Annotated in this window: 63 protein-coding genes, 2 tRNA genes and 1 riboswitch (1 of these 66 cut by a window edge); of the genes, 47 read left to right on the forward strand and 18 right to left on the reverse strand. The window is 38.7% G+C overall.

Features of this window, described 5'->3' with window-relative positions; genetic code table 11:
• Positions 1-52: 52 nt before the first annotated feature.
• Positions 53-126, forward strand: a tRNA-Asn gene (locus tag FRX52_RS05065).
• 83 nt (positions 127-209) lie between these two features.
• On the opposite strand, the gene FRX52_RS05070 is transcribed toward FRX52_RS05065, so the two are convergent.
• Positions 210-1,172, reverse strand: a complete 963-nt coding sequence (locus FRX52_RS05070) for a LacI family DNA-binding transcriptional regulator (RefSeq protein ID WP_146538733.1) — start codon at positions 1,170-1,172, stop codon at positions 210-212.
• A 4-nt stretch (positions 1,173-1,176) separates the two neighbouring features.
• Positions 1,177-2,619 carry a sucrose-6-phosphate hydrolase gene (locus tag FRX52_RS05075; protein ID WP_146538734.1) on the reverse strand — a complete coding sequence of 481 codons (1,443 nt, stop codon included), beginning with the start codon at positions 2,617-2,619 and terminating at the stop codon, positions 1,177-1,179.
• Between the two features lie 207 nt (positions 2,620-2,826).
• Between FRX52_RS05075 and FRX52_RS05080 the strand changes: the two genes are divergently transcribed.
• The 3 genes from FRX52_RS05080 (at position 2,827) to FRX52_RS05090 (ending at position 7,297) form a co-directional block, all read left to right on the forward strand.
• Positions 2,827-4,698 (forward strand): sucrose-specific PTS transporter subunit IIBC, encoded by a 1,872-nt coding sequence (locus tag FRX52_RS05080; RefSeq protein ID WP_146538735.1) that lies wholly within the window; start codon positions 2,827-2,829, stop codon positions 4,696-4,698.
• Positions 4,699-4,769: 71 nt separating this feature from the next.
• The gene (scrK, locus tag FRX52_RS05085) at positions 4,770-5,639 is read left to right on the forward strand and encodes a fructokinase ScrK (protein ID WP_146538736.1); all 870 of its coding nucleotides are present in this window, start codon (positions 4,770-4,772) and stop codon (positions 5,637-5,639) included.
• Between the two features lie 206 nt (positions 5,640-5,845).
• Positions 5,846-7,297, forward strand: a complete 1,452-nt coding sequence (locus FRX52_RS05090; protein ID WP_146538737.1) for a LysM domain-containing protein — start codon at positions 5,846-5,848, stop codon at positions 7,295-7,297.
• Positions 7,298-7,386: 89 nt separating this feature from the next.
• On the opposite strand, the gene serS is transcribed toward FRX52_RS05090, so the two are convergent.
• From serS to FRX52_RS05120, 6 genes are all read right to left on the reverse strand, one after another.
• Complete coding sequence (serS, locus tag FRX52_RS05095; RefSeq protein WP_146538738.1) at positions 7,387-8,661, reverse strand: serine--tRNA ligase; 1,275 nt, start codon at positions 8,659-8,661, stop codon at positions 7,387-7,389.
• Between the two features lie 233 nt (positions 8,662-8,894).
• A complete protein-coding gene (locus FRX52_RS05100; RefSeq protein ID WP_146461845.1) occupies positions 8,895-9,260 on the reverse strand; it encodes a DUF956 family protein in 366 nt (121 codons plus the stop codon).
• A 60-nt stretch (positions 9,261-9,320) separates the two neighbouring features.
• Positions 9,321-10,232 carry a PTS system mannose/fructose/sorbose family transporter subunit IID gene (locus FRX52_RS05105; protein WP_146496539.1) on the reverse strand — a complete coding sequence of 304 codons (912 nt, stop codon included), beginning with the start codon at positions 10,230-10,232 and terminating at the stop codon, positions 9,321-9,323.
• A gap of 14 nt (positions 10,233-10,246) precedes the next feature.
• Complete coding sequence (locus FRX52_RS05110; protein ID WP_146538787.1) at positions 10,247-11,047, reverse strand: PTS mannose/fructose/sorbose transporter subunit IIC; 801 nt, start codon at positions 11,045-11,047, stop codon at positions 10,247-10,249.
• Positions 11,048-11,077: 30 nt separating this feature from the next.
• Positions 11,078-12,070 carry a PTS sugar transporter subunit IIB gene (locus tag FRX52_RS05115; protein ID WP_146461849.1) on the reverse strand — a complete coding sequence of 331 codons (993 nt, stop codon included), beginning with the start codon at positions 12,068-12,070 and terminating at the stop codon, positions 11,078-11,080.
• A 224-nt stretch (positions 12,071-12,294) separates the two neighbouring features.
• Positions 12,295-13,110 (reverse strand): Cof-type HAD-IIB family hydrolase, encoded by an 816-nt coding sequence (locus FRX52_RS05120; protein WP_146538739.1) that lies wholly within the window; start codon positions 13,108-13,110, stop codon positions 12,295-12,297.
• 161 nt (positions 13,111-13,271) lie between these two features.
• On the opposite strand from FRX52_RS05120, the gene FRX52_RS05125 reads away from it, so the two are divergent.
• From FRX52_RS05125 to brpA, 5 genes are all read left to right on the forward strand, one after another.
• Positions 13,272-13,862 carry a DUF1361 domain-containing protein gene (locus FRX52_RS05125; protein ID WP_146496530.1) on the forward strand — a complete coding sequence of 197 codons (591 nt, stop codon included), beginning with the start codon at positions 13,272-13,274 and terminating at the stop codon, positions 13,860-13,862.
• A gap of 123 nt (positions 13,863-13,985) precedes the next feature.
• Positions 13,986-15,398, forward strand: a complete 1,413-nt coding sequence (locus FRX52_RS05130; protein WP_146538740.1) for an NCS2 family permease — start codon at positions 13,986-13,988, stop codon at positions 15,396-15,398.
• Between the two features lie 83 nt (positions 15,399-15,481).
• Entirely contained in the window at positions 15,482-15,925 is a 444-nt protein-coding gene (gene tsaE / locus FRX52_RS05135) for a tRNA (adenosine(37)-N6)-threonylcarbamoyltransferase complex ATPase subunit type 1 TsaE (protein WP_146538741.1), read from the forward strand.
• Positions 15,918-16,439, forward strand: a complete 522-nt coding sequence (locus tag FRX52_RS05140) for a GNAT family N-acetyltransferase (RefSeq protein ID WP_146496524.1) — start codon at positions 15,918-15,920, stop codon at positions 16,437-16,439. The genes tsaE and FRX52_RS05140 overlap by 8 nt, the downstream gene beginning before the upstream one ends.
• Positions 16,440-16,448: 9 nt before the next feature.
• Entirely contained in the window at positions 16,449-17,801 is a 1,353-nt protein-coding gene (gene brpA, locus FRX52_RS05145) for a biofilm formation/cell division transcriptional regulator BrpA (RefSeq protein WP_146538742.1), read from the forward strand.
• Positions 17,802-17,851: 50 nt separating this feature from the next.
• Here the strand turns inward: brpA and FRX52_RS05150 are convergent, their stop codons facing one another.
• Both FRX52_RS05150 and FRX52_RS05155 read right to left on the reverse strand, forming a co-directional pair.
• Complete coding sequence (locus FRX52_RS05150) at positions 17,852-18,157, reverse strand: hypothetical protein (RefSeq protein WP_146538743.1); 306 nt, start codon at positions 18,155-18,157, stop codon at positions 17,852-17,854.
• Positions 18,154-18,573, reverse strand: coding sequence for an HIT family protein (locus FRX52_RS05155; protein ID WP_146538744.1), 420 nt, complete (start codon positions 18,571-18,573; stop codon positions 18,154-18,156). The genes FRX52_RS05150 and FRX52_RS05155 overlap by 4 nt, the downstream gene beginning before the upstream one ends.
• 196 nt (positions 18,574-18,769) lie before the next feature.
• Between FRX52_RS05155 and FRX52_RS05160 the strand changes: the two genes are divergently transcribed.
• The 14 genes from FRX52_RS05160 to FRX52_RS05225 all read left to right on the forward strand — a co-directional run bounded on the left by FRX52_RS05160 (position 18,770) and on the right by FRX52_RS05225 (position 30,055).
• Entirely contained in the window at positions 18,770-19,507 is a 738-nt protein-coding gene (locus FRX52_RS05160) for an ABC transporter ATP-binding protein (protein ID WP_146538745.1), read from the forward strand.
• Positions 19,504-20,538, forward strand: coding sequence for an ABC transporter permease (locus FRX52_RS05165; protein ID WP_146538746.1), 1,035 nt, complete (start codon positions 19,504-19,506; stop codon positions 20,536-20,538). The genes FRX52_RS05160 and FRX52_RS05165 overlap by 4 nt, the downstream gene beginning before the upstream one ends.
• A 58-nt stretch (positions 20,539-20,596) precedes the next feature.
• A complete protein-coding gene (gene ccrZ, locus FRX52_RS05170) occupies positions 20,597-21,385 on the forward strand; it encodes a cell cycle regulator CcrZ (RefSeq protein WP_146496511.1) in 789 nt (262 codons plus the stop codon).
• Positions 21,386-21,387: 2 nt separating this feature from the next.
• Positions 21,388-22,032, forward strand: coding sequence for a tRNA (guanosine(46)-N7)-methyltransferase TrmB (gene trmB / locus FRX52_RS05175; protein WP_146538747.1), 645 nt, complete (start codon positions 21,388-21,390; stop codon positions 22,030-22,032).
• Between the two features lie 32 nt (positions 22,033-22,064).
• Positions 22,065-22,151: transfer RNA gene (locus tag FRX52_RS05180), tRNA-Ser, on the forward strand.
• Positions 22,152-22,445: 294 nt separating this feature from the next.
• Positions 22,446-22,652 carry a hypothetical protein gene (locus FRX52_RS05185; RefSeq protein ID WP_146538748.1) on the forward strand — a complete coding sequence of 69 codons (207 nt, stop codon included), beginning with the start codon at positions 22,446-22,448 and terminating at the stop codon, positions 22,650-22,652.
• A 168-nt stretch (positions 22,653-22,820) separates the two neighbouring features.
• Positions 22,821-23,291 (forward strand): ribosome maturation factor RimP, encoded by a 471-nt coding sequence (gene rimP / locus FRX52_RS05190; RefSeq protein WP_146538749.1) that lies wholly within the window; start codon positions 22,821-22,823, stop codon positions 23,289-23,291.
• Between the two features lie 26 nt (positions 23,292-23,317).
• Positions 23,318-24,466: a transcription termination factor NusA gene (gene nusA / locus FRX52_RS05195; protein ID WP_146538750.1), complete on the forward strand. Its 1,149-nt coding sequence runs from the start codon at positions 23,318-23,320 to the stop codon at positions 24,464-24,466.
• Between the two features lie 19 nt (positions 24,467-24,485).
• A complete protein-coding gene (rnpM, locus tag FRX52_RS05200; protein ID WP_146496503.1) occupies positions 24,486-24,782 on the forward strand; it encodes an RNase P modulator RnpM in 297 nt (98 codons plus the stop codon).
• Entirely contained in the window at positions 24,775-25,077 is a 303-nt protein-coding gene (locus tag FRX52_RS05205) for a YlxQ-related RNA-binding protein (RefSeq protein ID WP_146538751.1), read from the forward strand. Before rnpM ends, FRX52_RS05205 begins: the two co-directional genes overlap by 8 nt.
• A gap of 18 nt (positions 25,078-25,095) precedes the next feature.
• Positions 25,096-27,816, forward strand: coding sequence for a translation initiation factor IF-2 (gene infB, locus FRX52_RS05210; protein ID WP_146538752.1), 2,721 nt, complete (start codon positions 25,096-25,098; stop codon positions 27,814-27,816).
• 29 nt (positions 27,817-27,845) lie between these two features.
• On the forward strand, positions 27,846-28,199 hold the full coding sequence (rbfA, locus tag FRX52_RS05215) for a 30S ribosome-binding factor RbfA (protein ID WP_146461898.1): 354 nt from the start codon (positions 27,846-27,848) through the stop codon (positions 28,197-28,199).
• A 92-nt stretch (positions 28,200-28,291) separates the two neighbouring features.
• The gene (locus FRX52_RS05220; protein WP_146538753.1) at positions 28,292-29,110 is read left to right on the forward strand and encodes a Cof-type HAD-IIB family hydrolase; all 819 of its coding nucleotides are present in this window, start codon (positions 28,292-28,294) and stop codon (positions 29,108-29,110) included.
• Between the two features lie 102 nt (positions 29,111-29,212).
• Entirely contained in the window at positions 29,213-30,055 is an 843-nt protein-coding gene (locus FRX52_RS05225) for a DegV family protein (protein ID WP_146538754.1), read from the forward strand.
• An 87-nt stretch (positions 30,056-30,142) separates the two neighbouring features.
• Here FRX52_RS05225 and FRX52_RS05230 read toward each other — a convergent pair whose 3' ends face one another.
• From FRX52_RS05230 to trkA, 4 genes are all read right to left on the reverse strand, one after another.
• Complete coding sequence (locus FRX52_RS05230) at positions 30,143-30,970, reverse strand: hypothetical protein (protein ID WP_146538755.1); 828 nt, start codon at positions 30,968-30,970, stop codon at positions 30,143-30,145.
• Between the two features lie 20 nt (positions 30,971-30,990).
• On the reverse strand, positions 30,991-31,458 hold the full coding sequence (locus FRX52_RS05235; RefSeq protein WP_146496489.1) for a hypothetical protein: 468 nt from the start codon (positions 31,456-31,458) through the stop codon (positions 30,991-30,993).
• 118 nt (positions 31,459-31,576) lie between these two features.
• Positions 31,577-33,016: a TrkH family potassium uptake protein gene (locus FRX52_RS05240; protein ID WP_146538756.1), complete on the reverse strand. Its 1,440-nt coding sequence runs from the start codon at positions 33,014-33,016 to the stop codon at positions 31,577-31,579.
• 4 nt (positions 33,017-33,020) lie between these two features.
• The gene (trkA, locus tag FRX52_RS05245) at positions 33,021-34,370 is read right to left on the reverse strand and encodes a Trk system potassium transporter TrkA (protein WP_146538757.1); all 1,350 of its coding nucleotides are present in this window, start codon (positions 34,368-34,370) and stop codon (positions 33,021-33,023) included.
• 268 nt (positions 34,371-34,638) lie between these two features.
• Here trkA and FRX52_RS05250 point away from each other — a divergent pair, with 268 nt between their 5' ends.
• The 8 genes from FRX52_RS05250 (at position 34,639) to FRX52_RS05285 (ending at position 41,941) form a co-directional block, all read left to right on the forward strand.
• Positions 34,639-35,187 carry a tRNA (cytidine(34)-2'-O)-methyltransferase gene (locus FRX52_RS05250; protein WP_146538758.1) on the forward strand — a complete coding sequence of 183 codons (549 nt, stop codon included), beginning with the start codon at positions 34,639-34,641 and terminating at the stop codon, positions 35,185-35,187.
• A gap of 31 nt (positions 35,188-35,218) precedes the next feature.
• A riboswitch (FMN riboswitch) is annotated at positions 35,219-35,351 on the forward strand.
• 59 nt (positions 35,352-35,410) lie between these two features.
• Complete coding sequence (locus FRX52_RS05255; RefSeq protein WP_146461915.1) at positions 35,411-35,980, forward strand: ECF transporter S component; 570 nt, start codon at positions 35,411-35,413, stop codon at positions 35,978-35,980.
• Positions 35,970-36,623, forward strand: a complete 654-nt coding sequence (locus tag FRX52_RS05260) for a phosphatase PAP2 family protein (protein ID WP_146538759.1) — start codon at positions 35,970-35,972, stop codon at positions 36,621-36,623. Before FRX52_RS05255 ends, FRX52_RS05260 begins: the two co-directional genes overlap by 11 nt.
• Before the next feature lie 52 nt (positions 36,624-36,675).
• A complete protein-coding gene (locus FRX52_RS05265) occupies positions 36,676-37,227 on the forward strand; it encodes a class I SAM-dependent methyltransferase (RefSeq protein ID WP_146538760.1) in 552 nt (183 codons plus the stop codon).
• Positions 37,228-37,306: 79 nt separating this feature from the next.
• Positions 37,307-38,641 (forward strand): hemolysin family protein, encoded by a 1,335-nt coding sequence (locus FRX52_RS05270; RefSeq protein WP_146461920.1) that lies wholly within the window; start codon positions 37,307-37,309, stop codon positions 38,639-38,641.
• A gap of 164 nt (positions 38,642-38,805) precedes the next feature.
• On the forward strand, positions 38,806-40,044 hold the full coding sequence (locus FRX52_RS05275; RefSeq protein WP_146538761.1) for an MFS transporter: 1,239 nt from the start codon (positions 38,806-38,808) through the stop codon (positions 40,042-40,044).
• A gap of 106 nt (positions 40,045-40,150) precedes the next feature.
• The gene (gene pflA / locus FRX52_RS05280) at positions 40,151-40,939 is read left to right on the forward strand and encodes a pyruvate formate-lyase-activating protein (RefSeq protein ID WP_146538762.1); all 789 of its coding nucleotides are present in this window, start codon (positions 40,151-40,153) and stop codon (positions 40,937-40,939) included.
• 69 nt (positions 40,940-41,008) lie between these two features.
• Positions 41,009-41,941, forward strand: coding sequence for a manganese-dependent inorganic pyrophosphatase (locus FRX52_RS05285; RefSeq protein ID WP_146538763.1), 933 nt, complete (start codon positions 41,009-41,011; stop codon positions 41,939-41,941).
• Positions 41,942-41,979: 38 nt separating this feature from the next.
• Here the strand turns inward: FRX52_RS05285 and FRX52_RS05290 are convergent, their stop codons facing one another.
• From FRX52_RS05290 to FRX52_RS05305, 4 genes are read right to left on the reverse strand one after another with little or no spacing between them, the layout of a single operon-like run.
• Positions 41,980-42,966, reverse strand: coding sequence for an iron ABC transporter permease (locus tag FRX52_RS05290; protein ID WP_146496467.1), 987 nt, complete (start codon positions 42,964-42,966; stop codon positions 41,980-41,982).
• Positions 42,963-43,982 (reverse strand): iron ABC transporter permease, encoded by a 1,020-nt coding sequence (locus FRX52_RS05295; protein WP_146538764.1) that lies wholly within the window; start codon positions 43,980-43,982, stop codon positions 42,963-42,965. The genes FRX52_RS05290 and FRX52_RS05295 overlap by 4 nt, the downstream gene beginning before the upstream one ends.
• Before the next feature lie 9 nt (positions 43,983-43,991).
• A complete protein-coding gene (locus FRX52_RS05300) occupies positions 43,992-44,918 on the reverse strand; it encodes an iron-hydroxamate ABC transporter substrate-binding protein (protein WP_146538765.1) in 927 nt (308 codons plus the stop codon).
• Positions 44,919-44,920: 2 nt separating this feature from the next.
• Complete coding sequence (locus tag FRX52_RS05305) at positions 44,921-45,712, reverse strand: ABC transporter ATP-binding protein (protein ID WP_146496461.1); 792 nt, start codon at positions 45,710-45,712, stop codon at positions 44,921-44,923.
• 198 nt (positions 45,713-45,910) lie between these two features.
• Here FRX52_RS05305 and upp point away from each other — a divergent pair, with 198 nt between their 5' ends.
• The 16 genes from upp to FRX52_RS05385 form a co-directional block, all read left to right on the forward strand.
• Entirely contained in the window at positions 45,911-46,540 is a 630-nt protein-coding gene (gene upp, locus FRX52_RS05310; protein ID WP_146496459.1) for a uracil phosphoribosyltransferase, read from the forward strand.
• 140 nt (positions 46,541-46,680) lie between these two features.
• Positions 46,681-47,283, forward strand: a complete 603-nt coding sequence (locus FRX52_RS05315; RefSeq protein WP_146461934.1) for an ATP-dependent Clp protease proteolytic subunit — start codon at positions 46,681-46,683, stop codon at positions 47,281-47,283.
• A gap of 79 nt (positions 47,284-47,362) precedes the next feature.
• Entirely contained in the window at positions 47,363-47,611 is a 249-nt protein-coding gene (locus tag FRX52_RS05320; RefSeq protein WP_146538766.1) for a DUF2129 domain-containing protein, read from the forward strand.
• 113 nt (positions 47,612-47,724) lie between these two features.
• Entirely contained in the window at positions 47,725-48,900 is a 1,176-nt protein-coding gene (locus FRX52_RS05325; RefSeq protein WP_146538767.1) for an ABC transporter substrate-binding protein, read from the forward strand.
• Between the two features lie 98 nt (positions 48,901-48,998).
• Positions 48,999-49,868 (forward strand): branched-chain amino acid ABC transporter permease, encoded by an 870-nt coding sequence (locus tag FRX52_RS05330; RefSeq protein ID WP_146496452.1) that lies wholly within the window; start codon positions 48,999-49,001, stop codon positions 49,866-49,868.
• Position 49,869: 1 nt separating this feature from the next.
• Entirely contained in the window at positions 49,870-50,820 is a 951-nt protein-coding gene (locus FRX52_RS05335; RefSeq protein WP_146538768.1) for a branched-chain amino acid ABC transporter permease, read from the forward strand.
• On the forward strand, positions 50,820-51,584 hold the full coding sequence (locus FRX52_RS05340) for an ABC transporter ATP-binding protein (protein ID WP_146538769.1): 765 nt from the start codon (positions 50,820-50,822) through the stop codon (positions 51,582-51,584). Before FRX52_RS05335 ends, FRX52_RS05340 begins: the two co-directional genes overlap by 1 nt.
• Positions 51,584-52,294, forward strand: a complete 711-nt coding sequence (locus FRX52_RS05345; RefSeq protein WP_146496446.1) for an ABC transporter ATP-binding protein — start codon at positions 51,584-51,586, stop codon at positions 52,292-52,294. Before FRX52_RS05340 ends, FRX52_RS05345 begins: the two co-directional genes overlap by 1 nt.
• Positions 52,295-52,393: 99 nt before the next feature.
• Complete coding sequence (locus FRX52_RS05350; RefSeq protein WP_146538770.1) at positions 52,394-53,050, forward strand: CBS and ACT domain-containing protein; 657 nt, start codon at positions 52,394-52,396, stop codon at positions 53,048-53,050.
• A 112-nt stretch (positions 53,051-53,162) separates the two neighbouring features.
• Positions 53,163-53,801 carry a dTMP kinase gene (tmk, locus tag FRX52_RS05355; protein ID WP_146538771.1) on the forward strand — a complete coding sequence of 213 codons (639 nt, stop codon included), beginning with the start codon at positions 53,163-53,165 and terminating at the stop codon, positions 53,799-53,801.
• A 1-nt stretch (position 53,802) separates the two neighbouring features.
• Positions 53,803-54,678: a DNA polymerase III subunit delta' gene (locus FRX52_RS05360; protein WP_146538772.1), complete on the forward strand. Its 876-nt coding sequence runs from the start codon at positions 53,803-53,805 to the stop codon at positions 54,676-54,678.
• Between the two features lie 8 nt (positions 54,679-54,686).
• A complete protein-coding gene (gene yabA, locus FRX52_RS05365; RefSeq protein WP_146461957.1) occupies positions 54,687-55,004 on the forward strand; it encodes a DNA replication initiation control protein YabA in 318 nt (105 codons plus the stop codon).
• Positions 55,005-55,006: 2 nt separating this feature from the next.
• The gene (gene rsmI / locus FRX52_RS05370) at positions 55,007-55,879 is read left to right on the forward strand and encodes a 16S rRNA (cytidine(1402)-2'-O)-methyltransferase (protein WP_146538773.1); all 873 of its coding nucleotides are present in this window, start codon (positions 55,007-55,009) and stop codon (positions 55,877-55,879) included.
• The gene (locus FRX52_RS05375) at positions 55,876-56,235 is read left to right on the forward strand and encodes a hypothetical protein (protein WP_146496436.1); all 360 of its coding nucleotides are present in this window, start codon (positions 55,876-55,878) and stop codon (positions 56,233-56,235) included. Before rsmI ends, FRX52_RS05375 begins: the two co-directional genes overlap by 4 nt.
• Positions 56,235-56,597, forward strand: a complete 363-nt coding sequence (locus FRX52_RS05380) for an arsenate reductase family protein (RefSeq protein WP_146538788.1) — start codon at positions 56,235-56,237, stop codon at positions 56,595-56,597. Before FRX52_RS05375 ends, FRX52_RS05380 begins: the two co-directional genes overlap by 1 nt.
• Positions 56,598-56,697: 100 nt before the next feature.
• On the forward strand, positions 56,698-56,734 hold the 5' portion of the coding sequence (locus FRX52_RS05385) for a D-alanyl-D-alanine carboxypeptidase family protein (protein ID WP_146538774.1). It continues 692 nt past the right edge of the window; 37 of the gene's 729 nt are visible here — the first part of the coding sequence; its start codon is at positions 56,698-56,700; its stop codon lies off the right edge, out of view.

A 56,734-nucleotide genomic window follows, 5' to 3' on the forward strand; every position in this document is an offset into this window, starting at 1 on the left:
GTAGTTGGGGGTTGCCCCCTGTGAGATAAGGTAGTCGCTTAGCTATTGATATTCCGCCATAGCTCAGTTGGTAGTAGCGCATGACTGTTAATCATGATGTCGTAGGTTCGAGTCCTACTGGCGGAGTAGATGAAGCATTGAGAATAGTCTCAATGCTTTTTATTTTCAGATTATAATAAAAAACTCAAGTTAGAATAAGCTAACTTGAGTTAAATACTAGAACCAGGTAATAAACTAATAGGTAGAATGTAATCTTTATTAACATTTTCTTTGGCGATTTGTTTTAATAAAATTTCAACACAGAGAACAGCAATTTCTTGAATAGGTTGTTTAATTGTTGTCAGTTGAGGAAAATAATTTTCAATAAAATTAGTACCATCATAACCGATGATTTTTAATTGTTCTGGGATTGTAATCTTTAAATCTTGAGCAATTTTCATCACTAAAATAGCTGTTAAGTCATCTGAAACAAAAATACCATCTGGTTTTTCTTTTAGAAGAATATTTTTAATTTCCATTTCTTTACGAATAGCTGAGAAGTGACTAGGAATATTGAAAATCGATGCTTCTGGTAAAATGCTATAAAAACCAGCATGACGCAAACCTGTAGGAGAGTTAGAATTATCATTTCCAGTAATCATAATAATCTTTTGACACCCCACTTTTATTAGATTTTGAGCGGCTAATTTGCCTCCTTCAAAATTATCTGATGCAACGACTGGAATATTTGGTGCGAGATTGCGGTCAAAGGCAACAATGGCTGCTTCGACTTTTTCATAATCATCAATACCAAGATTATGGCTGCTGGAGATGATTCCATCTACTTGATTAGCAGCCAACATTTCTAGGTATTCTTTTTCTTTTTTAGGATCATTTTGACTATTACAAATGATGACCTTATAACCTTGACGAAACAGTTCAATTTCCAGGTATTCAATGAGTTCAGAATAAAAGATGTTGCTGATATTAGGAAAAATGAGTCCAATTAGTTTGGCTGACTTTCCTTGTAGGCTACGAGCGAGATTATTGGGCTTGTAGCCTAGAGTTTTCATGGCATCTTTAACTTTGTTAATTGTTTTTTCAGAAAGGTAGCCTTTGTTGTTAATGACACGAGAAACGGTTGTTGGACTGACTCCAGCTAGTTCAGCAACGTCTGTTAGTTTAGCAACCATGGTGTTATCCTTTCAATTGATAGAAATTTCCTGATATGTTATTAGAATTTAAGTAAATACCAGTCTGTTCTTGATTTGGAAAGACACGACCAGTTAAGACATATTCTCCATCATTGATAAAAATTTCAAAGATTGATTTGTCAACAAACAGGCGTATCTTTGTCTGTTGTTTAGGAATTGAGCAGCTACGGCTTGTACCAAATTCAAGAGCATATTGTTCACCAACTTGAGAGCGATCAATTTGGAATGTTCCCTTTTCAGTATCAAGAGTGATTTTTAGACCATTGCTATTGGTATCAGCAAATAGAAGTAATTTAGCTTGGCTATTTTCAGCGACTTCAAATTCTAGTTCGTAGCAGTTATTGGTGCTTGTTTTATTGGCTAGAATTTCTTGGCTTTGACGTAAGTTTGTCATAGCAGCGACAGGCTGTTGATAGAGTTTACCATTTTTGATGTGTAATTCTTTAACCAGACTCATAGCCCCTTGATAGTCATAAGTATCTGTTGGGTAATCAACGTCTGGTAAGCCAATCCAACTGATAGCATAAGCGGTGCCATCAGGCATGTTAAAGGCTTGAGTGGCATAAGCTTCAAAGCCATAATCAAGATTGTAGATTGGTGAAGGTTTGATGAGCTTAGCTGTTTTTGTGTCTAACGCTTGACATACTTTATAAGTATTTGGATAAATATTGTCATAGTTTAGTTCAGATTTGTCTAGACCTTGGGGACTGTAGAGTAAAACTGGTTGATTGTCAACAAAGACTAAATTTGGACATTCAATCATGTATTCACTGCCAGTGCCAGCAAAGTCTAAATTGCCGACTTCTTGCCACTTGGTAACGTCATTATCAATAGCTTGATATAATTTGATAAAGCCTTGTTTGTCATGATTTTGTGCACCAACGATAGCGTAAAACTGATCTTGATATTTGAAAATTTGTGGATCACGAAAATGTTCAGTAGCATCTGTAGCAGGTGGGATAAGGATGTCTTTAATTTTCTCGATTTGTCCGTCTTTATCCATGAAAGCACCAATTTGTAAAGGGGTACGAACCCAGTTTTCATCGCGAACATTGCCTGTATAGAAGATGAAGAGTTTGTCGTCAACTTCATAGGCTGAGCCAGAATAAGCCCCATGGCTATCTAGTGGTGTATCTGGTTGAATGGTAACACCTGTTTCTGTGAAATGAACAAGGTCAGTACTGGTAGTGTGTACCCATTGTTTCAAACCGTGACTGGCAGCAAAAGGAAAATTTTGATAAAAAAGGTGAAATTTACCGTCAAAATAAGAGAATCCATTGGGGTCATTAAGAAGTCCCATTTTTGCCTCTAGGTGATAATTGGCTCTCCAAGGTGATTTAGCAATATTGTTTTTAATGTCTTGAATTTCTTTTTCAGTCCATTGATGATAAGGCTTGTAACGAATTTCTGTTGGTAAGGTTACCATGAGTTATCCTCTTTCTAATCTAAAATACTTCTTCTAACTCTATAGTAAACGTTTTCTGCTAAAAAATCAATCTTTTTGCTAAATTAAAAAATAATTTCTGCAAAACGCTTGACATATTTTTTAATCATGATAAAATAATAGTTGTAATAACGAGTGAAACGCTTACACTCGGTAAGAAAAATTTATATAGAGGGAGTTTTTTGCAAAATGGATAACAAGCAAATTGCAAAAGAAGTCATCGAGGCTGTCGGTGGTCGTGAGAATGTTAAAAGTGTTGCTCATTGTGCGACACGTTTGAGAATCATGGTTGTTGATGAGTCGAAGATTGACAAAGAAAAAGCAGAAAATATTGAGAAAGTTCAAGGTGCTTTCTTCAATTCAGGTCAATACCAAATGATTTTTGGTACTGGAACTGTTAATAAAATTTATGATGAAGTAGTTGCTTTAGGTTTGCCAACAGCAACGACAGGTGAGCAAAAAGCAGAAGCAGCTCAACAAGGTAACTGGTTCCAACGTGCCGTTCGTACGTTTGGTGATGTTTTCGTTCCAATTATTCCAGCAATTGTAGCGACTGGTTTGTTTATGGGGCTTCGTGGTTTGTTGGGAGCTTTGGGTTATACCTTGCCGGAAGATTTGAATGTTTACTCTCAAATCTTGACAGATACAGCCTTTATTGTTTTACCAGCCTTGGTTGTATGGTCAACTTTCCGTGTATTTGGTGGTAACCAAACAATTGGTCTTGTTTTGGGGATGATGCTAATTGCAGGGCAATTACCAAATGCTTGGGCAGTTGCTTCAGGTGGTGATGTTAAACCCTTGACGTTCTTTGGTTTCATTCCAGTTGTTGGTTTACAAGGATCAGTTTTACCAGCCTTCATCATCGGTATTATTGGTGCTAAGTTTGAAAAAGCGGTACGCAAGGTTGTACCAGAAGTACTTGACTTGCTATTGACACCATTTATCACACTTCTTGTGATGTCATTACTTGGTCTATTTGTGATTGGTCCAGTATTCCATGTGGTTGAAAAAGGTATTCTAGTTGCCACACAAGGCCTACTTGCTTTGCCATTTGGACTTGGTGGTTTGCTAATTGGTGGAGTTCATCAGATTATCGTTGTATCAGGTGTTCATCATATCTTCAATTTACTAGAATCACAATTGGTTGCCAATACAGGTGCTAATCCATTTAACGCTATTATCACAGCAGCAATGACAGCTCAAGGAGCTGCAACAGTAGCGGTTGGTGTGAAAACTAAAAATCCTAAATTAAAAGCTCTTGCTTTCCCAGCAGCTCTTTCAGCCTTTTTGGGAATTACTGAACCAGCTATCTTCGGGGTTAACTTACGTTTCCGTAAGCCATTCTTCTTATCATTGGTTGCAGGTGCTATCGGTGGTGCAGTAGCTTCTATCTTAGGTCTTGCAGGTACAGGATTTGGTATTACAATTATTCCTGGAACGCTTCTTTACCTAAATGGTCAATTGTTCCAATACTTACTAATGGTTGCTGTGTCATTTGCAGCAGGATTTGGTTTGACCTACTTCTTTGGTTATGAAGATGAGGTAAAAGACGTAAAAAAGTCTGAGACACCTCAAGTTGCTCCAGTAGCAGCTACAGAGGTTGTAGTCAAAGAAGAAACGCTTTTAGCTCCACTTGCAGGTCAAGTTGTTGACTTAAAAGACGTTAATGACCCAGTTTTTGCTTCAGAAGCTATGGGTAAAGGAATTGCGATTAAACCAACTGGTAATCAAGTTGTGTCGCCAGTGGATGGAACAGTTGAAATTGCTTTTGAAACAGGTCATGCATATGGGATTAAATCAACTAATGGTACAGAAATTCTTATTCATGTTGGTATTGATACCGTATCAATGAATGGCAAAGGTTTTGTTCAAAACGTGAAAGCCAATCAAACTGTTAAAGCAGGTGATGTGCTTGGAACATTTGATTCTAAAGCGATTGCGGATGCAGGTCTTGATGATACGACAATGGTAATCGTAACCAATACAGCAGATTTTGTAGCAGTTGAAACATTGGCAAGTGGCAATGTTCAAGAAGGTAGTAAGTTATTACAAGTCAAATAAGGGAGTTTTCCCTTCAAATAAAAGGGGTTGATTAACATCAACCTCTTTCTGTATTAAGAATGAGGTAAAATATGACAAAATTATATGGTAGTGTTGAGGCAGGTGGTACAAAGTTTATTTGTGCTGTTGGTAATGAAGACTTTGAAGTCGTTGCGCAAACACAATTTCCAACAACTAAGCCAGAGGAAACCATTGCTAAAACGATTGCTTTTTTTCAACAATTTGATAATTTAGCAGCCGTAGCTGTGGGTTCTTTTGGTCCAATTGATATTGATGAAGCATCAGAAACGTATGGTTATGTGACAAAAACGCCAAAACCAGATTGGTCAAATGTTGATATGATTGGCCCAATGAAAGAAGCCTTACAAGTGCCATTTTACTTTACAACAGATGTTAATAGTTCAGCTTATGGTGAAGTCATTGCTCGCCAGAATGTTGACAATCTGGTTTATTATACCATTGGTACAGGGATTGGAGCAGGTGCTTATCAAAATGGTGAATTCATCGGAGGCGTTGGTCATACAGAGATGGGGCACACTTATATGATGAAACATGATAAGGATCACGATTTTGAGGGAGTTTGTCCTTTCCATAAAGGCTGTTTAGAAGGTTTGGCAGCCGGTCCAAGTCTAGAGGCTCGTACGGGCGTTCGTGGTGAAAATATTCCTGTTGAGCATGATGTTTGGGATAAACAAGCTTATTATATTGCCCAAGCAGCAATTCAAGCAACCATGATGTTTAGACCAGAAGTGATCGTATTTGGTGGTGGGGTTATGGCTCAGGACCATATGATTAAATTAGTTCATCAGCACTTCCTAGACTTGCTCAATGACTATCTACCAATTCCACCAGTAAAAGAGTATATTGTAACGCCTGCAGTGGCTAATAATGGCTCTGCGACCTTGGGTAACTTTGCCCTAGCAAAAAAAGTGGCTAACTAGTCAACTATCTCAGTCCTCACTTAACATTGATTAAGTGGGGATTTAGTTTATGCTAGATTAAGAAATAAGGAAATGTATCATTTAGGTTACAAAAATGAAGAACAGATAACAGAAACTACAATTCCTTTAATAAAGAAAAAATGCCTTTAATTCGTCTGATTTTTATGTTATCATTGTAATCACAATTAGACAAAGAGGAAAAAATTATGTCAAAAAACTTTATTAAAAAATCTCTTTTATTATCAACAATGGCCTTATCGATCTTTGGAGTTAATCAAGTTCAAGCAGAAGAAGGATTGGTTTGGGCACCACGTTCTGTGGAAGAGATTAGAGCAGGTTTAGTTAAAGAAAACAATAAAATTACTTATACGGTTCAATATGGTGATACATTAGGTAGTATTGCAGAAGCAGTTGGGTTAGAAGTCAATGTTTTGGCTAATCTAAATAATATTGCAGATGTTAACTTTATTCTTCCTAATACAGTATTGACAATTACTTATGATAACAATCAAGATGTTAAGACTGTTCAAGTAGATGTTCCTCAAACATCATCAACAGAAGAAATGACTGTCAAAGCTGATTTAATGACTAATGAGGTTATTTTCAAAGATCAAACGGTTAAGGTAAGTGATTTAAAAGCAGATCCAGCTAATCAGGTTGTTCAAACGGTAGCAGTGGCTCAGGATGAAGTGGCTAGCCAAGTTGTTACAACGAATTCTGAAACGCCTGTGGTAGAACAATCACCAGAAGTATCAGTGCCAACTAGCGAAACAATTGTGAGTGAAACGGTATCAGAAACTTCGTCATCAACTGAAGTGACAGAGAATACATCTGCTGAAACAGAGACAACAGTAGCGCCTGTAGAGTCAGCAACATCAGAAACAGTTTCTGAATCTGAAGAACAAGTATTTAGTAGTGAAGTTGTAACAAGTGAAACGGTATCAGAGGGTTCTGATTCCAGTGAGGCTACAGAGAATCTACCTGTTGAAACAGAGATGTCTGTAGAAACCCCATCTTCTGAAGTAGTAGCGAGTGATGTGGTAGAGACACCAAATGTTGAAGAAGTGACTCAATCAATTGTTGAATCTAGTGAAACGAATCAAAGTTACGCTCAAACAGAAAATCCTGTTGAAGAAGCAGTGACACAAGTCGTTGAAGCGAGTACAGAGCAAACTCCTGCTCAAGAAGAAGTGGTCACATCAGCAGAATCAACAGTGACAGAAGAGCAACCAGTAACAGAAATTCCTACTGAACAAGTAGAAACTCCCGTTGAGGAAGTAGCTCAAGATACCACAACCAATCAAACATTGACTTACAACAGTGCTGGTATGCAAGCTAAGACAGCAGCTTTCCAATCACAAGTAGGTAATGAATTTGGTATCAGTGACATTGGTGGTTATCGTAATTCAAATGATGATCATGGTCAAGGTTTAGCAGTAGATATTATGGTTGACAGTGCTGCTCAAGGTGACCAAGTAGCTCAATACGCTGTTGATAATATTGCTAATAATGATATTTCTTATGTTATTTGGCAACAACGTTTCTATTCGCCAGTAAATAATATTTATGGCCCAGCTAATACTTGGAACTTAATGCCAGACCGTGGTAGTGCAACACAAAACCACATGGATCATGTTCACGTTTCTATGAATGAATAAAAAAATCACGCTTAGCGTGATTTTTCTTTTGTCAAATGTCAAAATAAAACTCAGTTAGGCTAGTTAACTGAGTTTATATCTATTTAATATTAAGGTTTAATCACCTCAAGTCCTCCCATATATGGACGGAGTACTTCAGGAATGGTTACAGAACCATCTTCATTTTGATAGTTTTCCAAAATGGCTGCAACAGTACGGCCAACAGCTAAACCAGAACCGTTCAAGGTATGAAGTAGTTTCACCTTGCCGTCAGCTTCATCACGGTAACGAATTTGGGCACGGCGAGCTTGGAAATCTTCTGTGTTTGAACAACTAGAAATTTCACGGTAGGTGTTTTGAGCTGGAATCCATACTTCTAGGTCATAAGTTTTGGCAGCTGAGAAGCCCATATCTCCAGTACAAAGTGCTAAAACACGATATGGTAAGCCAAGTTTTTGTAGGATATTTTCAGCATTAGCTGTCATTTTTTCTAATTCTTCATAAGATTCTTCAGGTTTGGCAAATTTGACCATTTCTACCTTATGGAATTGGTGCAAACGAATTAAACCACGCGTGTCACGACCGGCAGAACCTGCTTCAGAACGGAAAGATGGGCTCATGGCTGTAAAGTAGATTGGCAAATCTTTACCGTTGATAATCTCGTTACGATAGAAATTGGTCAAAGGAACTTCAGCAGTTGGAATAAGAACAAAATTGCTATCAGCTAATTCAAAAGTATCTTCCTTGAATTTTGGGTATTGACCCGTACCAAACATAGAGTCATGATTGACCATGTAAGGTGGGATAATTTCGGTATAGCCTTCTGCCGCATGCTCATCAAGCATGAAATTGTAAAGGGCACGCTCTAAGCGAGCACCGAGATTTTTATAGAAAAGGAAACGAGCACCGGTTACCTTAGCCCCACGTTCCCAATCCAAAATATTGAGATCCTCACCTAAATCCCAGTGAGCTTTTGGCTCAAAATCAAATTCACGAGGCGTTCCCCAACGACGAACTTCTACATTGTCTTCTTCATCAGCCCCAACTGGCACACTGTCATGCGGTGTATTTGGCAAGACAACTAGGATACCTTCTACTTGTTGATCAAGTTCCAGTAGTTCATTGTCGATTTTCTTGATCTTGGCAGATAGTTTTTGCATGGCAGCAATTTGCTCATCAGCATTTTCTTTGTTGCGTTTAGCTTGGGCAATGTTAGCAGAAGCAAGATTGCGTTCAGCCTTAAGTTCTTCTGTTTCAACCAACAGGCGACGACGTTTTTGGTCAAGTTCTGCTAATTCTGTTAAAGTTTCTTGACTGACGCCACGCAAAGCTAGTTTTTCAGCAACATGATCAAAGTCATTACGAATGCGTTTTAAATCTAACATAAAATTCCTCCTATAAAAAAGCACAAGATGAGCTATGTTGGAACGCCAAGGGCGTGGTTCCATCCAACTTCACAAATCTTGTGCACTTAATCATCTATGTAATAATAAACAACGGTAGAATTTCAACATTAGCCCTTACCTACTCGCAGCGACCGTAGGCTTTCTGAAAAGTAACTAATCTTTACTTATCCGTTGTCTTCATTATACCCAACTTTCTTATAAAAGTAAAGGCTTTATCGAGTTTTCGGGAGTAGTTTTTGCCCAATCATTTGTAAAAGAGTGGGAAGTTTGACAACCTTATCATTTCCTAAAATGTCACGAGCGATTTTCAAAATCTTGCCAGAATCCTTGGAGGCAAAAAGAAATTTACCTTGCTGTGTCATCACTTCAAAATGGCGACTGATTTTTTTACCAGATACATTTGCTCCGATATAATCTACGGACGACCATGGGATTTGGATATATTGCTCAACATTGACATCAGGGTAAAATTCTATAGCTTCTGGGCCAATGAGAAACTTGCCGACCTTGCTACCAATACCGAGATAAGACACTCCTGTGGTTTGAAGAAGGACGGTTTTATTGAGGGATTGTGCCATGTATTTTCCTTTCCATGAGTAAAGTAAGAAGGTTAGGAGAAGCTCCCAACCTTTCTTATTTTACATGATACCTGCCAAACGAGCAAGGATACCAACGATGAACAACCCAACGATGATAGTGATTGGAGATACTTTTTTCTTCAATAACCACATGCAGAGGAATACAAGAAGAACGTTCATAAATCCAGGAATCAAACCATCCAAGTTTTGTTGGAAAGTTGTTACTTTTTCAGGAGTTTGTGAAAGACCTGCTCCAACTTGAGCAAAGGCTTCTTTGATACCTTCGCTACCTGCTGGGAGTTTATCCCACTCAATGTAAGCTCCTTTTGAAAGTGGAACACTTGAAACATTGAAAGCAAACTTAATTGATACCCAACGCTCAGCTAGAACAGCTAAGATGAACATACCAAGGATTGAAGCTCCTTTGGTGATGTCTTGTAGGATACCACCTGACATGTCTTTAGTGATTTCTTTACCTGATTTGTAACCAAATTCTTGTGTGTACCATAGGAAAGCCATACGAATAGCATTCCAAGCGACAAAGAAGATGATTGGTCCAAGAACGTTACCAGCGATAGCAAGTGAAGCTCCTAGGGCACCAATGATTGGACGAACAGTAAACCAGAACACTGGGTCACCGATACCTGCAAGAGGTCCCATCATACCGATTTTAACCCCTTGGATTGCAGCGTCATCAATATCTGCACCATTGGCACGATCTTCTTCAAGAGCAAGTGTTACCCCAAAGATAGGTGCAGCCACATAAGGATGCGTGTTAAAGAATTCCATGTGGCGTTTAAGTGCAGCTGCTTGATCTTCTTTTTTTGTGTAAAGTTTTTTAATAGCTGGAACTAAAGCATAAGCCCAACCTAAGTTTTGCATACGTTCGTAGTTCCAAGATGCTTGAAGGAGTTGTGAACGGAACCAAACTTTTTTACGATCACTTAGTGAAAGTTGAATTTTTTCTGCCATGTTATTGCCTCCTTTTAGTAGTCTTCTAGGATGTCACCGATTGGATCGTGTGACCCTGCACTAGCACCACCGTTACCCCCTTTTTTAGAAAGGTTAAGGTAGATGAAGGCAAGAGCAACACCGATAGCACCAAGGGCGATTAGTGTTAAATCATTAACGGCTGCAAGAGCAAAACCAAGGGCAAAGAATGGCCAAACTTCACGAGAAGCCATCATGTTGATAACCATAGCGAAACCTACGGCAACAACCATACCACCACCAACTTGCATACCACCACTTAGCCACTCTGGCATCAACTCAAGTGCAGCTTTTACGCTTTCAGAAGGAATGGCAAGCAAGAATGCAGCAGGAATAGCAATACGAAGACCTTGAAGAGAAAGAGCTACTAAATGGTAGCGTTCAAGTGCAGCAAAGTCACCACGTTCAGCAGCAGCATCAGCTCCGTGAACCAAACCGACAGAAGCGGTACGCACGAGCATGGTCAAGAACAAACCAGCAACAGCAAGAGGGATAGCTAGACCTTGAGCGACACTAATGGCTTGATCTGAGAAGTCACCACCTTTAATCAAGATAATGGCAGCAGCAACGGAAGCAAGTGCCGCATCAGGTGCTACGGCAGCTCCGATATTTGCCCAACCAAGAGCGACAAATTGCAGTGTTCCACCTAGGATAACTCCAGGAATAAGGTTACCTGTTACCAAACCGATAAGGGTACAAGCAACGATTGGTTGATGGAATTGGAATTGGTCAAGAATTCCTTCCATACCAGCAAGGAAGGCAACCACGACCACCAAGATCGCAGAAATAATTGAAATATCCATGATAAATCCTTTCTTTTATATAGCTTATTTAACGTTTGCTTTGTTGATTAGGTCAAACAAGTCTTTTTTAGAATCATTTGGTACTTTACGGACGTCAAATTTGACACCAAGGTCACGTAATTTTTCAAAGACAGCAACATCGTCTTTGTCCATTGATAGCACATTGTTGACCATTGTTTTACCAGTTGAGTGAGCCATTGAACCAACGTTCAATTCTTCAATCTCAACTCCGCCTTCGATAGCACGAAGAGCATCCTGAGGTGTTTCAAATAAAATCAACGCATGAGTATTACCAAAGCGAGGGTCTTTTGAAACGTCAATCAATTTCTGGATTGGTACAACATTTGCTTTAACATTACCAGGAGCGGCTTGTTTAATCAATTGTTTACGTAATTCATCTTGAGAAACTGTATCAGATGCAACGATGATACGATCAGCTTTTGAAGCGGGTGTCCAACCTGTTGCGACTTGACCATGCAAGAGACGTGTGTCAATGCGAGCAAGGTTGATTTTCAACTTACCATCACCAATAACTGTTCCTTCAGGAATAGCCCCTTGTGGTGCGTCGCTAGTTTTAGCAACAACAGGAGCGGCTTCAGCAGGGTTCAATTCTTCTGGCAAGGCTTTAATCCCTTCTTTAGCCTCTTTGATAATGTTAGCTGCAACTTGCTCAACTCCAGCAGATGCATCCATCATGCGTTCTGTATAAGCCTGAATTAGCATAGGCAAGTTGAGGCCAGTGATGATGGCGAATTTACGCTCAGGATTTTCTCCCATGATTCGACTTGCTTGGTTGAAGGGTGAACCACTCCAAAGGTCAGCAAGGACAAGAATCTCATCATCAGCATCAAATTGAGCGATAGCATTGGTAAAGTGAGCGTAAAGATCATCTGGTCCTTCACTTGGCATGAAAGTGACAACTTGAACCTTTTCTTGTTCCCCGAAAATCATGGAACCTGATTGATGAATACCTTCAGCAAATTTACCATGGCTGGCAATAATAATACCGATACCCATTCTTGATTTTCCTCCTTTTAATTATTTTTCATTTTGTGTCATACTAAATTAGTATCACCTTCAAACGAAATTCAAGAACATAGCTATTTTAAAACGTTTTCAAGAAAATGTCAAGGTTATCCGAGAAAAAATGACAAAATTTATCAAAAATAGATGAAAATCAGTCAAAAGGAAAAATGACAAGCATAAAAGAGATGCTCAAAACTATTGGGCATCTCTGATTTTTATGTTAAAAAAAGTTGTTCTAATTGTTTGGCAACTCCATCCTCATTATTGGTCCAAGGCAATTGCTGATCGGCAAATTCTAAAAGAATTGGATTGGCATTTTTCATGGCATATCCTGTTTGGGCGAAAGCCAACATTTCAGTATCGTTATGTTCATCTCCAAAAGCGATAAGGTGTTCCTTATCTAAGTTCAGAGCAGTTAATAAATGTTGTAGTGCCATTGCTTTATTGACCCCTTTGGGAGAAAATTCCAAGATATTTAATGGCCCTCCCCAAGAATCAACTTCAAGGCTATGGTTAAAGTGTTCCTTGATTTGTTCAGCTAAGGCATACTTATCAGCGACTCTGGTTTTCATCAAAAGTGCATTTGGCCCAGTAGTCACCTTGTTAGGAATCAATTCTAAATCATCTGTGATTTCTTTGAGCCCAAAAAGTTTTGGCTCAATTTGATCACGGTGTTCAAAATTGATAAAGAGTTTATCTCGATATTCTGTCGCTAGAAAGTCAAGCTCAATGTCTTCTTTAATGTCAAGTAATTGCCAGATATATTTCGGATCAAGGCGAATGTCTAGTTCATGAGGCCAAGCCTGTTCAGGCAGATGAACCAAGGCACCATTAAAATTGATCATCGGTGTTTTTAAGCCTAGTTGACGATAATAGTCTAGCGCCATACGATAAGGACGTCCAGTGGCAATAATAATGGTATGTCCTAAAGCTTCTACTTTTTTTAAGGTTTCGACAGTGTAGGTAGAGATGGTTTCATCACTGTGGAGTAATGTGCCATCTAAGTCAATTGCAATTATTTTTTTAGTCATGTTCTTATTATAACAGATTGTGACAAAAAGTTGCAAAAATGAGTAAATATTAGATTAAAATGTCAAAACCTAACAAAGAGTTCACAAGACAAGCTAATCAATCGTATTTATTTATGACTATGTTATAATAGGAAAATAGTTTTGCAAGAAGGAGAAATGACATGAAATTAAAAATGAGTTTAATTCATCTGTTTTGGTTGGTGATATCGGCAGGTATTTTCCGTTATATGACCAGTGGGCCTAATCTAATTTGGAATATGTTTTTGGCCTTGGTAGCCTTGGATTTTGCTTATTTGACCTATCGTACAAAAAATACTTTTGTGAAGCTTGTAGGAGTGTTACTTTGGTTACTCTTTTATCCTAATACCTTCTACATGCTGACAGATATTATTCACATGTCTTTTGCTGGTCAGGCTCTATGGGATCGTTCGAGTATGATTATGTTCATGCTCTATGTGTCTAGCATTTTGTTTGGTGTTTTATCTGGGGTCTTGAGTTTGCAATTGATTTTCAATAGTTTAGGGGTGAAAAATATTTACCTACGTTATTTGGTGATTGGTAATTTATCCTTTTTATCAAGTTTTGCCATCCATATTGGTCGATATGCTCGTCTAAATTCTTGGGACGCCTTAACGAATCCGATGACGGTGGTTAATAGTATGGTTGACGTTGTTTCTTGGTCAGCCCTACCATTTATTGCTGGTTTTACTTTTTTACAGATGATGACCTTGATTTTTTTAGACAGAGAATAAAATATACGCAAAATATGTGTATATTTTATTTTTTATCTAAAAAATAACAAAAAAACAATTGAAAGGCGAATGTTTTTGTGATATTATATCTAAAACATTCTAAAAAAGGAGTTTCGCTATTAAATGAAAACGTTTTTTCAGTTAAAAGAGTATGGTACGACTGTTCGCAGGGAAGTTATAGCAGGAATGACGACTTTCTTTGCCATGTCTTATATTCTTTTTGTTAATCCGACAACGTTAGCCCAGACTGGTATGCCTATTCAAGGGGTTTTTCTTGCGACTATTATTGGTGCAGTTATTGGTACCTTAATTATGGCCCTTTATGCTAATGTACCTTATGCTCAAGCATCTGGTATTGGTATGAGTGCGTTTTTTACTTATACGGTTGTTTTTGCACAAGGTTATACTTGGCAAGAAGCTTTAGCGATGGTCTTTCTTTGTGGCTGTATTGCCATGGTGATTACTTTGACGAAATTACGTCAAATTATTATTGTTTCCATTCCAGAAAATATTAAGCATGCTATTGGTGGTGGTATTGGTATTTTTTTAACTTATCTAGGGATTAAAAATGCCGGTTTACTTAACTTTACTTTAAATCCGAATACCTATACCGTCGTTGGTGAAGGAGCCGATAAAGCAGGAGCGACTATCATTGGTAATGCTTCAGCAGTTCCTGCTCTCGTTTCTTTTGATAATGCTGGTGTGGTATTATCGCTTTGTGCGATTATCATTACGTCAATATTTGTGATTCGTGATATCAAGGGCGGTATCATGTTAGCTATGATTGTGACTACTCTGCTAGCTATTTTTCTTGGAATTGTTGATTTATCTGCTATTGATTTTGCATCAAACAATATTGTGACAGCTTTTCAAGAATTGAGACTAGTTTTTGGAGCAGCCTTTACTGGATTGGGCACTTTATTTGCTGATTCGAGTCGTCTATTAGAAGTTATGATGACCATATTTGCTTTTGCTTTGACAGATATGTTTGATACGATTGGAACTTTGATTGGAACCAGTCAAAAAGCACAGATTTTCAAAACGACGAGTGAGAATGCTAAAGACCTGGATCCCAAAATGGAAAAAGCTCTTTATGCTGATATGTTAGCGACAACAGCAGGAGCTGTGGTTGGCACGTCAAATGTAACAACTTATGTGGAGTCGGCGGCTGGTATTGCAGCAGGGGGACGCACAGGTCTCACTGCCTTGGTAGTTGCCCTACTCTTTATGGTATCTAGTTTTTTCAGTCCTTTGTTGGCCATTATCCCCAATCAAGCAACGGCTGCCGTTTTGATTATGGTTGGTATTATGATGATTTCTAGTCTTAAGCATGTTGAATGGGATGATATGAGTGAAGCCATTCCAGCCTTCTTTGCGTCAATTTTTATGGGCTTTGGTTATAGTTTGACAAATGGAATTGCTTTTGGCTTTCTCTTTTATACACTTAGTAAGCTGGTTCAAGGACGAGCAAAGGACATCCAACCGATAGTATGGGTTTTAGATGGTCTATTTATTGTTAATTTTTTGTTAATCTAAAAAAGGAAACTAGGGGTAACTCTAGTTTTTATATTTATCAGTTGTGACTGGTTTAGGAAATTAAATTGTGTTAAAATAGGAATATGTTTGACATTTGTAACGAAGATGAATTGATTGCTTTTGGTTATCGTATTGGTCAAGCCTTGGAAGCTGGTCATGTGCTAGTGTTGACAGGGGATTTAGGTACAGGTAAAACCACCTTGACCAAGGGAATCGCCAAAGGTCTAGGGATTGATCAAATGATTAAGAGCCCAACTTATACCATTGTCAGAGAGTATGAGGGGCGTTTGCCCTTATATCACTTAGATGTTTATCGTATTGGTAATGACCCAGATTCTATTGATTTAGATGAGTTTTTGTATGGCAATGGTGTGACTGTTATTGAATGGGGACACTTATTGGGTGCAGATTTTACGAATGATTATATGGAAGTTGTGATTGAAACAAAAGACGTTGGTCGTCGTGTGTCATTAGTCCCTAAGGGAAAACGGTCCAATCAACTAAAGGAGGTCATTAGTCATGGCTGAACAAGAATTTATCATCAAAGAAGCAGAACCAAATGATGCCAAAGCACTGGTTGAAACCCTTAATCAGATAGGGGGAGAAAGTGAATTTATGACCTTGGACGAGGCGGGCATTTTGATGACAACTGAGCAGATGGTTGATTTTATCAAGCATCGACAAGAATCGGTCAATCAGCTCTGCCTTTTAGCTAAGAAAGGTTCAGAAGTGGTTGGTGTGCTTAATGTCACCAGTGATTTTCACGAGCGGGTTAATCATATTGGAGATATTTTTATCGGCATTAAAAAACAGTATTGGGGTTATGGTTTAGGTCAAGTTTTGATGGCTGAAACAATTGAGTGGGCCAAACAATCTGGAGTGATTCGTCGTTTGGAATTAACCGTACAAAAACGAAATCAGCGTGCCGTCCATGTTTATGAAAAGATTGGTTTTGAGATAGAAGGCGTTAAGAAACGTGGAGCTAAGACAAGTACAGGTGAGTTTCTTGATGTCTATATCATGGGAAAAATGATTGATTAGGAAGACAGCATGAGCATTGGAAAAAAAATTAGTATCATGATTGTTGCGATTTTAGCAACGACAGCACTAGCAGTGGGGCTTTATTTTACGACCCTATCTAGTTTCACGAATAGTGAATTTGCAAAAACCTTTAAGAACTATCAAACCTCGAAAAATGTTAGTCAAGCCATTAAGCAGACTAAACCTTTTTCCATATTGTTGATGGGAGTGGATACAGGTAGTGCCGATCGAACGGATCGTTGGCAAGGTAATAGTGATTCTATGATTTTGGTGACGGTTAATCCTAAAACGAAAAAAACAACCATGACCAGTTTGGAACGAGATATTTTAATTAAACTATCAGGGCCAAAGAAAAATGACATGACCGGAGTCGAGGCCAAATTAAATGCTGCCTATGCTGCTGGCGGTGCTCAGATGGCTATCATGACAGTTCAGGATCTTTTGGACATTACCATTGACTATTATATGCAAATCAATATGCAAGGGATGGTTGATTTGGTAGAGGCTGTTGGTGGAATTACCGTAACTAATAATTTTGATTTTCCGATTCAAATATATGAACAAGAGCCAGCCTATACAGCAACAGTGCCTGTAGGAACTCACAAAATCAATGGCAATCAAGCCTTAGTTTACGCTCGCATGCGTTATGACGATCCAGATGGTGATTATGGCCGCCAAAAGCGTCAGCGAGAAGTGATTAAGAAAATCATGGCGAAAATTTTAGCCTTGGACAGCATTAGTAACTACCGTAAAATTCTTTCAGCAGTCAGCAGTAACATGCAGACTAACGTGGAAATATCAACGAAAACTATTCCTAAGTTGTTGGGCTATCGAGAGGCTTTGAAAAATATCAAGAGCTATCAACTTCGTGGAGAAGATGCCACCATGGCTGACGGTGGTTCTTATCAAGTGGTCACAGCAGAACATCTTTTGGACATTCAAAATCGCATTAAGAAAGAGTTAGGCTTGAAAACAAATCAGTCGAAATTAAAAACCAGTGCAGTCGTTTATGAAACCTTATATGGTTTGGACAGTAAGATTGACATCAACGAAACTAAAGTCTCTTCTGAAAGTAGTGAAGACAAGAATGATAGTTCTTCAGTAGTAGAAGCAGACACACAAGTAAGCAGTTATGAGAGCAGTTCCGTTGACAGTATGCCAGTACCAGCTAGCGAAGTCGTGTCTGTTCCTGTTGTTCCAGAAGTTAGTCAAGTGACACCAGAAGTCTATCCAAGCTATTCTGAAAGTTACCCTGTGTACTCTACTCCTGTAGAGTCTGTCTATGAGCAACCAGTTGTGTCTAATGTAATTGAACCACCACAAGTGGTAGAAACTCCAGTTGTTAACACTATAGTAGAATAAGAGTTAGCTAAAATGAAAAACAACCAAGAAGTTATTTTCTTGGTTGTTTTTCATTTAGGATTGGTTTCTGTTGTTTTGTATTTACTTAATAGTTTATTGATTTCTTGCAAAGTTGCTTGGGTTTCAATCTGGAAAACTCTTGCTTGATAAGAGAAATCTTGGCCTAGCTTACTTGCCTGTAGGCTTTCTTTTTGGATGGTTTTCAAACTCTTTTGAGCTTTAGCAAGGTCTTGTTTTCCTTGCTGGATACGATTGGTTTTATCCTTGACTTCTGTTTTGATGACTTGACGATTGTCATAGAGTTTATAAAGCGTTGCTCCGACTAATCCTGACAAGATAAAGGTTTTTAATTTCATTTTTCTACCTCATCTGTGATTGCCTTAGCTAACTGACTGAGTTGTTCAAAGTCGGGTTCATTGGTTTTGAAGTCGATAGTTAAGCCGTCTTGGTCATTAAATCTTGGGATAAGATGAATATGGGCATGAAAGACGGTCTGTCCAGCCACTGCTTCGCTATTATTAAGCATATTAAGTCCACTAGCTCCAGTAACGGTTTGTAAGCGACGTGCTAGTTGTGGAATAGGGGCAAAGACCTGTTGGGTAGTTTCTGAATCCATATTTAAGAGATTACGAACATGTTTTTTAGGGATAACAAGAGTATGCCCTTTAGTGACTTGAGTGATGTCTAAAAAGGCGAGAACGTGTTCATCTTCATAGACTTTGCTAGCAGGAATGTCACCTGCAACGATTTGACAAAAAATACATTTTTCCATAGGCTCGACCTTCTTTTCTTTAAATTTACTATCAGTATAGCATATTGTTAGTCACTGGTCTGTGAAAAAGTCATTTTATGATTGATTAGATTGCTTTAAGAAAATGAGAATGGATTTCTTTTGTTTTGTTTAGGATTTTGTCTAAATCAAATAATGTGATAAAATGAAAGGTAATCTTATAACAAGGAAAATGACGATGTTAAAACTAGAACATGTTACAGGGGGCTATATCAATATCCCTGTTTTGAAAGACCTGAGTTTTGAAGTAAACAAGGGGCAGTTGGTTGGTTTGATTGGTCTGAATGGAGCGGGAAAATCAACGACGATTAGCGAGATTATTGGGCTTTTAACGCCTTATCAAGGACAAATTAGCTTAAATGGTTTGACCTTATCTACGGATCCAGTTAATTATCGTAAGCAGCTAGCTTTAATTCCGGAAACACCCAGTTTGTATGAAGAATTAACTTTAAAGGAACATTTGGAAACTGTCATCTTGGCCTATGATTTGGATGAACAAAAAGCCATGGCTTGTGCTGAACGTCTATTAAAAATCTTTCGTTTGTCAGATAAGTTGGATTGGTTTCCAGTCAATTTTTCTAAGGGAATGAAACAAAAGGTGATGATTATTTCAGCCTTGATGGTTGAACCTAGCCTTTTGATTGTGGATGAGCCATTTTTGGGGCTTGATCCAGTAGCTATCAAGGATTTAACCGACTTGCTTATGGAGGAAAAGGAGAAAGGAACAGCCATTCTTATGAGTACTCATGTGCTGGATTCCGCAGAAAAGATGTGTGATGAATTTGTTATCCTTCATCATGGTCAGGTCAAGGCTAAAGGTAGTCTGGCTGATTTACAAAAAAGCTTCGCGAAACCATCTGCTAGTCTTACTGATATTTATTTAAGTTTGACACAGGAGGAAAGTGGCAGTCTATGAGAGAGCTTTTTGGTAAACGACGTTTCGATTTTCATCAGCTCTGTCTGAAATACTTGCGCTATGTGTTAAATGACCATTTTGTTTTGATTCTCGTCTTTCTGACAGGCTTTGTAATGGTGGAATACAGCAAATTATTAAATGATTTTCCTAGCCAAACCTGGCCCATTTGGTCAGTGATTGTATTGCTTTTGCTGATTTTATTGAGTATGGGTCGGGTCGCGACTTACTTAGAACCAGCAGACCAATTATTTTTATTGGTAAAAGAAGCAGAGGTCAGAAGAGAAATTACGAGAGCCTTAAAAAGAAGTGTCTTACTTTGGGGAAGTCTTCAAACAATAGGTGTCTTATTTTTAAGTCCACTTCTACTAAAATTGAGTTGGACGAGTTGGCAGATTTTACTATTAGTGGTATTACTTTGGCTAGTTAAGGCTTGTTTGATGTCTTGGAAAATTAGAGGTTTTTTCCAACCTTCATCTTTACATTGGTCAAAGGCTATTGCTTATGAGCAACGACGCAAGCAGGCAATTTTGAAATTTTTCTCACTCTTTACAGATGTGAAAGGCATTTCCAGCCCAGTTAAACGAAGAGCCTATTTCGATGGTTTAATCCAGTTTTTATCAGGTTCTTCCCCGACTTTGTGGGCAAAATTATATGCTCAAGCCTTTGTGCGTAGTGGCGATTATCTACATTTGACACTTCGATTGTTCTTTTTATCTCTATTAAGTTTGGTAACCATTTCTAATCCATGGCTATCCGAGGCTTTAGGTTTGCTGTTTAATTACTTGTGGCTTTTTCAAATGACGGCTTTGGGACGTCATTATGACTACCAGTATCTAACACGTTTATATCCTAAGCAAGCAGATAAAAGTGTAGCCCTTCAAGGTGTCTTGCAACGTTTGTTTTTAATCTTTTATATCATCCAAACCAGTTGTTCTTTCTTTTTTGGTTTTAGTGGCTTGTTTGCTGTCGGAGGTTTGCTATTAGGTTTCTTTTATTTACCCAAAAAAGTTAAGTCAAGTTTGACTAAGTGATTGAAAACAAGTACAATGTAAGATGATAAGGCTCAATAGAAAAATAGGAGGAAAAACAATGGCTGGTACAGATCAAGAATTACAATTAACTCTTCTTAAAGGTAACAGTGGTCAGGCTTATATGGGAACTTATCCTAATGGTGAGCGAGTTTTTGTCAAATTGAATACCACTCCTATCCTTGCTGCTCTAGCCAAGGAACAGATTGCTCCTCAACTGTTGTGGGCTAAGCGTATGGGCAATGGCGACATGATGAGTGCTCAAGAATGGTTAGATGGTCGGATTTTGACCAAACAGGATATGAATAGTAAACAAGTTGTTCAAATTTTGGTTCGGATGCATCGCTCTAAAGCGTTGGTTAATCAACTTTTGCAACTTAATTTTAAGATTGAAAATCCTTATGATTTATTGGTGGATTGGGAAAAGAATGCACCGTTACAACTGCAAGAAAATTCTTACCTACAATTAGTGATTAAGGAACTCAAACGTAGTTTGCCAGAATTTCGTTCAGATTTGGCGACTATTGTCCATGGGGATGTTTGTCATAGCAACTGGGTGATTACAACCAGTGGCATGATTTATTTAGTGGATTGGGATTCTGTTCGCCTAACTGATCGCATGTATGATGTAGCCTATGTTTTGAGCCATTATATCCCTCGTGTTCGTTGGCAGGAATGGTTGGCCTTGTATGGTTATAAGTATAATGAAAAGGTCATGAATAAGTTATACTGGTATGGTCAATTTTCTTACTTATCACAAATCATCAAATGCTTTGATAGTCGTGATATGGAGCATGTCAATCAAGAAATCTACGAACTTAGAAAATTCCGTGAAACATTTAGAAAGTAAAAATGAGAGTTAGAAAACGTAAAGGTGCTGAAGAACACCTAGAAAATAATCCACAGTATGTGGTGTTGAAGCCAGAAGAAGCCAAAGGACGTTGGCAAGACGTTTTTGGCAATGAACAGCCGATTCATATTGAGGTAGGTAGTGGTAAGGGATCTTTTATCACTGGCATGGCAGCAAAAAACCCCCATATCAACTATATTGGTATTGATATTCAGCGTTCGGTCTTGTCTTATGCCTTGGATAAGGTTTTGGAGAGCGATCTTCCAAATATTAAATTACTGTTGGTTGATGGGTCAAGTTTAACCAATTATTTCGCTGATGGTGAGATTGATTTACTTTATCTCAACTTTAGTGATCCGTGGCCTAAAACTCGTCATGAGAAACGTCGCTTGACTTACAAAACCTTTTTAGAAACCTATGAGCAAATTTTACCAGAAGAGGGACAGATTCATTTTAAAACGGATAATCGTGGCTTGTTCGAATATAGTTTAGCGTCTTTATCGCAGTATGGCATGGTATTGAACCAAGTCTGGCTAGATTTGCACGCTAGCGACTATGAGGGAAATGTGATGACAGAATATGAGCGTAAGTTCTCCAATAAAGGTCAAGTCATTTACCGTTTGGAAGCTCAATTTCCTAAAAAGTAAACTATTTTGAATGTGAGCCTAGCTCACATAATGGAGAGGTCGCATAGTGGCCGAGTGCGCACGCTTGGAAAGCGTGTAGTCCTTCACGGGGCTCGGGGGTTCGAATCCCCTCCTCTCCTTAGAAAATAAAAAGAGAGCACACACCCTCTACAGCTAAAAGCCTTTAATGTAGAAGATAGTAACTCTCATTATTTAAATTATAACTTATATTATTCGAGAAAACAAAACAATTTATGACAAAGATGAGTCATTTTGATATAATTTCAATGAAGAGAAGTGAAGTAGAGAATTTAGTGTCGCTACGCAGTTTTACAACATGAGATGACGGGACAGGCACACCGTCCCCTACTCTTAAAGCACTTAGATTTAGTCTAGGTGCTTTATTTATCAATTTCAGTTGAGAGAGGTATAAATTGGAAACTCAATATTTTATCATTAGGACAGAGCAGACTAAAATTGTTCGTTATGTTAATGGTAGTACAGCAGTTTTTGATTCTAATCTTGGATGGGTAGAACAAGATGCGTGGTATGATCGTATCTTTTTTAGTGATTTTACAAATTATGAAAAAATTACTGAAAAAGAAGCAGTTCTATTGATTAAAGAAATGGCTACCGATTGAAATTGTGCTAAAAATAAAAGTAAGTTTTTATCGATGTATAGGACTTAGCTAACAAAAAATGATTTTCTTTGCATTGATAAAGAAAATGTGATAGAATAAAATTAACTAATAAAGAAGAGGGGGACTAAGGTGTATCTTGGTCCTCTTAGCTATACAAGGAGGTATGCCATGGCATCACTTATTGAACAGGTGACAGAAGTCATTGCGCCAGCAATTCCAGAGCCGTTTGAGCTAGTGGATATTGAGTACGGAAAAATGGGTGGCGATTATGTGTTGTCTGTACTCGTTGATAAACCTGAGGGGATTAGCGTAGAAGACACGGCAGAATTGACAGAGATTATTAGCCCGCTTTTAGACACAATTCAGCCTGACCCGTTTCCTGACCAGTATTTTTTGGAAGTGTCTAGTCCAGGCTTGGAACGTCCTTTGAAAACCAAGGATAGTCTTACTGCAGCTATTGGGAAATATATCAATGTCAGTCTTTATCAAGCCATTGATAAGGTTAAGATTTTTGAAGGCGATTTGTTGTCTTTTGATGGTGAAACCTTGAAAATGGCTTACTTGGATAAGACTCGTCAAAAAACAGTTGAGATTCCTTACAAGATGGTGGCTAAGGCTCGTCTTGCAGTGAAATTTTAGAAAGGAAGGTCGAAAAGACCAAGATTATGACTAAAGAAATGTTAGAAGCCTTCCGTATTTTGGAAGAAGAAAAACACATTAATAAAGCAGATATTATTGAGGCAGTGACTGAATCTCTAAAATCAGCCTATCGCCGTCGTTATGGCCAATCTGAAAGTGCTGTTGTTGAATTTAACGAAAAAACTGGAGATTTTCAGGTTTATACAGTGCGTGAAGTGGTTGATGAGGTCTTTGATAGTCGTTTGGAAATCAGTCTAAAAGACGCCCTTGCCATTAACCCTGTCTATGAATTAGGCGATTGCATTCGCTTTGAAGAATCAGTAACCGAATTTGGTCGTGTGGCTGCCCAATCAGCTAAACAAACGATTATGGAACGCATGCGTCGTCAAATGCGAGAGGTGACCTTTAACGAGTACAAGCAGCATGAACGTGAAATTATGACGGGAACGGTTGAACGTTTCGATGATCGCTTTATCTATGTTAATCTAGGTTCGATTGAAGCTCAGTTATCTAAGCAAGACCAGATTCCAGGTGAAATTTTCAAATCTCATGATCGCATCGAAGTTTACGTTTACAAGGTTGAAAATAATCCTCGTGGCGTCAATGTTTTTGTGAGCCGAAGTCACCCAGAATTTATCAAACGCTTGATGGAACAAGAAATTCCAGAAGTTTTTGATGGCACAGTAGAAATCATGAGCGTTTCGCGTGAGGCAGGAGATCGTACCAAGGTAGCGGTTCGTAGCCATAATCCTAATGTTGAAGCGATTGGAACTATTGTTGGTCGTGGTGGTGCTAACATCAAAAAGGTAGTGAGTAAATTCCACCCTAAACGTCTTGATCAAAAGACAGGTTTATTGGTTCCTGTAGAAGAAAATATTGATGTCATCCAATGGGTAGAAGATCCTGCAGAGTTTATTTACAATGCGATTGCACCAGCTGAAGTGGACTATGTTATCTTTGATGAAAATAACAGTAAGCACGCGACAGTTGTGGTACCTGATAATAAGCTATCGCTTGCCATTGGTCGTCGCGGGCAAAATGTACGTCTAGCGGCTCATTTGACAGGCTATCGTATTGACATCAAATCAGCTTCTGAATATGAAGCAATGGAAAATGAACCTTTTTCAAGTGTAGAAGAAGTAATTCCTGAACAAACAGAAGACGTTACAGAATAAACTATTGGAGAGGTGTTTGATGGCAAAAGTAAGAAAAATACCTTTACGAAAATCTGTTGTTTCTGGTGAAGTGATTGACAAACGAGATTTGCTTCGCATTGTTAAAACCAAGGAAGGCGAAGTCTTTATTGACCCAACAGGCAAGAAAAATGGCCGAGGTGCCTATATTAAGTTGGACAATCAAGAAGCACAGTTAGCCAAGAAAAAACAAGTTTTTAATCGAAGCTTTTCTATGGAAGTGCCAGAAACTTTTTATGATGAACTGATTGCTTATGTGGATCATAAGGTAAAAAGAAGAGAATTAGGTCTTGAATAATAAAGAAAAATTGTCAAATTTGCTAGGCTTGGCACAGCGAGCAGGTCGTGTGATTTCTGGTGAGGAGTTGGTGGTTAAGGCCATTCAACACCAACAAGTCAGACTGATTTTTCTTGCGAATGATGCAGCTAGTAATTTAACAAAGACAGTAACTGATAAAAGTCGTTATTATGATATAGAAGTCTCTACAGTGTTTTCGACACTGGAATTAAGCACAGCACTGGGCAAAGCTAGAAAAGTCGTTGCAATCACAGATGCTGGATTTATTAAGAAAATGAGGACTCTTATGGACTAGAGAATAGGAGGACACCAATTGTCTAAGAAAAGATTATACGAAATTGCCAAGGAACTTGGTAAGGCAAGTAAGGAAGTGGTTGAGCGTGCCAAAGATTTAGGCATGGCAGTTAAGAGCCATTCCTCTTCAGTTGAAGAAACAGATGCCAAGAAAATTATTGCCAGCTTTAACGATAAAAAAGTTGCGTCAAAACAGACAACACCTGTGGTGGAAAAAACAACTGTTGCAACAGTAAGTGAAAAAGTTGTTCCAAGCTCTGAAAAAGTAGAACAAGTAGCTGAACAAAAAGCTGTTAAGCCACAAAGTCGTAATTTTAAGGCTGAGCGAGAGGCTAGAGCTAAGGCTGAAGCAGAACGTCGCAAACAAAATCGTTCAAATCAACAAGGTCGAGTAAGCAAACAGGCTCAAAATGCGTCAACAAAGACCAATAAAGAAGCCGGTCGTCAGTCTTATAGCCAAGAAAAACGTCAGGGTCAAACCAGACAAGACCAACCAAAACGACCGACTCAGCAAACGTCAGCACAATCACCAAGAATTGATTTCAAGGCACGTGCTGCTGCTCTTAAAGCTGAACAAAATGCCGAGTATGCTCGTCAGAGTGAGAGCCGTTTCCGTGAAAATGAAGCAGCTAAATTAAAGGCAGAAAAAGAACGAGAATTAGCACGTCAAGCTAAAAAAGAAGCTCAAAAAGCACAAATGAAGCAGGTAGTTGAGCCAACTAAGCCTGCTCCAGCAGTGGTAGAAGTTGCACAAACAGCGACTGATACTCGTCGTAAAAAAGCCCGTCCAGAAAAATCTCGTGATTTTAGTCATGAAAATGAAGACGGACCAAAACAAAACAAGAATAAGAAGAGTTGGAATAATCAAAATCAAGTGAGAAATCAAAGAAATAGTAACTGGAACCCAAATAAGAAGAAAAAAGGTAAACAAAATCGTCAAGAAGCTCCTAAGGCGATAACCGAACGCAAATTCCATGAATTGCCAAAAGAGTTTGAATACACAGAAGGCATGACCGTTGCAGAGATTGCTAAACGTATCAAACGTGAACCAGCAGAAATCGTCAAAAAACTCTTTATGATGGGGGTGATGGCGACACAAAACCAATCTTTAGATGGTGATACCATCGAACTATTGATGGTAGATTATGGCATTGAAGCTAAGGCTAAGGTCGAAGTTGATAATGCAGATATTGAGCGTTTCTTTGTTGATGAGTCGTATCTCAACCCAGAAAATATGGTAGAGCGTGCACCAGTCGTTACCATCATGGGACACGTCGATCATGGTAAAACCACTTTGCTAGATACCTTGAGAAATTCTCGTGTCGCAACAGGCGAAGCGGGTGGAATCACACAACATATCGGTGCTTATCAGATTGAAGAAAATGGTAAGTTGATCACTTTCCTTGATACCCCAGGACATGCGGCCTTTACTAGCATGCGTGCTCGTGGTGCTTCTGTCACAGACATTACCATCTTAATTGTCGCTGCTGATGACGGTGTTATGCCTCAGACTATCGAAGCTATCAATCATGCTAAAGCAGCTGATGTGCCGATTATTGTGGCGATTAACAAGATTGACAAACCAGGAGCAAATCCAGAGCGTGTGATTGGTGAATTGGCTGAACATGGTGTCATCTCAACAGCTTGGGGTGGAGATTGTGAATTTGTTGAAATTTCAGCGAAATTCGGTCAAAACATTGAAGAATTGTTGGATACGGTTCTTCTTGTTGCAGAAATCCAAGAATTGAAGGCTGACCCAACAGTTCGTGCTATCGGTACGGTTATCGAGGCTCGTTTGGATAAAGGAAAAGGAGCAGTTGCTACCCTTCTTGTGCAACAGGGAACACTTAATGTTCAAGACCCTATCGTTGTCGGAAATACCTTTGGTCGTGTGCGTGCCATGACAAATGACCTTGGCCGTCGTGTTAAGGTGGCAGGCCCATCTGCCCCAGTTTCGATTACAGGTCTTAACGAAGCTCCTATGGCAGGTGACCATTTTGCCGTTTATGAAGATGAAAAAGCTGCGCGTGCTGCGGGTGAAGAACGTGCCAAACGTGCCTTGTTGAAACAACGTCAAGCCACTCAACGTGTCAGTCTGGAAAATCTTTTTGATACCCTTAAAGCTGGAGAAGTTAAGTCAGTTAACGTTATCATCAAGGCAGACGTGCAAGGTTCTGTTGAAGCCCTAGCCTCATCTCTTCTCAAGATTGATGTCGAAGGCGTTAAGGTTAATGTTGTCCATTCAGCAGTTGGTGCCATCAGTGAATCAGATGTGACTCTAGCTGAGGCAAGTAATGCCATTGTGATTGGTTTCAATGTTCGTCCGACACCACAAGCGCGTCAACAAGCCGATGCAGATGATGTTGATATTCGCCTACATAGCATCATTTACAAAGTCATTGAAGAAGTTGAAGATGCCATGAAGGGTATGCTAGATCCAGAATTCCAAGAAAAAGTAATCGGTGAAGCCCTTATCCGTGAAACTTACAAGATTTCTAAGGTTGGTACAATCGGTGGCTTTATGGTTATCAATGGTAAGGTAACGCGTGATTCTAAGGTTCGCGTTATCCGTGACGGTGTGGTTATTCATGACGGTGCCCTTGTGAGTTTGAAACATTATAAAGATGATGTTAAAGAAGTGGGGAATGGTCGTGAAGGTGGTCTGATGATTGAGAATTTCAATGACCTACAAGTCGATGACACCATTGAAGCCTACATCATGGAAGAAATCAAACGCTAATTCAGCTAGCTAAGCAGAAAGGAGTTAGCATGGCAAATTCATTTCGTGTTGACCGTGTTGGCATGGAAGTCAAACGTGAAGTCAACGATATTTTACAAAAAAAAGTAAGAGATCCCAGAGTTTCAGGGGTAACGGTGACAGATGTCCAGATGCTTGGTGATTTGTCAGCCGCAAAGGTTTACTATACTATTTTAAGCGACTTGGCTTCAGATAATCAAAAGGCTCAAAAAGGCTTGGAAAAAGCCACAGGAACCATCAAACGTGAATTGGGCAAACGCCTAACCATGTATAAGATTCCTGATTTGGTCTTTGTCAAAGACCAGTCCATTGAGTATGGTAATAAGATCGACCAAATGCTTCGTGAACTCGAACGTAAAGACTAAGAAAACCAGCTACGGCTGGTTTTTTGTAATGAAAAAGCTTGGCAAAGGCTTTCTATGGTATAATGAAAGAAAACAGAGTAAGGAAGTAAATGATGATTAAACTAATTGCGATTGATATGGATGGCACTTTATTAAATGACGACAAACAAATTCCGCAAGCCAATAAAGAGGTCTTGCAGAAAGTAGCTCAAAAGGGTGTGAAGATTGTTCTTTGCACGGGTCGAATGAAGCCAGGTGTTATTCCTTATTTTGATGAATTGGGGATTGGTGATTATGCTATTTTGAACAATGGTTGTTCGACCTATGCCACAAAGGATTGGTCCTTGGTGGATACTCACGGGGTGAGTTTTGAAGAAATTGAACTCTTACTAGGTATTGCACAAGAGTATTCTGGGATTTATTTAACCTTAATCACGGATAATCATTTCTATGTTTTTGCCGATCATGTGCCAGAAATTGTTGCTTATGATGCTAGTCTAGTATTTACAGAAGCGATCGCTATTGATTTAGCAGACCTAAAAGCCAAGAAAGAACCAATCTTTCAAGCCATGTTTTTAGGTGATGAGCGTGTTTTAGACCAATTCCAAAAAGAACAAGAAGAAAAATTAGCGAGTCTTTTTTCAGTTGTTCGTAGTCAGCCTTATATTTTTGAAGCCATGCCTAAAGGAGTTACCAAAGCGAGTGCTTTGGCAGATTTAGCTCGTCATTTTGGTTTGAGTTCAGAAAATATTATGGCTCTCGGTGATGGTAATAATGATTTGGAAATGCTAGCTTACGCAGGTTTGGGTGTCGCTATGGGCAATGCAACAGAGCAAGTGAAAGCTATTACAAGTTACCAAACAAGTTCTAACAATGAAGCAGGAGTTGCTAAGGCCATTAAAACTTATTTGCTGAATCCCTTGTTTGACTAAAATCTCCTTTGATTATCAAATGTTTTTTGCTAGCTGATTCATACAAATGGTGTTATAATAAGAATGAAAGCATTTTATTTTTAAGAAAAGTGAGAAATGATTATGTCATGGAAAATTGTTGCAGACTCAGGTTGCGATCTAAAAAACATTGAAAACTTAGCTCCTAACACCAGTTTTGAGCGAGTTCCTTTAACCTTACAAATCGGTAATGAGATTTTTGTAGATGATGAAGGCTTGGACATTCCTAAAATGATGGAAACCATGTATCAAACTTCTGCTGCAGCAAGTTCAAGTTGCCCTAGTCCTGACGCCTTCTTGCAAGCCTATCGTGGAGCAGACCATGTGATTGCGATTACGATTACAGGGACACTATCAGGTAGTCATAACAGTGCTCGTCTAGCTGTTGAAATGTTGAAAGAAGAAAATCCTAATATCAAGATTCATCTGATTGATTCCCTATCAGCAGGTGGTGAAATTGACTTGCTAGTGATGGAGATTAATCGCTTGATTGCTTCAGGCTTATCCTTTGAAGAAGTGGTTGATAAAATTACAGCCTATCAAGAAAAGACAAAATTGCTTTTTGTTCTAGCTAAGGTTGATAATTTAGTTAAAAATGGCCGTTTAAGTAAGCTAGTAGGAGCAGTGGTTGGTCTTTTGAATATTCGTATGGTTGGTGAGGCTAGTCAAGAAGGTCGTTTGGAACTCTTGCAAAAATCACGCGGTCAGAAAAAAGCCATTTTAGCTAGTCTGGAAGAGATGATTAAGGCAGGTTATCAAGGTGGTAAAGTGGTTATTGCTCATTCTAACAATGAGAAAATCTGCCAACAATTAAGTGAGAAGATTTTGAGTCAATTTCCCCAAGCAGAAATTAGCTTTCATGCAACATCTGGTTTATGTAGTTTTTATGCAGAAGATGGTGGCATTTTGATGGGTTATGAAATCTAATATTAAAACCATCTCGTGAGTAAAGCGAGATGGTTTTTTAAGTTTATTGATGATAAAAAGCGTGTGAGACACGCTTTTTTGATATGATTAATCAGCGGTAGATGTTTCTACTTCTGAATCAGCAACGTTAGTTTCTGCTGGGACTTCAGTAGGAGCTTCTACTGGTGTTTCTGATACAGCAGGTGTTTCCTCTACGCTAACGCTAGGTGTAACGGTAGAGCTAGCTGTAGATGAGTTTGTTGTTTGAGTGGTACTTGGTACGTAATAATTTGTATTAGAAGTTGTGTTGTTATAATTAACACTTTCAGTATCCGTATTAGTATTTGTAACTGTAGTAGTTGCTTGGCTACTTTCTTGATTAGATTCAGCACTTGAACTAGCTTGGTTACTGGTTTCTGAACTTGACTCACTACTTTCTTCTTGGCTACTACTTGATTCAGAAGACTGATCGGCATTTTCAAAGTCTTTTTTAATTTGATCCAAACGTTTTTGGAATTCTTCTTTTTTGCTAGGAATCGTGATACGGTTGATGGCGTCTTGAGCAGCTTTTATAGTACGTTGACTAGGATTTCTCTCAGCGCTTTGAAGTGCTTTTTCTGTACTTTCAATTAGCTTGAGTTTTGCCTTGATTTTATTTAGTCGATTTTGTAAACTTTCTTTTTGATCTCGATCTGTTAATTTATCAATGGCAGCTTGAGCTTGAGTTATGCCAGTTTGATTAGGGTCGTTTTCCAAAGATTGAAAGAGTTTTTCTAATGCAGGTGGAATAGGTGTGCTAGTTGAGCTACTAGATGTTAGTGTAGTAGTTGATGTGGAAGACTTGGTTGTGTTTTTGTTTAACGATAGGTAGCTAACTCCTAAAACAAGTAGTAATAAGAGCGTTATACCACTATAGATAAGTTCTTTACGTTTCATATCAATTGCTCTCCTTTATCTTAATTTTCAGTTGCAATAGCATCCAGTCTTGCTTGCAATTCATTTTTCTTATTGTCGTCTTTTAATTGTTCAATGGCTTCTCTGGCAGCTTGAATGTCCTGGTCATTTAAGCTAGCTTCAGCAGTTTCAACAGCTGTTGTAGCCACTTGTTGATTGGTTAATTCAGTACTTAAATCATCAAGTTTTGCTTGTAGTTCTAATTTGTCTTTTTCATCTCCTACTTGTTGGAGAGCTCCTTGAGCTAAGGCGATGCTTTCTTCGCTAGGATTAGCCACGGCAGCTTCTACAGCAGCTTTGGCAGCTTCAAGATTTTGATTGGTATCTTGTCTTACAGTCACTGAAGGACTTGGTGTAGGTGGAAGTTGAGTCTGACGAATGTTGCCAAATAGAAAATAAATGGCCCCAATAAAAACGACACACAAAATCGTTAAAACAAGATAGACTGCTTCATTCTTGGAAGATTTCATAGGAGATGCCTCTTTCAAATTATATTCAATACTTTCTATTATAACGATAAAATCAAACTTTTTCAAGTCGAATCTATCAAAAACAGGTTAAATCTTATTGATGTTAACCTGTTTGCTTTTAGATTTTAGACCATGTTCTAGGTAAGAAGAAAAGTAGTAATGGATAAATTTCTAAACGCCCAGCAATCATCATGATAGAAAGCAGGACTTTAGTTATGGGACTAAAGAGATTGAAGTTTTGCGATGTGCCTAGTATTGGGCCAATATTATTCAGGGTTGATAGGGCCGCACTAAAGGCAACAAGAAAATCATTAGTGTCTAAACTAAGAATCAAGATCAAGCCGGCTAGCATCATGAAGTAAATAATCGAATACCTAAGAATACTATCTTGGGTTTGTCGATCCAAAGGTGTTTGATTGATATGGAGAGTAAGCACTCGATTGGGGTAAAGGGTTGCTAGCATTTGATTTTTAACTAATTTTAGTAATATGAGTATCCGCATTAGCTTGAATCCACCTGCAGTTGAGCCAGCCATGCCTCCACAAAACATCAATCCAATTAAGATGGTCTGTGAAAAAAGTGGCCAAGGGCTGATGTCAGGGTGACTGAAACCTGTTGAGCTTATGGTTGCGGCTACTTGAAAGAAAACTTTTTCTATTGATTCTGGGAGTGTCGGATAGAGATGTTTTACATTGAGCCAAATGGCTAGACTACTGCTAATAATGATAAAAAAATAAAGTTTTAATTCTTCATTTTTGAAAAAAGTACGAATCTTACCTAGAAGTAGCAAATAGTAGAGATTAAAGTTGATACCAAACAAAATCATACTAACTGAAATAATGTTAGTGACTACTGGATTGTTATGGTAGGCGATGTTGTTTTCATAACCGGCAAAGCCTCCGGTTCCTGCTGTTGCCATAGCGGTTATCAAACTATCATAGAACGAGAGTCCAGCAATCCATAAAATGATGGTAAGAATAATAAAAAGAATGAAGTAAATGAGGTAGAGAATTTGAGCAGTGTTTTTTAGTTTTGCCACAATTTTACCAAAAATAGGTCCAGCCATTTCTGCCTGCATCACTTCTAAATTGTTATTTTGATAATTATCTAAGATAGCCAAGGCAAAGACCAGCATCCCCATTCCTCCAATGAGTTGGGTAAAACTTCGCCATAATAAGAGAGAATGGGATAAGACATTCGTTGATGGCAAGATGGTTGCTCCAGTTGTGGTGAAGCCAGCAGTTATTTCAAAAAATGCGTCAATTAAGTTGGGGATTTGACCAGAGAAAACAAAAGGAAGGGCACCAAAGAAAGACCAAAGGAGCCAACAAAGAGAAACAATAATCAGTCCTTCCTTGGTATAGAGTTTTTGATTTTGTGGTTTTAAGTGTGTTCCAATGAGACCTAAAAGTGTTAATAGTGTCATGGTTAATAAGATAGACAATGTGATTTTTAGGTTTTCTCGGTAAATAAGAGAAGTAATCAAAGGCACACCAAGCAAGCCAACTTCAATTAACAGCAATTTAGCAAGGAGATAACTAATCATACGTTTATTCATTTGCTTACCTCACTAATAAATCTTTGATACTAGAAATGTTTTTTAATAAGGTAATGACAACAACTTTGTCACCGATTTCTAGATGGTCTTGACCAGTTGGAAAGAGGGTTCTATTTTTACGAATAATGGCAGCAATCAAAACATGTTCTTGCAACGGGATGTCGGCTAGTTGATGTCCAGCCAAGGGATTGCCTTCCTTGATTTCAAATTGTAGGGTTTCAATCTGTTCATTGGCGACATGGTGCATAGCGTCTAGTTTTGAGCCTTCGGCATTCACACGTCCACGAATAAAGTGCATGATACTATCGACAGCAATGCGTTTTGGAACGACGATACTTGAAAACGGTTGGGCATCAATAATTTCTAGTAGGGCAGTACGATTGACCTTGGTGATGTTTTTGTCCACACCTAAGGTTTCTAAGAACATGGAAGTGATAATGTTTTCTTCATCATAGCCTGTCAGAGTAGCCACAGCATCATAGTGTTGGATATTTTCTTCTAGCAGAATTTCCTTGGCGGTTCCATCGCCTTGTATGACATGCAGATGGGGAAATTCTTGACTAAGCCAAGCCGCACGCTCTGGATTGATTTCCAGGACTCGCACCTTGATATTGGTGTTTTTTAGAATATGGAGCAGATAATAGGTAATTTTCCCTGCCCCAATTAGCATCATGTTTTTGACCTCTTTCTTTTTGACATAGTTGTGAAAATGAATCATCTCAGTACGATTGCCTGTAACAAAGATATGGTCGTCAGTCTGAATTTTTGCGTCACCATTGGGAATTAAAACTTGATCATCACGCTGGATGGCACAAACCACTAAGCCGTTAAATCGTTTTCGAAATTGGTTGAGTGTCAGATGACAAAGCTGACTCTTTTTGGTGATGTGAAATTCCATTAACATAACACGTCCATTCGCAAAATGTTCTACTGATTGGGCGTTTGGAAACTCAACACTGTTGGCGATGTATTGGGCTGTCAGAAGTTCAGGATTGACAACTGCTGAAAAACCAAGAAAATTTCGATCCTTAAAGTAAGAGTTAGAATACTCTGGATTACGCATCCGAACAATCGTTTCCTTGGCTCCCATTTTCTTAGCTAAAACAGCAGCAATCATGTTGACCTCGTCTTTTTCAGTCAAGGCGATAAAGATGTCACAGTGACTGACTCCAGCTTCTTCTAAAATCTTAAAATTGGCTCCGTTGCCAACAATGCCCATAATATCATAAAGTTTCGTCAGACGTTTCAAGACGTCTTTTTTTTCTTCAATGAGAATCACATCGTGATTTTCTTCAACTAAAGATTGGCAAAGGGCTGAGCCGACCTTACCTCCACCAATAACAATGATTTTCATGATTGTTTCTCCTTTTATATACCCTATATCATACTCCTTTTTTAGCAAAAATGCACATTTTTCTGACCGAAATGCGTTATTTGTCTAAGAAATTTATCAAAAAAGCTATTGACAGACCGTTTAAGCATGTTATAATAAGGATAGTCACTCATTGGTTTAACTCAATCCTGTTATGATTTAAGTCAATGAGCTATCAACCATGTTGCCTGCTGATTTAATCCGGGTGGCATGGTTATTTTTTTAATCAAAAGAATGGGGACTAATCAAGATGAATTTAGCAGAATTGAGCCAGGATAGACAAGTAACGGTTGAAAGACAAAATCATATTGTCTTGTATCAGCCTCAAATCCCAGCCAATACAGGTAATATTGCTAGAACTTGTGCAGCAACCAATAGTCCACTTCATATCATCAAACCTATGGGTTTTCCGATTGATGATAAGAAAATGAAGCGAGCAGGATTGGATTATTGGGATAAGTTAGAGATTTATTTTTATGATAGCTTGGACGACTTTTTAGAGCAATGCCAAGGGCGACTTCATCTGATCACAAAATTTGCTGAGAAAGTTTATAGTGAGGTTGATTATCATGATGATCAATCGCATTATTTTATGTTTGGTCGAGAAGATACAGGCTTACCAGAGGATTTTATGCGTCAACATGCTGATCAGGCCCTACGAATCCCTATGAATGATCAACACGTCCGTAGCCTAAATGTGTCTAATACGGTCTGCATGATTGTCTATGAAGCCTTGCGTCAACAAGCTTTTCCACAACTAGAACTCGCACATACCTATGAGCAAGATAAGCTCAAATGATTGTTCCAACCGTAAGTTTATGATATACTAAAGAGGTCTTCAGGGCAGGGTGAAATTCCCGACCGGCGGTGACTAGGTGCAGTGGCATGTAGAAGTCCGTGAGCGTAAGCTGATGTGGTGTGATTCCACAACCGACAGTAAAGTCTGGATGGGAGAAGACAAAGGGTCTTTTAGTGTACTCTTTGCTACTTCTTCCAATTTGTCAAAATTGGAGGAATTTTTTATGTTACAAACAAGACAGATGGTTTTAATTGCCATTTTATCAGCCCTATCTTTTAGCTTAATGCTTTTTGGCTTTCCGATTATTCCAGGAGCTGATTTTTTGAAAGTAGAGTTGAGTATTTTACCTATTTTGTTGGGGTTGTACTTATTTGATCTTAAAACAGCCTACCTTATTTTAGGTCTGCGAACTGTTCTCAAGTTTGTCCTAAACAATCGTGGGGTCAATGATTGGATTGGTTTGCCGATGAATGTGCTAGCCTTGGCCATTTTTGTGGCTTGCTTTGCATTGATTTGGAAAAAAAAGGAAACGGTCTCTCGCTATGTGATGGCGAGCCTGGTTGGAACAGTTGTCTTAACCCTTAGCATGTTGCTCTTGAACTGGGTATATGGTATCCCACTTTATGCGAAATTGGCGAATTTTGATATTAGTCAGTTTATCGGTACCTCACTTTATCTTTTTGGCATGGTTTTACCATTTAATCTTGTTCAAGGACTGATTTTTTCGTTATCCTTTGCGCTCATTTACCGTTTATTGAAACCTATTTTATCCACTTATCGTTATGAAAAATAAAGAAACTTACCTACTTCGTGGCACATTTGCCTTGGTCATTTTTGTCTGCATGGGCTATGTGATTAAATTTTACCCAGAAACCGTTCTATCTTTTGATCAAACTGTACAAGCGAAGTTTAGAAGCGATCTACCAAGTTTTTGGACAGACTTTTTCCAAAACATAACTGTTTTAGGTAATCCACCTGTTCAAATAGCTCTGACTATTTTTCCTGCCCTTGTTTTTTGGTTGAAAAAATGGCGAGCAGAAGCCTATTATTTGTTAATTAGTGCAAGTTTAGCTGGCTTGGCAATTGTTGTTTTCAAATCAGTTTATCAACGTCCACGTCCAAGTATCCCACATCTAGTATCAGCATCCGGTTATTCTTTTCCAAGTGGACACGCTTTGGGAGCGATGGTCATCTTTGGTGCGATTTTGATTGTTTGTTACCAACGTTTGAACCAAAGAAGCGGTTTACGACTGATTGTTAGTTTGGTTTTGACTAGCTTGATTGTTTTGGTAGCTCTATCTCGAGTTTACTTGGGTGTTCATTATCCAATAGATATTTTAGCAGGTTTATTAGTTGGCTATGCGATTTTGAATATGTTATTTCCCTACTATGATTGCTGGCGTTTTAAATGGCGTTTTCAAGCCAAGCAAAAATAAAATAAGGTTAGGTCAGCCCTAGCCTTATTTCATTAAAAGAAGGAGATTTGAGATGAAAAAACCATTGGCCATGGCTCACGATTTTTTAGCTGAGGTATTAACATCTGATAGTGTAGTGGTAGATGCAACCATGGGTCAAGGTTTTGATACAGTTTTTTTGGCCAAAACAGCGGGGAAGGTTTATGCTTTTGATGTTCAAAAGCAAGCTTTGGTTTGGACGCAAGAACGATTGGCAAGAGAAAATCTGGTGGCTAACTTGATTCATGCAGGACATGAGCAAGTGGCAGACTATGTTAAGGAAAAAATTGATGGTGCGATTTTCAATCTAGGTTATTTGCCTAGAGCAGACAAGTCTTTAACAACTCAACCCAAAACCACCTTGCTGGCTCTTGAACAAATTTTAGAACGTTTATCTTTTGGTGGTCGTATCTCAATTATGGTCTATTATGGTCATGAGGGTGGGCAAAGAGAAAAAGACTCCCTGCTTGATTTTGTCAGACGTCTGTCACAAAAAGATTTTGCAGTCATGTCCTATCAGGCTCTTAATCAAATCAATCAGCCGCCTTTTTTGATTATGATTGAGAAATTAAGGAGATCCAGATAGGAGATAATCGTTCAAAACGTGATATTTATGGAAAATATGATATAATAGACTGGATTATTTAGAAATTAGGAGATGAAAAATGGAAGACCCTAGCAGTCAGTCCTTGTTATTGCAATTTTTATTATTATTACTACTCACCTTATTCAATGCCTTTTTCTCAGCTAGTGAAATGGCTATGGTATCGCTCAATCGTTCTCGTGTGGAGCAAAAGGCAGCCGAAGGAGATAAACGTTATGCCCGTTTGTTGAAAATTTTGGATAATCCCAATAATTTTCTGTCAACTATCCAAGTCGGTATTACCCTCATTACTCTCTTATCAGGGGCAAGTTTTGCTGATTCCTTGGGAACGGTGATTGCGTCTTGGTTTGGCCAATCAACAACTGCGAAAACGGCAGGAGATATTATTTCTTTGGTTTTCTTGACTTATATCTCGATTGTAATTGGTGAGCTATATCCTAAACGAATTGCCATGAACCTCAAGGAAAATTTGGCGATTTACTCAGCCCCAATTATTCTCTTTTTGGGTAAATTGGTTAGTCCCTTTGTTTGGTTCTTATCAGCATCAACCAATCTTTTGAGTCGTCTAACGCCAATGACCTTTGATGATGCCAATGAGCAGATGACTAGAGATGAGATTGAGTACCTGTTGACCAATAGTGAGGCGACATTGGACGCTGAAGAAATTGGCATGTTGCAAGGGGTCTTTTCTTTAGATGAAACCATGGCGCGTGAAGTGATGGTGCCAAGGACAGATGCCTTTATGGTTGACATCAATGACGATACCACAGAGTTGATTAAGGAAATCTTAAAAGAAAACTATTCTCGTATTCCTGTTTATGATGGGGATAAAGACAAGATTATCGGCTTGATTCATACGAAAAATATTTTGAGTGCAGCCTTTGCTCAAGGTTTTGACAAAATCAATCTTCGCCAATTACTGCAAGAACCACTTTTTGTGCCAGAAACGATTTTTGTGGATAATCTCTTGACCACTCTACGTAACAATCAGCGACAAATGGCGATTTTATTAGATGAATATGGTGGCGTATCAGGTCTGGTGACCTTGGAAGACTTGCTAGAAGAGATTGTCGGTGAAATCGATGATGAAACAGACAAGGCAGCAGAGTCTGTTCGAGAAATCGCCGATCAAACCTATATTGTCCTTGGTAATATGACACTCAACGAATTCAACGAATATTTTGAAAGTGAATTAGTTAGTGATGATGTGGATACCATTGCAGGTTTTTACCTAGCAGGTATTGGCACTATTCCTAATCAAGACGTTAAAGAAAGCTATCAAGTTGATAGCCAAAATAAACGCTTTGATTTTATCAATGATAAGGTCAAAGATGGTCGTGTCGTCAAGTTGAAAGTGCTAGTCAGTCCATTAGAAACTGATGAGCAAGTCAACTAACATCATAAATCATAGGAATTGATGGTTAAATCATCAGTTCCTATTTTGATGCTTATTTAGTTCTTGGTTTACAGGTCTTGTCTGTTGAGATATACTAACGATAGACGAACAATTACATATCTTCTAGCAACAAGATTTCTTTGTTAGCAAATGGAGGTAAACAAATGACACTTAGAGTAAGACTTCCGTTATTTTTCACCGTTCTGTTCACACAATTTGGTAGTGCGGTGTTGACATTTTTCTTGTCCTTGACCGTACTCATGCAGACTAAAAGCCCTCTTGCCTTTAGTCAGATTGTCTTGATTGGTTCAGTTGTTAGTTTATTGGGAACACCTGTCATTGGTCTTATGGTGGATCGTTACCCTAAAAAACCACTATTGCTTATGGCTCAACTCATTAGTATGCTGATTTTGGCAATGTGTTTCTTTTTCAGTATGAATCAAGTGACACCAAACTTTTTCATTGTCATCTTGATTGTGGTCTTGCTGAATCTAATGGATAGTCTAGTATCAACCACGATATTGGCATCGGCTGTTCATTTGGTTGAGTTAGAAGAAGAACTTGGACAGTTTAATGGCTTGATTCAGAGCGTTGACTCTGCCTCATCCTTGCTTGGTCCAGTTGTAGCAGGGGCAATTTATCCCTTAATTTCCTTAGATATGGTGATTGGCTTGGAGCTTTTGTTAGAAGGTTTGGGTTTAATCTCACTTTGTTTTCTCTCGTTTAGCAATCGCCCATTTCAGCAGCTTGACGATGACATGGTTGATGGAAATGCTAAGGAAGAGCAGACATTGAAAGCTGCCTTGTCTTATTTATTTGACCAAAAAGTCTTGCTGATTTTATTGTTTGGCATGTTGGTCATGAATTTTCTTCTATCAGCCTTGGTGATTGGTTTTCCAATCATTGTGACCACTTATTTTTCAGAAAATAGTCTAGCAGTGGGCATTTTAGAAGCAAGTGTTTCAATAGGTATGCTACTAGCCAGCAGTGTCTTTGCCTATCGTTCAATCAATCCTGATAAGATCAGTCTAATTATTAAGAGTTGGTTGGTTAGTGGATTTTGTCTTTTTGCCATTGTTTTTGGCGTTACGATTTTCAAACATAACCTGTTCTTTTTATTGATTTTCTTAGTCGTTATCAATCTGATGATAGGTTTGGCTTTGACAGCAGGTAGAATTCCTATTTTGACCTTATTTCAAAAGCAGATCGCACCAAGTAAGCAAGGTCGAATTTTTGCTATTCTTGATGTTTTGGTTCAGGTATCAGTTCCTGTAGGGACCTTGATTTTTGGCTTGTTATTTGAGTATTTTCCTATTTTGACTGTGTTTTTCGTTTCAGGTTTTCTAATGCTTGTTTTTGTAGCCTATCTTAACCGTTTTTTGAAAAAGAAAGATTTACTTTAAGAGAAAAGAGAAAGACGAAGTGAAGTCTTTCTTTTATTTTAGCTAGTTTTTTGTCTAAAAAAGGAGTATAATAAAACTATAAAGCGTTTTCAAAAGAGGTGGTTTGATGACTGATATTGATTATAAAAAAGTAACAGGTATGGTGCATTCAACAGAAAGTTTTGGAACAGTGGATGGTCCAGGCGTTCGCTTCATTATTTTTATGCAGGGCTGTAAGATGCGTTGTCAATATTGTCATAACCCAGACACTTGGGAAATGGAAACCAATAACTCTCAAGAACGAACGGTTGAAGATGTCTTGAAAGAAGCCTTGTCTTACCGTCATTTTTGGGGCAAAGAAGGTGGTATTACGGTTTCTGGTGGTGAGGCTCTCCTTCAGATTGAGTTTGTCACAGCCTTGTTTACGGAAGCTAAAAAACTAGGTATTCATTGTACCTTGGATACCTGTGCCTTGCCGTTTCGTGATACGCCAGCCTACCATGAAATTTTTGATAAACTGCTAGCTGTGACGGATTTGGTGTTGTTGGATATTAAAGAAATCAATGATGAACGCCATAAATTTGTGACTAGCCAAAGCAATAAAAATATCATTGCCTGCGCTAAATACCTATCAGATAAGGGAGTTCCGGTTTGGATTCGCCATGTCTTAGTGCCTGGTTTGACAGATATTGATCAAGATTTAGTGGAGCTAGGTCAGTTCGTCAAAACCCTTAAAAATGTGGATAAGTTTGAGATTTTGCCTTATCACACCATGGGCGAATTTAAGTGGCGAGAGTTGGGGATTCCCTATGCCTTGGCTGGTGTTAAGCCACCGACAGCAGACCGTGTCAAAAATGCTAAGGATTTGATGCAAACAGAAACCTATACCAACTATATGAAACGTATTCATTCCTAGTCTTTTGCGACTTGGCTTGATTTTTGGTATAATAATGCCAAACTTAGAAATATATGAGGTAGAAAAGACATGTCGATTTTAGTATTTGGTCATCAAAATCCTGATACGGATGCCATTGCATCATCTTATGGTTGGGCTTATTTGGAGAAAAACGCTTGGGGGCGTGATGCTAAAGCAGTAGCCTTAGGCACTCCGAACGAAGAAACTGCCTTTGCCTTGGATTATTTTGGTGTTGAAGCACCGACTGTGGTAACGTCAGCTAAGGAAGCAGGTGCGAGTCAAGTGATTTTGACAGACCACAATGAATTCCAACAATCAATTAGCGATATTGCAGAACTTGAGATTTTGGCAGTGGTTGACCATCACCGTGTGGCGAATTTTGAAACAGCCAACCCACTTTATATGCGTTTAGAGCCAGTAGGTTCAGCGTCATCAATTGTTTATCGTGCTGCTAAAGAGACTGGTCTAGTACTGCCAAAAGAAGTGGCAGGTCTATTGTTGTCAGGTTTGATTTCAGATACGCTTCTATTGAAATCACCAACAACGGCAGAAAGTGATCATCAAGTGGCTAAAGAACTGGCTGAATTGGCAGAGGTTGATTTGGAAACTTATGGTTTAGCCCTATTGAAAGCAGGAACAAATCTCGCTAGCAAGTCAGCAGCAGAATTGATTGATATTGATGCTAAAACATTTGAATTAAATGGCAATCCAGTTCGTGTGGCTCAAGTCAATACTGTTGATATTGCAGAAGTTTTAGAACGTCAAGAAGAGATCGAGGCAGCCATGTTAGCAGCTAATCAGGCTAATGGCTATTCAGATTTTGTATTGATGATTACAGATATTGTTAATTCAAATTCAGAGATTTTGGCATTAGGTCAACACATGGATAAGGTTGAGGCGGCATTCAACTTCAAATTGGAGAACAATCATGCCTTTTTACCAGGTGCTGTATCACGTAAGAAACAAGTAGTCCCACAATTAACAGAGAGTTTTAATGCGTAAAAAAGTTGAGCCAGTTTTGGCTCAACTTTTTGAATTTATTAGTCCATTTTCAACATCAGATAAAGAAAATAAGGTGCACCAACGATAGCAACTAGCAGACCAGTTGGAATCCCCATGCCAACAAGGAAGATACGTCCCAAAGTGTCTGCGATTAGGAGGATGAGCATGCCGACCATTAGACTAGTAGGAATGGTTAGAAGATGATTATTCCCAAGTTGTCGCTTGACACTATGACCAGCAATTAAACCAACAAAGCTGATATTGCCAACCAAGATAACACTGATGGCAGCTAGGGAGGTGGCTAGGAAAAGAATAAACAAGCGTTGTTTTTTTAAGTTAAGCCCTAAGGCAGTTGCCGTATATTCGTTAAGGTTCATGATATTTAAAGCTTGATATTGACTGTAAGTTAGCCCCCATAATATGACTAAGGGAAAACTACAAATCAAAAGACTCTGCCAATTATCACCCGTGATTTGTCCACTTAGCCAGTTATTGATGTAATCAATCTTGTAGCGATCTACATAGCTAACTAAGGTTACGATAAGACTAGACATCATGGTGGAAATACCGACTCCAGCAATAATCAGTCGATTGGGATTGATGTTGTGATTGGGTTTATAAGAAAGTAGATAGACTAGAAGAATTGTAGCATAGCTACCAAGAATGGTAAGACTAGGAAGCAAGGACTGGCTAATTGCAAACTCTAATTTTCCAAAAGCTAGTAAACTTGCAATAACCAAACCTGCCCCAGCATTGATACCCAAGATACCTGAGTCTGCTAGTGGATTTTGAGTAAGGGTTTGCAATAACAAACCTGCGAGAGCCAGAGAGCCGCCTCCCATAAGGCTGGCCAAAATTCGAGGAAGACGTATGTTAAACAGAATGAGCTGACTTTGTGTTTGATTGGATTGGTTAAAGAGCTGAGTAAAATTAAGTTGACTCTCTCCTAGTGACAGAGCCAAAATACTGGTAAATAGTACAACAAAAAACAGGAAAATGATGACTTTATTAGGGGATGTTTTCATAGATTTTGTTCCTTTCTAATAAGAATTAGAAAAGAAGGTAGGCTAATAAGACTGACAACAGCATTTAGTGAGGTTTCGTATGGTGAATTGATCATGCGACAGAGAAGATCAATCCAAACCATAAAACTTGCTCCCCAAAGCATAGTTAAAGGAAGAAGTTGCTGATAGTGTTGTCTGATGACCAGTTTGGCTAAGTGGGGAATGAGCAGACCAATAAAGGCTAGGTTACCAACTAAGGCGACACTGCTAGCTGAAAGAAGCAAAACGATTGCTAAAAGAAGCAATTGGGTGCGTCTGATATTTTGCCCCAAGGCTTGAGAAAGTGATTTTTCGAGGTTAAGAAGATTGAGTTGGTGACTAAAAAATAAAGCAGAACCTAAACCAAAAAGGATAAAAGGAGCTATGAAGGTAATCATAGACCAGTTAACAGCAACTAGACCGCCAGATTGCCAACCAATGATGGTAGTAGATAAGTGATTGGTGATAGTAATGACTTGCCCTATGGCTGAAAAAAGTGTAGTCATCATAGCTCCTGCTAAAATGAGACGGATTTGATGGTTGCTTGCTTTTTTTTGATAGGCTAATCCAAAAACGAAAAGGGCAGCCAGACTAGCACCGATTAAACAAAAAAGTAAAATGAAGCTGTAATGTGGTTTTTTAATTAGCAGATAAGCTAAGACCAAGGCAAGTCCTGCCCCAGCATTGATTCCCAGTAAACCTGGATCAGAAATAGGATTTTGAGTAACCGCTTGCGTTATTAAACCTGAGGTCGCAAGTCCTGCTCCTACCAAACAAGCGGCGATTAGACGAGGAAAACGGCTATCAATAATGATATTCTGAGCTTGGCTTTCTAAAAAAGGTTGAGCTAAAATCGTTATGACTTCTTGATGGCTATAACGAATAGCCCCAAAACGTAGGCTGGCATAGCTACCCAGTCCTAAACTAATCAAACTGATGAAAAAAACAAGCCAAAAATGATTTGGCCTTGTTTGAAAATAAGATTTACTTGTTGTCATAATGTCTTTCTAGTTGTTTGTGGCTAGAATGGCTTTTTCTAAAACCTCTAACTGATAATCAAGAGCCTTAGGATCATTGAAGTAAAAGGCATTGGCAGGAACTTTGATGATATTACCATTTTGAACAGCAGGAATGGCTTGCCAGAGATCACTTTCATAAAGAGCAGAATTAGTAGTGGTTGAATCTGCTGCAACAATAGCATAATCTCCCATATAAGCACTTAAGACTTCTTTAGAGATTGAGAGGTAGCCCTTTGGGAAAACTTCTTGAATGATTTTTTCAGGAGCCTTAAATCCAAGGGCTTGGTAAAGAATTTCTCCGCCACGTCCCCAATTATTACCAAACAGATAGATTTCTTTTTCACTTAAACCAATGAGGGTAAACGTTTTATCTTGACCAATGGCTTTAGTCAGCTTGTCTTTGGTTTGAGTAACCTTTGTTTTCCAAGAATCAAGCCAGGCTTGTGCTTCTTTTTCCTTGTTAAACACTTGTCCAAAATCAGAAAGTACTTGTAAATAATCATGTTTGCCATAGTCAACAGCGATAACAGGTGCAATTGTGGCTAATTGTTCAAGATTGGCTTCAGTTGTGCCTGCAATGATTACATCAGGTTTAGTTGCAGCAAGAGCTTCAAGGTCGGTAGGCATGACTTCTTTGGCTTGACTTAGTTCTTTTTTAAGCACAGGATTATCCAAATCATAAGTCGTTGCAGCGACGATATTAAGCCCTAACTGCATGAGATAGCCAGTATAGCTGGCAGATAAGCTAGCTACTCGTTTTGGTGACTGGGGAACTTGACCGTAGTAGGTAAAGCCGTCGATTTTAGGCAAATTCTCAGAATCAGAAAGAGATTGATTGTTTGATGTAGCCTTGCCACAAGCTGCTAAAACCATAATCATGAGAAGGGTTAAAACTAAGCTAGTCATTTTTTTCATGTTTAGACTCCTTTGTGTAATTGATAACTGATTAGAATCGGTTTTTGTGAAAGCTTATCGGTTGTGATTTGAGCATCGATTTGGAAAATCTCTCGTAAGACAGACTTAGTCAAGACCTGGTTAACAACTCCATGATGATGGATTTTGCCCTCTTTCATAGTAATTAAATAGTCAGAAAAACGAGCAGCTAGATTTAAGTCATGTAAGACCATAATAATGGTTTTTCCTTGCTGCTGATTGAGGTCTTGTAAGAGCTCTAAAATTTCCAATTGATGATTCATATCCAAGTAGGTAGTTGGTTCATCTAAGAAAATCGTTGGCGTATCTTGGGCTAAAGCCATGGCAATCCAAACACGTTGGCGTTGCCCACCTGATAACTGGTCAACATCCGTCTGGGCAAAAGGAGTAACCCTTGTGATTTCCATAGCCCAATGAATTTTATCACGGTCTTCATTGCTAAGGCCACCCAGATACTTTTGATGTGGAAAGCGACCATAAGAAATCAACTCATAGGTTGACAGCCCTTTTGGCACTTGTGGCGTTTGTGGTAAAAGGGCAATTTTTTTAGCCACGTCCTTGGTTGGTAATGAATGAATAGCCTGTCCATCCAGAAGAATTTGCCCTTTTTCAATAGGTGTTAGACGCAATAAAGCCTTGAGCAAGGTAGATTTTCCACAGCCGTTGGGACCAATAATGGTTGTGATTTGTCCATCGTTTAATTTAGTACTTAAATTTGAGAGAATCTCTTGTTTATGATAAGTGACATGGATACCCTTAGCTTCAATCATTGACATCGTTTCTAGTCTTCTTTCTGATTTTTATTATAGCACAAAATAAAAGTCAGCCAAGAGGAGAAAGCTCTTTTCAGAAATATTGGAATCATTATTGACTAATCTAGAGGAAGTCGCATAAAATTCTCATTTTCATAACCTTATAGCAGATTTTCAGTTAATAATCTGCTATAATAGAAAAAAATAATAGAGGTGATTGTTATGGGTAACTTTCAAGTAATTTCACATCCGTTGATTCAACATAAATTGTCAATTTTGCGTCGCACAACAACCTCGACCAAGGACTTTCGTGAATTGGTTAATGAAATTGCCATGTTAATGGGTTATGAGGTTTCTCGTGACCTTCCCCTAGAAGATGTGGAGATTGAAACACCGATTACTAAGACTGTCCAAAAACAATTGACAGGGAAAAAGTTAGCGATTGTGCCAATCTTACGAGCTGGTGTTGGTATGGTTGATGGTTTGTTGAGTCTAGTTCCAGCAGCCAAGGTCGGTCATATTGGCATGTACCGTGATGAAGAAACCTTTGAGCCAGTGGAATACTTGGTTAAGTTACCAGAAGATATTGACCAACGTCAAATTTTTCTAGTTGATCCGATGTTGGCGACAGGAGGCTCGGCTATTTTGGCTGTAGATTCTCTTAAAAAACGTGGAGCAACCAATATCAAATTTGTTTGTTTGGTGGCGGCACCAGAAGGAGTAAAGAAATTACAGGCAGCCCATCCAGATATTGACATTTACACAGCAGCCTTGGATGAAAAATTAAACGAGAATGGTTACATTGTCCCTGGTCTTGGTGATGCAGGTGACCGTTTATTTGGTACCAAGTAGGTCGAGTAGGACTGAAACAGTTGTTTCGGTCCTTACTTTATGATAGTAGTTAAATAAAAAAATTGACCTTTTTTGACCAATGCTTTATAATAGACTTATTGAATGTTGTAACGGTCATGATTGACCAAGCAAAATTAGAAATGGAGAGAATTATGATTCCAGTAGTAATTGAACAAACTAGTCGTGGCGAGCGTTCGTATGATATTTACTCACGCTTACTAAAAGATCGTATTATTATGTTGACAGGTCCTGTTGAGGATAACATGGCAAATTCTGTCATCGCCCAACTTCTGTTTCTGGATGCCCAAGATAATACTAAAGACATTTATCTTTATGTCAATACCCCAGGTGGGTCAGTGTCAGCAGGTCTTGCTATTGTTGATACCATGAACTTTATTAAGTCAGATGTTCAGACTATTGTGATGGGAATGGCTGCTTCAATGGGAACGATTATTGCCTCAAGTGGTACTAAAGGTAAACGTTTCATGTTACCAAATGCAGAATACATGATCCATCAGCCAATGGGTGGCACTGGTGGCGGTACTCAACAAACAGATATGGCTATTGCAGCTGAACACCTCTTGAAAACCAGAGAAAATCTTGAACGAATTTTAGCAGAAAATTCAGGTCAACCTGTTGAGAAGATTCATCAAGATGCGGAACGCGATCGTTGGATGAGTGCAAAAGAAACACTAGAATATGGCTTTATTGATGAAATCATGGCCAATAACAATTTGCAATAAAGTGAGTAACAAGAGATAAAAAGCAATTCCTTAGATAAATTGGTTAGCTTTTTATCTCTTATTTTGATGAGGAGAAGTGATGTTTGAAAGGCAAAAACGACTAGGTTTACTGGTTTACCTCTATTACAATCGAGATGCGAAAAAATTAAGTCAGTATGGCGATAAAATTTATCATTCAAAAAAAATGCGTTACCTGTTACTCTATGTTAATGCAGAAAGGGCTGAACAAACCTTAGCAGAAATTAGTCAGTTAAACTATGTGAAAACTGTGTTGCCATCGTATTTTACGGACATTAACCAAGAATTTGTTGGCAATTTACAGGAGTGAAAACGTTTTTATAATAAAATAAAAAAATTTAATAAAAAAAGTCTTGACAATTATCTGACAATTCAGTATGATATAAAACATATCAATTAAGAAATTCTTAAGGAGAAAAGATTATGAAGAAAAAATTTGCATTAGCAACACTTGCTTTTGTTAGTACAGCTGTCCTAGCAGCCTGTGGTGCAGCACCAGGTAGTTCGTCTAATTCAGCAGGTAATGAAGTTGGTGAAACGGTAAAAGTTGGTTACAACTTTGAGTTATCTGGAGCAGTAGCAGCTTATGGTAGTGCTGAGAAAAACGGTGCTGATTTAGCGGCTGAGGAAATCAATGCGGCTGGTGGTGTTGATGGTAAAAAACTTGAAATTGTTTCTAAAGACAATAAATCAGAAACCACTGAAGCAGCCAATGTTGCAACTAGTTTAACTACTCAAGATAAAGTTGTTGCAATGGTTGGTCCAGCAACATCAGCCAATACAGCAGCAACAGTTAGTGCTGCTCAACAAGCTGCAGTACCGTTGGTAACACCTTCAGGTACATTAGATAGCTTGACTTTGGATGCGTCTGGTAAAGTACAAGATTATGTTTTCCGTGCGACCTTCGTTGATAGCTTCCAAGGAGCAATCCTTGCACAATATGCAACAGATAACCTAAGTGCTAAAAAAGTTGTTCTTTTCTATGACAACTCAAGTGACTACGCGAAAGCTGTAGCTGATCAATTCAAGAAATCTTACAAAGGGGAAGTTGTTGTTGAAGAAACATTTGCTTCAGGTGATAAAGACTTCCAAGCTGCTTTGACAAAAGTTAAAGATAAAGAATTTGATGCTATCGTTATGCCAGGTTACTATACTGAAACTGGTTTGATCACAAAACAAGCTCGTGAAATGGGAATCGACAAAGCAATCCTTGGTCCTGACGGATTCAATGACCCACAATTTGTTGAAACAGCAGGTGCAGCAAATACAAACAACGTTTACTATGTATCAGGTTACTCTACATCAACTAGCTTGACTGAAAAATCATCAGCCTTTGTTAAAGCTTACAAAGAAAAATATGGTACAGAACCAAACATGTTTGCCGCTCTTTCTTACGACTCAGTTTACATGGTGGCAGAAGCAGCTAAAGGAGCTAAAACATCTAAAGATGTGGCAACTAACCTGGCTAGTTTGAAAGATTTTGAGGGTGTAACTGGTAAATTCACAGTTGATGCTAACCATAACCCAGCGAAAACAGCACTTGTTGTTAGCTTGAAAGATGGTAAGGAAGCTTCAGCAACTTCAGTTGAAGTCAAATAAGGGACTTGACTATTTACATAGTCTGAATTAAAATATCATAAGTGGAAGAATAAATTCTTCCACTTATTCATTATATTGATAGAAAGTTTGGTGACTCTATGCTTCAGCAACTTGTCAATGGGTTAATTTTAGGGAGTGTCTATGCTCTGATTGCCCTTGGTTACACCATGGTATATGGTATTATCAAGTTGATTAACTTTGCCCACGGTGATCTTTACATGATGGGTGCCTTTATTGGTTACTATTTAATCTCTACCTTCCAGATGAATTTCTTTGTTGCTCTCTTGCTAACAATGGTTTTAACGGCGGCATTAGGTGTACTGATTGAATTTTTAGCCTATCGTCCATTAAGAAATTCAACTCGAATTGCTGCGTTGATTACAGCAATTGGTGTGTCTTTCCTTTTAGAATACGGTATGGTTTACTTGGTTGGTGCCAATACGCGTGCCTTTCCACAAGCCTTAAAAACCGTAAAATATAACTTAGGTCCGATTAGTATTACTAATGTTCAGTTGACGATTTTATTTGTTTCGGTTAGTTTGATGATTGCTTTGCAATTTATCGTTAAGAAAACAAAAATGGGTAAAGCCATGCGTGCAGTGTCTGTTGATAGTGATGCGGCACAACTCATGGGAATCAACGTTAACTCAACCATCAGCTTTACCTTTGCTCTTGGTTCGGCTCTTGCTGGTGCAGCAGGTGTTTTGATTGGTCTTTATTACAACTCGATTGATCCTTTGATGGGGATGACACCTGGTATTAAAGCCTTCGTTGCTGCCGTTTTGGGTGGTATCGGGATTATTCCAGGTGCAGCACTTGGTGGCTTTATCATTGGTCTTTTGGAAACATTCTCAATCTCAATTGGTTTGTCAAGTTTCCGTGATGCAGTGGTGTATATTATTTTGATTGTCATTTTGCTGATTAGACCAGCAGGTATTCTTGGTAAAAATGTGAAGGAGAAGGTATAGCATGAAAAATTTGAAAGTAAATCTTGTTTGGCTTGCTTTGATTGCTGCCGTCTTTGTTCTCTTATCTGTTTTGATTTCTAGCGGTTTATTAGGCGTTTATTATGTGCAAATTTTGATGGGAATTGGTATTAGCGTTATCATGGCCTTGGGGACGAATCTTATTCTTGGTTTCTCAGGTCAATTTCCACTAGGTCAAGCCGGTTTCATGGCTATTGGTGCCTATGCGACAGCTATTTTAACAAAATCAATGCCGACCTATGCGGGATTTTATGTATCTATGCTTGTAGGTGCCTTGATTGCAGCAGTAGTTGCCTTAGTTGTTGGTTTACCAACGTTACGTTTGAAAGGGGACTATCTTGCTATTGCAACCCTTGGTGTATCTGAAATTATCCGTATGATTATCATCAATGGAGGAGAGCTAACTAATGGTGCAGCAGGTCTGACTGGTATCTTACAATACACGACTTGGCCAACTGTATTCATCTTTGTGGTGGGTGTCGTCATCTTGGTTTTGAACTACCTTCGTAGCCCAATGGGACGTGAAGTGATTGCAGTTCGTGAGGATGAAATTGCGGCTGAGTCAATGGGTGTTAACACGACAAAAGCTAAAGTACTAACCTTTGTGATTGCAGCCATGATGGCAAGTTTGGCAGGTTCACTTTATATTGGTTATCTTGGAACGGCAGTGCCAAAAGATTTCACCATTCTACGCTCGATTGATTATTTAATTATTGCCGTACTGGGCGGTCTAGGTTCAGTAACTGGGACAGTGGTTGCTGCTATTGTATTAGGTGTTTTAAATATGTTCTTGCAAAATGTATCAGAATTGCGAATGATTATTTACTCACTTGCTCTTATCTTAGTAATGGTCTTCCGTCCAGGTGGTCTTCTTGGTACCAAAGAACTCATGTTATCTAAATTTTTCGCAAAAGGTAAGGAGGGCAAAAACTAATGGCACTTCTTGAAGTAAAAAATCTGACTAAAAACTTTGGTGGTCTAACTGCCGTTGGTGATGTCACTCTAGAATTAAATGCAGGTGAATTGGTTGGTTTGATAGGTCCTAATGGGGCAGGCAAAACCACACTGTTTAATCTCTTGACAGGTGTTTATGAGCCAAGTGAAGGAACAGTGAGCTTAGATGGCACCCTTCTTAATGGGAAAAAACCATATACTATTGCTTCACTTGGTTTGTCGCGTACCTTCCAAAACATCCGTCTTTTTAAGGATATGACGGTATTGGAAAACGTTTTGGTTGGTATGGGGAACAATCGTAAGCCAAATCTATTAGCTTCTTTTCTTCGTCTGCCAAAATTCTATAAGAATGAAGAAGAATTGGCCGCAAAAGCCATGAGTTTACTTGCCATCTTTGATTTGGATAAGGATGCGGATACCTTGGCTAAAAATCTTCCTTATGGTCAGCAACGTCGTTTAGAAATTGTTCGTGCCTTGGCAACAGAGCCTAAAATTCTTTTCTTGGACGAGCCAGCAGCCGGGATGAATCCACAAGAAACGGCAGAGTTGACTAGTTTAATTCGCAAGATTAAGGAAGAATTTGGTATTACCATTATCCTTATCGAGCATGACATGAGTTTGGTTATGGAAGTAACAGAACGTATCTATGTGTTAGAATACGGTCGTCTAATTGCTCATGGGACACCAGAAGAAATTAAAAATAACAAACGAGTAATTGAAGCCTACCTAGGAGGTGACGCCTAATGTCTATGTTAAAAGTAGAAAATCTATCAGTCAGTTACGGTGTTATCGAGGCTGTTAAAAATGTTAGTTTTGAGGTTAACGAAGGAGAAGTGGTCACCCTAATCGGTGCCAATGGTGCGGGTAAAACATCGATTCTACGAACCATTTCTGGTTTGGTTCGTCCAAGTGGTGGTACGATTTCATTTTTAGGTAATGAAATTCAAAAAGTCCCTGCTCGTAAGATCGTAGCAGATGGACTGTCACAAGTACCAGAAGGTCGCCATGTCTTTTCAGGTTTGACCGTTTTGGAAAATCTTGAGATGGGTGCTTTCCTTAAAAATAATCGAGAAGAAAATCAGGCTAATCTCAAAAAGATTTTTGCACGTTTCCCTCGTTTAGAAGAACGTAAACATCAAGATGCAGCCACCCTATCTGGTGGTGAGCAACAAATGCTTGCTATGGGGCGTGCTTTGATGAGTCAACCAAAATTACTTTTGCTAGATGAGCCATCAATGGGATTGGCACCAATCTTTATTCAAGAAATTTTTGACATTATCCAAGATATTCAGCGTCAAGGTACAACGGTTCTTCTGATTGAGCAAAATGCCAATAAGGCCTTGTCAATCGCTAATCGTGGTTATGTTTTAGAAACTGGTAAGGTAGTTCTTTCAGGAACAGGTCAGGAGCTTTTAGCTTCTGATGAAGTGAGAAAGGCCTATCTTGGTGGTTAACGAGAAAATCTCTGACACTTGTCAGGGATTTTTTTAACATAGAAAACGATTTCGACTTATGCTATAATAAAAGTAGATAAAAAGAGTGGAGGAGTATTTATGGCTGTTAAAGATTTTATGACTAAAAAAGTGGTTTATGTATCGCCAGATACCAGTGTGGCTCATGCGGCTGACTTGATGAAGGAACAAAATTTGCGTCGCTTACCTGTTATTGAAAATGATAAATTAGTCGGTCTGGTGACAGAAGGAACCATGGCAGAAGCGACCCCTTCAAAAGCAACCAGTCTATCGATTTATGAGATGAATTATTTATTAAATAAGACGAAGATTCGTGATGTCATGATTAAGGATGTGATTTCGATTTCACCTTATGCGACGTTAGAAGATGCGATCTATCTCATGATGAAGAATAAGGTTGGTGTCCTTCCTGTAGCAGAAAATGGGATTGTGTCTGGTATCATTACTGATCGAGATGTCTTCAAAACCTTCCTTAAAGTATCTGGTTATGGTGAAGAAGGGGTGCGTGTGCGTTTGTTCTTGAAAGATCAAGCTGGAGCCTTTGAAAAGGTTGTTAAGATTTTTGCTGACGATCACCTTAATATCCGAAGCGTTTTGGTGAATAATGAAAATGCAGAGAAGGTCTTGGTAGAAGTGCAACTAGATGGACGTTTTGATGTAGACGTTCTAAAAAAAGAACTGATAGAACAAGGGGTACAGGTGGACAGCATCACATTGACTCAAGTGAAAGCTTTGTAAAATCTATTTTTGGTTGGAAAGGCAAAACCTTTTCAACCTTTTTACTTGCTGGCGACTGCTTTTTTAGATTTTTTTTGATAAAATAGAACTACTAAACTAATGAAGGGTTGCTATGACAAAAGGATTATTGATTTCATTTGAAGGACCAGATGGAGCGGGGAAAACCACGGTTTTAGAGCGAGTTTTACCTAGTTTGCAGGCTGATTTGACAGCTAATGTGTTAGCAACTAGAGAACCTGGTGGGATAGAGATTGCCGAAAGAATTCGTGAGGTGATTTTAGATGTCAAGCATACCCGCATGGATAATAAGACGGAATTGTTGCTTTATATGGCAGCTAGACGACAACATATGGTCGAAAAGATTATGCCTGCTTTAACAGAAGGCTCTCTTGTATTGGTTGATCGTTTCATTGACAGTTCTATGGCCTATCAAGGTTATGGGCGTGGCTTAAATAAGTCAGCTATTACTTGGCTTAATGCTTACGTTACAGATGAGCGTCAGCCAGACTTGACCCTTTATTTTGATGTGCCAGCTGAAGTTGGTTTGGAGCGTATCACTCGAAATAAGAAACGAGAAATCAATCGGTTGGATTTGGAAGAATTAGATATGCATCAGCGAGTCAGACAAGGTTACCAAGAACTAGCTCAGCAAAATCCAGAACGGATTAGATGCATAGATGCAACGCAGCCCTTGGACAGCGTAGTGACAGAAGTGGTAGAGCAGATATTGCTTCTAGTGAAAGATAGTTAGCATGACAGTAGCCCAATTGCAACCTAAGATTTATAGGGATTTTGTTAGGATTTTACAAACCAATCGCTTGAGCCATGCTTATCTTTTTGATGGGCAGTTCGCTAGTTTGGAAATGGCCTTATTTCTTACTCAGAGTCAATTTTGTGCTGAATTGGTGGATCGATTACCTTGTGGAAAATGTCGTTCTTGTCGTTTAATTGTTAGACAGGAATTTCCTGATCTACATGTGGTTGAACCAACTGGGCAGCTTATTAAAACAGAAACCATACGAGAGCTTTTGCATGATTTTTCGCGTTCGGGTTTTGAAAGTGACAAGCAAGTTTTTATCATTCGTCAAGCAGAAAAAATGCATCCTAATGCTGCCAATAGTCTTTTGAAAATCATGGAAGAACCAAGAGGCCAGAGCATCATTTTTCTTTTGACGGATGAAGCAAATCTTGTCTTGCCAACGATTAAGAGCCGTTGTCAACAGGTATTCTTTCCTAAAAATGACTCCTACCTTAGAGAGTTTTTGAATCGAGAAGGCTTATTGCCCAATCAAGCCAAAGTATTAGCTCAAGTAGCTCAGAATCAAGAAGAAGCCATGTTTTTAGCGAAAAGTCAAAAAGTATTGCAACAACTGCAACATTTGGAACGTTTTTTAGGCATGTTGTTCAGAGATCAAAAAATGTCTTTTTTAGAAGTGGCACACTTGGCAACTATTTTCAAAGAAAAGAGTGAACAAGAATTGGCTTTTAAGTTATTGAGTTTTTTGTTGGCAGAACAATTACCTAAGGAATTGGCTTTGTTTTATCTCGAGCGGCTTTATGTTGCTCAGAAAATGTGGAAAAGTCATGTTAGTTTTCAAAATGTTTTGGAATATATGGTGATAAGTTGAGGAAAATAATGGTAAAAAAAGATTTATTTGATGCCTTTGATGGCTTTTCACAAAATTTAATGTTGACCTTGGCTGATGTGGAAGCCATGAAAAAACAAGTGCAAGCCTTGGTTGAAGAGAATGCTCGCTTGCGTTTAGAGAATACCAAGCTGCGTCAATATTTTGAAGAAGTTGAAAAAGGTAAAACGAGAACCAGTAAGGAAACTCGTGATACCTTATTGGGCATCTATCAAGATGGCTTTCATGTGTGTAAGGATTTTTATGGTCAACGACGAGATAATGACGGTGACTGCCTTTGGTGTGATGAACAGCTAGAAAGAGCTTAACGATGCAAATTCAAAAAAGTTTTAAGGAAGTAAGAGCAGTCGGTAGTCTTTATCTGGTGCCAACACCTATTGGTAACTTGCAAGATATGACCTTTCGAGCGATAGAAGTCTTAAAGTCAGTTGATGTTATTTGTGCAGAAGATACAAGGACGACTGGGCAACTACTTAAGTATTTTGACATTGAAACCCCTCAAACGAGCTTTCACGAGCATAATGCTTATGAAAAAATAGAAGAGTTAATTGAGTTGTTGTTGTCGGGAAAATCACTAGCTCAAGTATCTGATGCTGGCATGCCAAGTATTTCTGATCCAGGTCATGATTTGGTACAAGCAGCACTTGCTAGGGAGATTCCAGTTGTCTCTTTGCCTGGTTCTTCTGCAGGTATTACGGCTTTGATTGCCAGTGGTATTGCTCCTCAGCCACATATTTTTTATGGCTTTTTACCCCGTAAAAAAGGTCAGCAGCTTAGTTTTTTTGAAGCAAAGAAGGCTTATCCGGAGACCCAAATTTTTTATGAATCGCCTTATCGAGTGTTGGAGACGTTGACGACTATGTTGGCAGTCTATGGTGATCGTCAGGTGGTTTTGGTTCGTGAATTGACTAAGATTTATGAAGAATATCAGCGTGCCAGTTTAAGTGAATTGATTGCAGCTTTAGAGGGGCAAACTATTAAAGGTGAATGCCTTATCATTGTTGCAGGAGCAGTTGTTGAAGAAAAATCAATCGCAGATCAAGATCCGATAGTGTTGGTTGATGAGTTGATTACTTTAGGTCATAAGCCCAACCAAGCGATTAAGACAGTTGCTAAAGAATACGGTCTAAATCGTCAGGAACTCTATCAAGCTTACCATGAGAAAAGGAAGGAAGAAGAATGACTCGTCGTTTTCTTTATTATGTATTAAAGCAGCCTTTGATGCTTTTGGTTGATTGTGAAACGGGAGTAGAATACTTGACAACACTTTATAGCCAAATTCCTGTGATGGATAAAGAGGGCGGGATTGTCTTAACGGGACTTCCCAGATTACCCGTTTCCTTAGATAAGGATAGAAAAAAAGAGTATGGACGTGAATTAAAAAAACGTTTTACCTTTCAGGTTGAAAACATAGACTTTGTCAGAAGGGCCTATTTAGTGACGGATCAGCAGACTGGGGTTGAGTATTTCTTTTCTAGAGGGACGGTGACTCCTTTGTTGACGGAAACGGCTCATTTGAAAATTAAGGAGAATGAATGATGCTAACGTTTTATGAATATCCAAAATGTTCAACCTGTCGTCAGGCTAAAAAAGAACTTAAAACCTTAGGATTGGATTTTGAGGCTGTTGATATTAAGACGACACCGCCAACCGTAGATGTCTTAGCTGACTGGTTGGGGAATAACGACCTACCCTTGAAAAAATTATTCAATACCAGTGGGAATTCCTATCGTCAGTTAGATTTGAAAAATCGTTTTGACCAATTGTCACAAGATGAATTGTTAACCTTGTTGTCACAAGATGGTATGCTGATTAAGCGTCCAATTTTGGTTGATGGTAACCGCATCTTACAAATTGGTTATAAAACTCCTTATGAATTGTTGGTGATTGAGAAAAATTGATTTGATTTTGCGAATAGAGATTAGAAAGGCTAAAGAAATGGCAATTAGCCTTTTTTGTTTTTTTATGCTAAAATAAGTCTATGTGAAAGAGGTATTGCAGATGTTATCGACTAGAAAATCTGTTATGGCTACTACTT

This window comes from Streptococcus sp. sy018, from assembly GCF_007859185.1.
GTDB lineage: Bacteria > Bacillota > Bacilli > Lactobacillales > Streptococcaceae > Streptococcus.

Coding starts and splice junctions, on each gene's coding strand:
- pflA (WP_146538762.1), top strand. CDS start 40,151: ATGACTGATATTGATTATAAAAAAGTAACAGGTATGGTGCATTCAACA.
- nusA (WP_146538750.1), top strand. CDS start 23,318: ATGACTAAAGAAATGTTAGAAGCCTTCCGTATTTTGGAAGAAGAAAAA.
- FRX52_RS05350 (WP_146538770.1), top strand. CDS start 52,394: ATGGCTGTTAAAGATTTTATGACTAAAAAAGTGGTTTATGTATCGCCA.
- scrK (WP_146538736.1), top strand. CDS start 4,770: ATGACAAAATTATATGGTAGTGTTGAGGCAGGTGGTACAAAGTTTATT.
- FRX52_RS05230 (WP_146538755.1), bottom strand. CDS start 30,970: ATGAAACGTAAAGAACTTATCTATAGTGGTATAACGCTCTTATTACTA.
- FRX52_RS05300 (WP_146538765.1), bottom strand. CDS start 44,918: ATGAAAAAAATGACTAGCTTAGTTTTAACCCTTCTCATGATTATGGTT.
- FRX52_RS05295 (WP_146538764.1), bottom strand. CDS start 43,982: ATGACAACAAGTAAATCTTATTTTCAAACAAGGCCAAATCATTTTTGG.
- FRX52_RS05260 (WP_146538759.1), top strand. CDS start 35,970: ATGAAAAATAAAGAAACTTACCTACTTCGTGGCACATTTGCCTTGGTC.
- FRX52_RS05130 (WP_146538740.1), top strand. CDS start 13,986: ATGAAAACGTTTTTTCAGTTAAAAGAGTATGGTACGACTGTTCGCAGG.
- FRX52_RS05375 (WP_146496436.1), top strand. CDS start 55,876: ATGACTCGTCGTTTTCTTTATTATGTATTAAAGCAGCCTTTGATGCTT.
- FRX52_RS05360 (WP_146538772.1), top strand. CDS start 53,803: ATGACAGTAGCCCAATTGCAACCTAAGATTTATAGGGATTTTGTTAGG.
- trmB (WP_146538747.1), top strand. CDS start 21,388: ATGAGAGTTAGAAAACGTAAAGGTGCTGAAGAACACCTAGAAAATAAT.
- FRX52_RS05235 (WP_146496489.1), bottom strand. CDS start 31,458: ATGAAATCTTCCAAGAATGAAGCAGTCTATCTTGTTTTAACGATTTTG.
- FRX52_RS05225 (WP_146538754.1), top strand. CDS start 29,213: ATGTCATGGAAAATTGTTGCAGACTCAGGTTGCGATCTAAAAAACATT.
- rimP (WP_146538749.1), top strand. CDS start 22,821: ATGGCATCACTTATTGAACAGGTGACAGAAGTCATTGCGCCAGCAATT.
- FRX52_RS05140 (WP_146496524.1), top strand. CDS start 15,918: ATGGCTGAACAAGAATTTATCATCAAAGAAGCAGAACCAAATGATGCC.
- FRX52_RS05070 (WP_146538733.1), bottom strand. CDS start 1,172: ATGGTTGCTAAACTAACAGACGTTGCTGAACTAGCTGGAGTCAGTCCA.
- FRX52_RS05265 (WP_146538760.1), top strand. CDS start 36,676: ATGAAAAAACCATTGGCCATGGCTCACGATTTTTTAGCTGAGGTATTA.
- FRX52_RS05165 (WP_146538746.1), top strand. CDS start 19,504: ATGAGAGAGCTTTTTGGTAAACGACGTTTCGATTTTCATCAGCTCTGT.
- serS (WP_146538738.1), bottom strand. CDS start 8,661: ATGTTAGATTTAAAACGCATTCGTAATGACTTTGATCATGTTGCTGAA.
- rbfA (WP_146461898.1), top strand. CDS start 27,846: ATGGCAAATTCATTTCGTGTTGACCGTGTTGGCATGGAAGTCAAACGT.
- brpA (WP_146538742.1), top strand. CDS start 16,449: ATGAGCATTGGAAAAAAAATTAGTATCATGATTGTTGCGATTTTAGCA.
- FRX52_RS05330 (WP_146496452.1), top strand. CDS start 48,999: ATGCTTCAGCAACTTGTCAATGGGTTAATTTTAGGGAGTGTCTATGCT.
- FRX52_RS05250 (WP_146538758.1), top strand. CDS start 34,639: ATGAATTTAGCAGAATTGAGCCAGGATAGACAAGTAACGGTTGAAAGA.
- FRX52_RS05320 (WP_146538766.1), top strand. CDS start 47,363: ATGTTTGAAAGGCAAAAACGACTAGGTTTACTGGTTTACCTCTATTAC.
- rsmI (WP_146538773.1), top strand. CDS start 55,007: ATGCAAATTCAAAAAAGTTTTAAGGAAGTAAGAGCAGTCGGTAGTCTT.
- FRX52_RS05115 (WP_146461849.1), bottom strand. CDS start 12,070: ATGGGTATCGGTATTATTATTGCCAGCCATGGTAAATTTGCTGAAGGT.
- FRX52_RS05285 (WP_146538763.1), top strand. CDS start 41,009: ATGTCGATTTTAGTATTTGGTCATCAAAATCCTGATACGGATGCCATT.
- FRX52_RS05150 (WP_146538743.1), bottom strand. CDS start 18,157: ATGAAATTAAAAACCTTTATCTTGTCAGGATTAGTCGGAGCAACGCTT.
- yabA (WP_146461957.1), top strand. CDS start 54,687: ATGGTAAAAAAAGATTTATTTGATGCCTTTGATGGCTTTTCACAAAAT.
- trkA (WP_146538757.1), bottom strand. CDS start 34,370: ATGAAAATCATTGTTATTGGTGGAGGTAAGGTCGGCTCAGCCCTTTGC.
- FRX52_RS05120 (WP_146538739.1), bottom strand. CDS start 13,110: ATGACTAAAAAAATAATTGCAATTGACTTAGATGGCACATTACTCCAC.
- FRX52_RS05305 (WP_146496461.1), bottom strand. CDS start 45,712: ATGTCAATGATTGAAGCTAAGGGTATCCATGTCACTTATCATAAACAA.
- FRX52_RS05325 (WP_146538767.1), top strand. CDS start 47,725: ATGAAGAAAAAATTTGCATTAGCAACACTTGCTTTTGTTAGTACAGCT.
- FRX52_RS05160 (WP_146538745.1), top strand. CDS start 18,770: ATGTTAAAACTAGAACATGTTACAGGGGGCTATATCAATATCCCTGTT.
- FRX52_RS05335 (WP_146538768.1), top strand. CDS start 49,870: ATGAAAAATTTGAAAGTAAATCTTGTTTGGCTTGCTTTGATTGCTGCC.
- FRX52_RS05220 (WP_146538753.1), top strand. CDS start 28,292: ATGATTAAACTAATTGCGATTGATATGGATGGCACTTTATTAAATGAC.
- ccrZ (WP_146496511.1), top strand. CDS start 20,597: ATGGCTGGTACAGATCAAGAATTACAATTAACTCTTCTTAAAGGTAAC.
- FRX52_RS05290 (WP_146496467.1), bottom strand. CDS start 42,966: ATGAAAACATCCCCTAATAAAGTCATCATTTTCCTGTTTTTTGTTGTA.
- FRX52_RS05255 (WP_146461915.1), top strand. CDS start 35,411: ATGTTACAAACAAGACAGATGGTTTTAATTGCCATTTTATCAGCCCTA.
- FRX52_RS05275 (WP_146538761.1), top strand. CDS start 38,806: ATGACACTTAGAGTAAGACTTCCGTTATTTTTCACCGTTCTGTTCACA.
- FRX52_RS05240 (WP_146538756.1), bottom strand. CDS start 33,016: ATGAATAAACGTATGATTAGTTATCTCCTTGCTAAATTGCTGTTAATT.
- FRX52_RS05100 (WP_146461845.1), bottom strand. CDS start 9,260: ATGGCACAATCCCTCAATAAAACCGTCCTTCTTCAAACCACAGGAGTG.
- FRX52_RS05075 (WP_146538734.1), bottom strand. CDS start 2,619: ATGGTAACCTTACCAACAGAAATTCGTTACAAGCCTTATCATCAATGG.
- FRX52_RS05340 (WP_146538769.1), top strand. CDS start 50,820: ATGGCACTTCTTGAAGTAAAAAATCTGACTAAAAACTTTGGTGGTCTA.
- FRX52_RS05080 (WP_146538735.1), top strand. CDS start 2,827: ATGGATAACAAGCAAATTGCAAAAGAAGTCATCGAGGCTGTCGGTGGT.
- FRX52_RS05105 (WP_146496539.1), bottom strand. CDS start 10,232: ATGGCAGAAAAAATTCAACTTTCACTAAGTGATCGTAAAAAAGTTTGG.
- rnpM (WP_146496503.1), top strand. CDS start 24,486: ATGGCAAAAGTAAGAAAAATACCTTTACGAAAATCTGTTGTTTCTGGT.
- FRX52_RS05380 (WP_146538788.1), top strand. CDS start 56,235: ATGCTAACGTTTTATGAATATCCAAAATGTTCAACCTGTCGTCAGGCT.
- upp (WP_146496459.1), top strand. CDS start 45,911: ATGGGTAACTTTCAAGTAATTTCACATCCGTTGATTCAACATAAATTG.
- tmk (WP_146538771.1), top strand. CDS start 53,163: ATGACAAAAGGATTATTGATTTCATTTGAAGGACCAGATGGAGCGGGG.
- tsaE (WP_146538741.1), top strand. CDS start 15,482: ATGTTTGACATTTGTAACGAAGATGAATTGATTGCTTTTGGTTATCGT.
- FRX52_RS05125 (WP_146496530.1), top strand. CDS start 13,272: ATGAAATTAAAAATGAGTTTAATTCATCTGTTTTGGTTGGTGATATCG.
- FRX52_RS05270 (WP_146461920.1), top strand. CDS start 37,307: ATGGAAGACCCTAGCAGTCAGTCCTTGTTATTGCAATTTTTATTATTA.
- FRX52_RS05345 (WP_146496446.1), top strand. CDS start 51,584: ATGTCTATGTTAAAAGTAGAAAATCTATCAGTCAGTTACGGTGTTATC.
- FRX52_RS05315 (WP_146461934.1), top strand. CDS start 46,681: ATGGAGAGAATTATGATTCCAGTAGTAATTGAACAAACTAGTCGTGGC.
- FRX52_RS05155 (WP_146538744.1), bottom strand. CDS start 18,573: ATGGAAAAATGTATTTTTTGTCAAATCGTTGCAGGTGACATTCCTGCT.
- FRX52_RS05090 (WP_146538737.1), top strand. CDS start 5,846: ATGTCAAAAAACTTTATTAAAAAATCTCTTTTATTATCAACAATGGCC.